Origin of the sequence: Bacillus sp. CHD6a (genome assembly GCF_001293645.1) — a bacterium.
Lineage (GTDB): Bacteria > Bacillota > Bacilli > Bacillales > Bacillaceae_I > Sutcliffiella_A.
Window position 1 is genome coordinate 1 of sequence record NZ_LBMD01000032.1, and the last position, 43043, is coordinate 43043.

The 43043-nt window shown below is 40.2% G+C and carries 42 protein-coding genes and 3 tRNA genes; 15 read left to right on the forward strand and 30 right to left on the reverse strand.

Going from position 1 to position 43043, the window contains the following annotated elements:
* Nucleotides 1-93: 93 nt before the first annotated feature.
* Complete coding sequence (locus AAV98_RS17800; protein WP_060666882.1) at nucleotides 94-915, reverse strand: alpha/beta hydrolase family protein; 822 nt, start codon at nucleotides 913-915, stop codon at nucleotides 94-96.
* A 73-nt stretch (nucleotides 916-988) separates the two neighbouring features.
* On the opposite strand from AAV98_RS17800, the gene AAV98_RS17805 reads away from it, so the two are divergent.
* From AAV98_RS17805 to AAV98_RS17815, 3 genes are read left to right on the forward strand one after another with little or no spacing between them, the layout of a single operon-like run.
* Nucleotides 989-1984 carry an ABC transporter substrate-binding protein gene (locus AAV98_RS17805; RefSeq protein ID WP_060666883.1) on the forward strand — a complete coding sequence of 332 codons (996 nt, stop codon included), beginning with the start codon at nucleotides 989-991 and terminating at the stop codon, nucleotides 1982-1984.
* Nucleotides 1985-1995: 11 nt separating this feature from the next.
* Nucleotides 1996-2775, forward strand: coding sequence for an ABC transporter ATP-binding protein (locus tag AAV98_RS17810; RefSeq protein WP_060666884.1), 780 nt, complete (start codon nucleotides 1996-1998; stop codon nucleotides 2773-2775).
* Nucleotides 2753-3559, forward strand: a complete 807-nt coding sequence (locus AAV98_RS17815; protein ID WP_060666885.1) for an ABC transporter permease — start codon at nucleotides 2753-2755, stop codon at nucleotides 3557-3559. Before AAV98_RS17810 ends, AAV98_RS17815 begins: the two co-directional genes overlap by 23 nt.
* Nucleotides 3560-3577: 18 nt before the next feature.
* Here the strand turns inward: AAV98_RS17815 and ytkD are convergent, their stop codons facing one another.
* The 3 genes from ytkD to AAV98_RS17830 form a co-directional block, all read right to left on the reverse strand.
* Nucleotides 3578-4054: an RNA deprotection pyrophosphohydrolase gene (gene ytkD, locus AAV98_RS17820; RefSeq protein WP_060666886.1), complete on the reverse strand. Its 477-nt coding sequence runs from the start codon at nucleotides 4052-4054 to the stop codon at nucleotides 3578-3580.
* Nucleotides 4055-4159: 105 nt separating this feature from the next.
* The gene (locus AAV98_RS17825) at nucleotides 4160-4480 is read right to left on the reverse strand and encodes a hypothetical protein (RefSeq protein WP_060666887.1); all 321 of its coding nucleotides are present in this window, start codon (nucleotides 4478-4480) and stop codon (nucleotides 4160-4162) included.
* A 73-nt stretch (nucleotides 4481-4553) separates the two neighbouring features.
* Nucleotides 4554-4952, reverse strand: coding sequence for a phage holin family protein (locus tag AAV98_RS17830; RefSeq protein ID WP_060666888.1), 399 nt, complete (start codon nucleotides 4950-4952; stop codon nucleotides 4554-4556).
* 147 nt (nucleotides 4953-5099) lie between these two features.
* Here AAV98_RS17830 and AAV98_RS17835 point away from each other — a divergent pair, with 147 nt between their 5' ends.
* Nucleotides 5100-5336 carry a hypothetical protein gene (locus tag AAV98_RS17835; RefSeq protein WP_060666889.1) on the forward strand — a complete coding sequence of 79 codons (237 nt, stop codon included), beginning with the start codon at nucleotides 5100-5102 and terminating at the stop codon, nucleotides 5334-5336.
* Nucleotides 5337-5403: 67 nt separating this feature from the next.
* On the opposite strand, the gene AAV98_RS17840 is transcribed toward AAV98_RS17835, so the two are convergent.
* On the reverse strand, nucleotides 5404-5844 hold the full coding sequence (locus tag AAV98_RS17840; protein ID WP_060666890.1) for a Dps family protein: 441 nt from the start codon (nucleotides 5842-5844) through the stop codon (nucleotides 5404-5406).
* Between the two features lie 159 nt (nucleotides 5845-6003).
* On the opposite strand from AAV98_RS17840, the gene ytzI reads away from it, so the two are divergent.
* Nucleotides 6004-6159, forward strand: coding sequence for a YtzI protein (ytzI, locus tag AAV98_RS20090; RefSeq protein ID WP_082380951.1), 156 nt, complete (start codon nucleotides 6004-6006; stop codon nucleotides 6157-6159).
* 113 nt (nucleotides 6160-6272) lie between these two features.
* On the opposite strand, the gene AAV98_RS17845 is transcribed toward ytzI, so the two are convergent.
* Together AAV98_RS17845 and AAV98_RS17850 are read right to left on the reverse strand one after the other, a co-directional pair.
* Nucleotides 6273-7280, reverse strand: coding sequence for a TIGR03943 family putative permease subunit (locus AAV98_RS17845; RefSeq protein ID WP_060666891.1), 1008 nt, complete (start codon nucleotides 7278-7280; stop codon nucleotides 6273-6275).
* Between the two features lie 17 nt (nucleotides 7281-7297).
* Nucleotides 7298-8302 carry a permease gene (locus tag AAV98_RS17850; RefSeq protein ID WP_060666892.1) on the reverse strand — a complete coding sequence of 335 codons (1005 nt, stop codon included), beginning with the start codon at nucleotides 8300-8302 and terminating at the stop codon, nucleotides 7298-7300.
* A gap of 225 nt (nucleotides 8303-8527) precedes the next feature.
* Here AAV98_RS17850 and AAV98_RS17855 point away from each other — a divergent pair, with 225 nt between their 5' ends.
* The gene (locus AAV98_RS17855; RefSeq protein WP_060666893.1) at nucleotides 8528-9700 is read left to right on the forward strand and encodes an FAD/NAD(P)-binding protein; all 1173 of its coding nucleotides are present in this window, start codon (nucleotides 8528-8530) and stop codon (nucleotides 9698-9700) included.
* 32 nt (nucleotides 9701-9732) lie between these two features.
* On the opposite strand, the gene AAV98_RS17860 is transcribed toward AAV98_RS17855, so the two are convergent.
* Nucleotides 9733-10206 carry an S-ribosylhomocysteine lyase gene (locus AAV98_RS17860; protein ID WP_060666894.1) on the reverse strand — a complete coding sequence of 158 codons (474 nt, stop codon included), beginning with the start codon at nucleotides 10204-10206 and terminating at the stop codon, nucleotides 9733-9735.
* A gap of 139 nt (nucleotides 10207-10345) precedes the next feature.
* On the opposite strand from AAV98_RS17860, the gene yidD reads away from it, so the two are divergent.
* Entirely contained in the window at nucleotides 10346-10573 is a 228-nt protein-coding gene (gene yidD / locus AAV98_RS17865; protein WP_060666895.1) for a membrane protein insertion efficiency factor YidD, read from the forward strand.
* Here the strand turns inward: yidD and AAV98_RS17870 are convergent.
* On the reverse strand, nucleotides 10570-11136 hold the full coding sequence (locus tag AAV98_RS17870; RefSeq protein ID WP_060666896.1) for a beta-class carbonic anhydrase: 567 nt from the start codon (nucleotides 11134-11136) through the stop codon (nucleotides 10570-10572). The two genes, yidD and AAV98_RS17870, sit on opposite strands and share 4 nt — an antisense overlap.
* A gap of 166 nt (nucleotides 11137-11302) precedes the next feature.
* On the opposite strand from AAV98_RS17870, the gene AAV98_RS17875 reads away from it, so the two are divergent.
* The gene (locus tag AAV98_RS17875) at nucleotides 11303-12487 is read left to right on the forward strand and encodes a GTP-binding protein (RefSeq protein WP_060666897.1); all 1185 of its coding nucleotides are present in this window, start codon (nucleotides 11303-11305) and stop codon (nucleotides 12485-12487) included.
* 92 nt (nucleotides 12488-12579) lie between these two features.
* Complete coding sequence (locus AAV98_RS17880) at nucleotides 12580-13758, forward strand: metal ABC transporter solute-binding protein, Zn/Mn family (protein ID WP_060666898.1); 1179 nt, start codon at nucleotides 12580-12582, stop codon at nucleotides 13756-13758.
* Nucleotides 13759-13815: 57 nt separating this feature from the next.
* Here the strand turns inward: AAV98_RS17880 and AAV98_RS17885 are convergent, their stop codons facing one another.
* Entirely contained in the window at nucleotides 13816-14784 is a 969-nt protein-coding gene (locus AAV98_RS17885; RefSeq protein ID WP_060666899.1) for a CobW family GTP-binding protein, read from the reverse strand.
* A gap of 242 nt (nucleotides 14785-15026) precedes the next feature.
* On the opposite strand from AAV98_RS17885, the gene AAV98_RS17890 reads away from it, so the two are divergent.
* Nucleotides 15027-16379 (forward strand): cytochrome ubiquinol oxidase subunit I, encoded by a 1353-nt coding sequence (locus AAV98_RS17890; RefSeq protein WP_060666900.1) that lies wholly within the window; start codon nucleotides 15027-15029, stop codon nucleotides 16377-16379.
* A gap of 14 nt (nucleotides 16380-16393) precedes the next feature.
* A complete protein-coding gene (locus AAV98_RS17895; protein ID WP_060666901.1) occupies nucleotides 16394-17422 on the forward strand; it encodes a cytochrome d ubiquinol oxidase subunit II in 1029 nt (342 codons plus the stop codon).
* 29 nt (nucleotides 17423-17451) lie between these two features.
* Here AAV98_RS17895 and AAV98_RS17900 read toward each other — a convergent pair whose 3' ends face one another.
* Nucleotides 17452-17736: a DUF2325 domain-containing protein gene (locus tag AAV98_RS17900; RefSeq protein WP_010195229.1), complete on the reverse strand. Its 285-nt coding sequence runs from the start codon at nucleotides 17734-17736 to the stop codon at nucleotides 17452-17454.
* A 186-nt stretch (nucleotides 17737-17922) separates the two neighbouring features.
* Between AAV98_RS17900 and AAV98_RS20095 the strand changes: the two genes are divergently transcribed.
* Nucleotides 17923-18078 carry a DUF1540 domain-containing protein gene (locus AAV98_RS20095; protein ID WP_082380952.1) on the forward strand — a complete coding sequence of 52 codons (156 nt, stop codon included), beginning with the start codon at nucleotides 17923-17925 and terminating at the stop codon, nucleotides 18076-18078.
* A 394-nt stretch (nucleotides 18079-18472) separates the two neighbouring features.
* Here the strand turns inward: AAV98_RS20095 and AAV98_RS17905 are convergent, their stop codons facing one another.
* The 10 genes from AAV98_RS17905 to AAV98_RS17950 all read right to left on the reverse strand — a co-directional run bounded on the left by AAV98_RS17905 (nucleotide 18473) and on the right by AAV98_RS17950 (nucleotide 30357).
* Nucleotides 18473-19366, reverse strand: coding sequence for a metal ABC transporter permease (locus tag AAV98_RS17905; RefSeq protein ID WP_060666902.1), 894 nt, complete (start codon nucleotides 19364-19366; stop codon nucleotides 18473-18475).
* Complete coding sequence (locus AAV98_RS17910; RefSeq protein ID WP_060666903.1) at nucleotides 19366-20721, reverse strand: metal ABC transporter permease; 1356 nt, start codon at nucleotides 20719-20721, stop codon at nucleotides 19366-19368. Before AAV98_RS17910 ends, AAV98_RS17905 begins: the two co-directional genes overlap by 1 nt.
* Nucleotides 20722-20731: 10 nt before the next feature.
* Entirely contained in the window at nucleotides 20732-21478 is a 747-nt protein-coding gene (locus AAV98_RS17915) for a metal ABC transporter ATP-binding protein (protein WP_060666904.1), read from the reverse strand.
* A gap of 47 nt (nucleotides 21479-21525) precedes the next feature.
* The gene (locus tag AAV98_RS17920) at nucleotides 21526-22452 is read right to left on the reverse strand and encodes a metal ABC transporter solute-binding protein, Zn/Mn family (protein ID WP_060666905.1); all 927 of its coding nucleotides are present in this window, start codon (nucleotides 22450-22452) and stop codon (nucleotides 21526-21528) included.
* Nucleotides 22453-22840: 388 nt separating this feature from the next.
* On the reverse strand, nucleotides 22841-23953 hold the full coding sequence (gene menC / locus AAV98_RS17925) for an o-succinylbenzoate synthase (RefSeq protein WP_442853693.1): 1113 nt from the start codon (nucleotides 23951-23953) through the stop codon (nucleotides 22841-22843).
* Nucleotides 23943-25439, reverse strand: coding sequence for an o-succinylbenzoate--CoA ligase (locus AAV98_RS17930; RefSeq protein WP_060666907.1), 1497 nt, complete (start codon nucleotides 25437-25439; stop codon nucleotides 23943-23945). Before AAV98_RS17930 ends, menC begins: the two co-directional genes overlap by 11 nt.
* A 96-nt stretch (nucleotides 25440-25535) precedes the next feature.
* Nucleotides 25536-26357, reverse strand: a complete 822-nt coding sequence (gene menB, locus AAV98_RS17935; RefSeq protein ID WP_060666908.1) for a 1,4-dihydroxy-2-naphthoyl-CoA synthase — start codon at nucleotides 26355-26357, stop codon at nucleotides 25536-25538.
* A 24-nt stretch (nucleotides 26358-26381) separates the two neighbouring features.
* On the reverse strand, nucleotides 26382-27194 hold the full coding sequence (menH, locus tag AAV98_RS17940) for a 2-succinyl-6-hydroxy-2,4-cyclohexadiene-1-carboxylate synthase (RefSeq protein ID WP_331456878.1): 813 nt from the start codon (nucleotides 27192-27194) through the stop codon (nucleotides 26382-26384).
* Nucleotides 27191-28966: a 2-succinyl-5-enolpyruvyl-6-hydroxy-3-cyclohexene-1-carboxylic-acid synthase gene (menD, locus tag AAV98_RS17945; RefSeq protein WP_060666909.1), complete on the reverse strand. Its 1776-nt coding sequence runs from the start codon at nucleotides 28964-28966 to the stop codon at nucleotides 27191-27193. The genes menH and menD overlap by 4 nt, the downstream gene beginning before the upstream one ends.
* Before the next feature lie 5 nt (nucleotides 28967-28971).
* Nucleotides 28972-30357 (reverse strand): isochorismate synthase, encoded by a 1386-nt coding sequence (locus tag AAV98_RS17950; protein WP_060666910.1) that lies wholly within the window; start codon nucleotides 30355-30357, stop codon nucleotides 28972-28974.
* A 263-nt stretch (nucleotides 30358-30620) separates the two neighbouring features.
* Between AAV98_RS17950 and AAV98_RS17955 the strand changes: the two genes are divergently transcribed.
* A complete protein-coding gene (locus AAV98_RS17955; protein ID WP_060666911.1) occupies nucleotides 30621-31559 on the forward strand; it encodes a 1,4-dihydroxy-2-naphthoate polyprenyltransferase in 939 nt (312 codons plus the stop codon).
* Nucleotides 31560-31672: 113 nt separating this feature from the next.
* The gene (locus AAV98_RS17960) at nucleotides 31673-32416 is read left to right on the forward strand and encodes a yteA family sporulation protein (protein WP_060666912.1); all 744 of its coding nucleotides are present in this window, start codon (nucleotides 31673-31675) and stop codon (nucleotides 32414-32416) included.
* 52 nt (nucleotides 32417-32468) lie between these two features.
* Here the strand turns inward: AAV98_RS17960 and AAV98_RS17965 are convergent, their stop codons facing one another.
* Complete coding sequence (locus tag AAV98_RS17965; protein WP_060666913.1) at nucleotides 32469-32894, reverse strand: DUF1801 domain-containing protein; 426 nt, start codon at nucleotides 32892-32894, stop codon at nucleotides 32469-32471.
* 161 nt (nucleotides 32895-33055) lie between these two features.
* Between AAV98_RS17965 and AAV98_RS17970 the strand changes: the two genes are divergently transcribed.
* Nucleotides 33056-33793, forward strand: a complete 738-nt coding sequence (locus tag AAV98_RS17970; RefSeq protein WP_060666914.1) for a lipase family protein — start codon at nucleotides 33056-33058, stop codon at nucleotides 33791-33793.
* Between the two features lie 521 nt (nucleotides 33794-34314).
* Here AAV98_RS17970 and AAV98_RS17975 read toward each other — a convergent pair.
* The 8 genes from AAV98_RS17975 to AAV98_RS18010 form a co-directional block, all read right to left on the reverse strand.
* A complete protein-coding gene (locus tag AAV98_RS17975; protein ID WP_060666915.1) occupies nucleotides 34315-36720 on the reverse strand; it encodes a glycogen/starch/alpha-glucan phosphorylase in 2406 nt (801 codons plus the stop codon).
* Nucleotides 36710-38161 (reverse strand): glycogen synthase GlgA, encoded by a 1452-nt coding sequence (gene glgA / locus AAV98_RS17980; protein WP_060666916.1) that lies wholly within the window; start codon nucleotides 38159-38161, stop codon nucleotides 36710-36712. The genes AAV98_RS17975 and glgA overlap by 11 nt, the downstream gene beginning before the upstream one ends.
* Nucleotides 38158-39174, reverse strand: a complete 1017-nt coding sequence (locus AAV98_RS17985) for a sugar phosphate nucleotidyltransferase (RefSeq protein WP_060666917.1) — start codon at nucleotides 39172-39174, stop codon at nucleotides 38158-38160. Before AAV98_RS17985 ends, glgA begins: the two co-directional genes overlap by 4 nt.
* 36 nt (nucleotides 39175-39210) lie before the next feature.
* Nucleotides 39211-40368 (reverse strand): glucose-1-phosphate adenylyltransferase, encoded by a 1158-nt coding sequence (locus AAV98_RS17990; protein ID WP_060666918.1) that lies wholly within the window; start codon nucleotides 40366-40368, stop codon nucleotides 39211-39213.
* Nucleotides 40369-40372: 4 nt separating this feature from the next.
* Nucleotides 40373-42256, reverse strand: coding sequence for a 1,4-alpha-glucan branching enzyme (gene glgB / locus AAV98_RS17995; protein ID WP_060666920.1), 1884 nt, complete (start codon nucleotides 42254-42256; stop codon nucleotides 40373-40375).
* A 538-nt stretch (nucleotides 42257-42794) separates the two neighbouring features.
* Nucleotides 42795-42866: transfer RNA gene (locus AAV98_RS18000), tRNA-Glu, on the reverse strand.
* 7 nt (nucleotides 42867-42873) lie between these two features.
* Nucleotides 42874-42964, reverse strand: a tRNA-Ser gene (locus AAV98_RS18005).
* 3 nt (nucleotides 42965-42967) lie between these two features.
* Nucleotides 42968-43042, reverse strand: a tRNA-Asn gene (locus AAV98_RS18010).
* Nucleotide 43043: the final 1 nt, after the last annotated feature.

The window sequence follows — 43043 nt, forward strand, 5'->3', positions numbered from 1 at the left end:
CTCTTTCCCCTCCCCACATTGCGTTTCGGGCGGAGAGAGAAGCCACCTCTCTGACATAGAAAGCGGAAGCCCCTGCTCCCCTCGCTCGCTCCATCACTGCTCCTTCATCCACCTCGTCAACCGCGCCACAATCCTCCTATTTTCTCTAGGCGGAAAATAATGAGTGTACTCCGGATAATACCACGCCTCCACGTGCACCCCCATCTCCTTTGCACACTTTTCCAATCTATAAGAGTGCTCAATTGAAACGTTTTTGTCCTGTTCTCCATGAATAATTAAAATAGGCGCTGCAAGACGGTCAAGCTCCAACAGTGGTGTCCTCCACTCATATCGCTCCGGGTATTTATTTGGAGTCCCCCCAATAACCCGCTTCATCATACGGCGCAGGTCCACTCTCTCCTCATAAGTGAGAAACATATCGGACACGCCGCCCCAAGACACAACAGAACACACTTCAGGGTAATTAATACCTGTCATCAGTGCCATCACACCGCCACGAGAGAAACCGAAGACATGAATACGATCAGCCTTCACTTTTTCATGACCCGCTAATAACTTAAAAGCAGCAAACGCATCCTCTCTGTCATCTCCAGCAAAATCCTCATTTCCCTCTCCACCTTGATTTCCACGGTAAAAAGGCGCCATCACCACAAAACCTTCTGAGGCAAATTGAACAATACGGCCAACACGTACCTGACCGACATTTTTGATGCCTCCCCTTAAATATAGAAATCCATCATACTCCCCTTCCGCTTTCGGTTCGGCTAACAGTCCCTTCACCTTCAAACCATCGCTATAATAGGTCACCTTAAAAACCCTGATATGCGGACTTGGTGATGGAAATGGAGTCTTTTCAACAATTGTTCCGTCCTGCAAAAATATTGCCTCCTTTTGACGCACTAGGCATTCACACATATTTAGCCCAAATCATACGCTAATCTATAAAAACATACAAAGCATATGCCCACAATTTCTGAGGAGGTAGGACATGAAAGGTTTAAGAATAGCGTTAAGTATATTATTATCTTTTGCTTTAATCGCCGCGCTTACAGCTTGCGGTGGCAGCAAAACAGAAAAGATACGGATTGCCGAAGTTACCCGCTCTATTTTTTATGCTCCCCAATATGTTGCGATTGAAAAAGGATTTTTTGAAGAAGAAGGATTGGAAATTGAATTAACGACCACTTGGGGTGGCGACAAAACAATGACCACTTTGTTAGCTGACGGGGCTGATGTAGCACTGGTAGGTTCTGAGACGTCCATTTATGTGTATGCGCAAGGTTCTAATGATCCTATCATTAACTTTGCTCAGCTTACCCAAACAGACGGAACTTTTCTAGTTTCAAGAGAGAAACTTGATAACTTTGATTGGGATAATGTAAAAGGCAGTACCTTCCTAGGGCAGCGTAAAGGTGGCATGCCTCAAATGGCCGGGGAGTTCGTACTCAAAAAACATGGCATTGACCCGCAGAATGATCTGAATCTTATTCAAAATGTTGATTTTGCAAACATCCCTAGCGCTTTCGCTTCCGGTACAGGAGATTTTGTGCAGTTATTCGAACCGCAGGCCAGTATTTTTGAAGCGGAAGGCATCGGATATATCGTCGCCTCTTTCGGGGAAGAGTCCGGTCACTTGCCATATACGACATTCATGGCAAAGGAAAGCTATTTAAAAGAAAATCCTGAGGCCGCAGAGAAATTCACTCGTGCACTCTATAAAGCTCAACAATGGGTGGAGGAAAACCCTGCTTCTGAAACTGCCAAAGTCATTCTTCCATACTTTGAAGATACGTCGGTAGAATTAATAGAGACCGTTGTGGACCGTTACAAGAGTCAAGGTTCTTTCGCCACTGATCCAATCCTCAGTCAAGAAGAATGGGATAACTTGCAAAATATTATGGACACAGCCGGGGAGCTTCCGCAATATGTGGAATACGGCACGTTAGTAAATACAGCCATTGCAGAAGAGGTAATGGAAGAATAGGATGATGAACGATGAGTTTATTATCAATTAATAATATAAATCACATCTACTTTACACCGGAACGGGCGACAAAGGTATTAGAAGACATCTCTATTTCTATTGAGGAAGGGGAGTTTATCTCCTTCCTCGGCCCAAGTGGTTGCGGGAAAACAACACTGTTATCCATTATTGCGGGTCTCCTTAAGCCGACGGAAGGGAGCGTATTATTAGGCGACAAACCTTCTAGAGACTGCGTCTCCAATATTGGCTATATGCTTCAACAGGATTATCTTTTCCCATGGAAAACCATTGAGGAGAATGTACTTCTAGGGTTGAAGATTGCAGATAAACAGACGAAACTAACGATGGAAAGAACTTTATATCTTCTAAAAGAAATGGGACTGCCGGATGTTGAAACATTATATCCATCTCAGTTATCAGGCGGAATGCGACAGCGTGCAGCGCTTGTCCGTACACTTGCCACAGATCCTCAACTCCTGCTTCTTGACGAACCATTTTCAGCACTGGACTACCAGACGAAGCTAAAGCTGGAGGATTTAGTTTTTACCACACTCAAGTCCTTTAAAAAAACCGCCTTGCTTGTCACCCATGACATCGGGGAAGCCATCGCCATGAGTGACCGCATCTTTCTGTTAAAAGCGAATCCAGGACGTTTGGCGAAAACATTCATCGTTCCAGAAGAGTTAAGAAACATGATCCCATTTGAAGCAAGGCAGCACCCCGATTTCTCCTCCTTGTTCCAAAAAATTTGGAAGGAGTTGGAGCAACTTGAACAAGAAAGCGAACATTGATTTTCTTCACCAAGGTTACTTAAAACAGCTTAAAAAGGTAACGTATCAGGTAAGGTTATATCAGCTAATCATTTTTATTGTCTTTTTTTCCGCTTGGGAGCTTGCCGGAAAAAACAGCTGGATCAATCCATTGCTGTTCAGCTACCCGAGTCGGATCTGGAATCTTTTCTTAGATAAAATTAAAGACGGTACGCTGCTTTCCAATATCAGTATCACAGTAACCGAAACTATCTTCGGCTTCATTCTCGGAACACTCATTGGAACGATTATGGCTGCCATCCTCTGGTGGTCGCCGATGGTTTCTAGAGTGCTTGAGCCTTATTTAGTCATTCTTAATGCAATGCCTAAAGTCGCTCTCGGCCCCATACTAATTGTTGCCATTGGTCCTAATATGGGGTCGATCATCACCATGGGCGCTATTATTTCTGTTATCATCACAACCATTGTCGTGTATACCGCCTTTAAAGAAGTAGATGATAACTATCTGAAAGTTCTGAGGACCTTCGGGGCAACTCGGAGGCAACTTTTCCAGCAAGCAGTCCTCCCAGCGTCCTATCCTACTATTATCTCCACCCTTAAAGTGAACGTTGGATTGGCTTGGGTCGGCGTCATCGTCGGCGAATTTTTGGTCAGTTCCAAAGGACTTGGCTATATGATTATCTATGGCTTTCAAGTATTCAATTTCACCCTCGTTCTTTTGAGCTTATTGATTATCGCAGTATTTGCGACAATCATGTATCAATTGGTCGAGTACCTTGAAAAAAAGCTTGTTAAACATACGTAAAAAAGAAAGAGCAACTCCTCAAATAATGGAGTTGCTCTTCTTTATTTTATCAAGACAATGCGTCAAAACATCGTCTTTCATAATGAAACTAAACTTATTATCTTTTCTTATAGTTGCTGGTATCTCCTTCAAGAGGACAGGACCATTCGTTTCAAAGTATGTAGACTGCTTTTCTAACGTATCAATTACTGCAAAATATACATTTTTAACGATGACTTTTTCTCTTCCATCCACTTTATACTGCCCTATGTATTTCAGCTGGGACACATGTCCACCTGTTTCTTCCTTTACTTCTCTAATCGCACCTTGGTCGGCGGTTTCCCCATTTTCTACTTTTCCACCCGGAAACTCCATTCCCCTGTTTTTATGACTGGTCAACAGCCACTGATCCTGGTAACGACAAATAACCCAGACGTGTTTGGGGTCTCGAGAAAAAGGATGGTCTTCAAAGGATAACATCACTCGGTTGTTATAAATATCTTCAAACTCATACATACTATCGAAACTCCAATATCTCTTTTTTCTTATTTATCTTATCATAGTAGCATCGAAAATGTGAGAGTCAAGTACCTTATTTAGACCATCATGGATAAAAAACTTCTATTCGATTAAATCGTCCATTAATCCCTGATCTTTAATGTGGGCCTTCGTTGCTTCATCCCCAAGCTCATAAATCATCTTAAACGCCTGTTGCAATCCGTTATCATATGCATCATTTGTTTTGTCAAAGTGATATTGTACATACGGAATATGGGCACGCCAAAAACCTTGCCAATCAGAAGAATAATTTTGATCGAAAATTTCCCGTAAATGTGTTATTTCATCATCTGTTGCCTGTATCTGATAGTCCCAAGAAGATGCTGTACTCACTTGTGAAATTGAACCCTCTGCTAGTGAAATGTAGTATGTTTTACGCTCCATGTATCTTCACCCTTTCCAGTATCTTCTCTTATTTTCACACAAAATCCCTTCTTTATTCTTTTAGGTTTGCTAGTTACGGATCCGCCTTTTTCTTAATGGCATCCATAACTTTCTTCAAGATGTTCGGTATCGGTACTCCCATACGTGCCGCGTTTTCCATAATGGATATGAACTCATTTACCAAATAAAATAAGATTGTAACGTCTTTAATTAGATTAGTACCTAAAATAATGTCCAACACATGAGCAATCGTGACTAATGCAAAAATAAATATCTTTTGTGCGATACCTTTAAAACTCTCTCGACTCGAAAGACGCTTTTCAACAAATGCAGCGATGATTCCTGTTAAATAATCCACGACAACAAACAAAATTAAAAAAGTTAATAGAGAACTAAAGCCTCCGTAAAAAAAAGAAGCTATGGAACCTAGGAATGATGCAATTCCCAAACAAAAAATATTGTACTTGTCCATGACAAATTCCCCTACCCCCTCACTACTTTCTATATTGCATATTATGCAAAATAGTAAAAGCCCGTTACGAAATAATAGAATTTTGTGTATGAACGAATATAATTGGTGAAAACTAATCATTATTTTACTAGAGGAGCTAGAAAAAACATGAAATCATTTGAGACGTTCGTAAACAAATATCATAAAAAATGGATTCGAGATGATGAAGATATAGATGCCGTTGCGTATTCTATCGTGAATAGCTTTACTAGGGAGCAATGTATCGATCTATTAGCGGAATTATCAGATGAAGACCTTCATCAAGTGGTGGCAGAATTGGTAATGGAGCAGGTAAAAGAGTTGTTGATTAGTGGAACTAATGGGGACCAAGGTATGCTTCACTAACTTTTCATAGAAAAAAAGAGCCTGATGGAAGGAGATTTTCCACTCCCTTGCATCAGGCTACTCGTTTTTATTTTCCTAAGAATGCATGCAACATCCAGTTGTGTTTCTCCACACTTTGGTGAATGGCAAGAAGCATATCACCCGTGGTTTCATCTCCAACTTTGTCCGCAATCTCCATACCTTCTTTTAACTCTTCTATGAGGGTAGAGAAGTCGCTAGCAATGGATTGGACCATTTGCTCTGCCGTTTCTTTCCCTTCCGCTTCATGAATAGTGGATATCTCCAAGATCTCTTTCATCGTTCCTACTGGAGTTCCCTCAATAGCTAGCAATCGCTCTGCCAATTCATCAATATGTATGGCAGCCTCTCCGTATAACTGTTCAAACTTTTCATGAAGTGTGAAAAACTCCGGCCCTTTTACAAACCAGTGATAATTATGTAACTTGATATAAAGAACACTCCAGTTTGCTACTTGTTTATTAACTACTTCTGTCAACTGTTTAGACATTTTGTTCCATTGCCTCCTTCAACTATACCAATAGAGTATATAGGTTATTTACCCCTTATAGCGTTCCCCTAAACAAAGGACTTATGCCTTGATTAGTCTTTGTTAGAAGGTAATAATGTATTATATCGAAAATTAACTTATCCGGAGGTATATACACCCATGATGACCATATTAATCATCTGCATCATCATCGTACTTGTTGTGCTATTTCTCACCCTTCTCTCCACTAACAAAGCCTACAAATACGAACACACCATAGACCCAATCGAACCAACACAAAACCAAAAAGCCCCCGATGATGAGGAGAAGAAATAAAAAAAATTCCTTTGGGGGTCAGACCCCTAAAGGAATTTTGCATCAAACGTCGAAACCCCCTGAGCATCAGGCTCAAGGGGTTTCACTACTAATAGTCTTTAAGGTAAAGGTTATTAGTAGTATTCATAGATATATGGTGATTCTGGTTGTTCTACTTTTTCAAGGGTTTCTACTTCGACATAAGGAAGGGTCCAGTTATTGTATTGAGTGGTTGTCAAGGTTCCGCTTATTTTCACCCAGTCATCGTTTTGAAGGTCCCCTGCCCCGCTCATAGTGGACAATGTTCCATAAACACTGGCATCTGCAACGCAACAAGACAAACCAAAACGTGCGACAACAAACTGATTCTCCGTAAAGTCTGCTTCACGGTACACAAATCCGATCATCTCTATTTTCTTGCCGACAAATTCATCAATGCTCATATCTATGATGTTCATCATCGGAATGTATCTCTCATCATCCACTACAATGGTATCCATCTCAAGCATCTCAGCCTTCAATTCTTCATAATAACCTTCCGGGGGTTCTTGCAATTCAAATCCTTCCGGATGCTCTAACGGTGCGTCAGCTAATTGCTCATCAATCTCCGGTGCCCCGCTTTCTTGATCCTCCATATACCCTTCAGGATCATCTAAGTAAGCTTCTGCCCTTGAAGTTTCCGATTCACCACCGTTTCCTCCATCTTCAGTGGTGCCACCTGATGGACCATCAAATGCCCCTGCCTGTTCACGCTGTTCCACAATCTGTTTGGAATTTGTAAAACCTCGCTTATCGATAATAGAGCTGTCCAAAATGTTTTCAGGAAACATGAATCCTGTCACAACAGGGAATACAAACATCGAATAAATCAATATAGATTGAATGGGAGTAGATGACTCCCCATGGTCAAATCCACAATTACACACCAGTTCCTCTTTATCTTTAGAGCCACTGCGCCAGATCTGCACGATTCCAAGAATAAACAAAGTTCCTGCTGCAAAATACATAAATGGCATCATCCGAGGTGCAATGAAATTCGTTATATTTCCAGTGGCCAGAAGCTTAAAAAACAAAAGAGTAAATCCCAGCAATATGATTCCACGCAAATAAATATGGAACCCATAATCACGATTGCTTTCCATCTATCATCATCCTCTCCCTACAGCACAAGCTGCTGGAAAATAAGTATCGCTGCGAACACGACAATGGTTACAACTGCCATAAAAACAAGTACAAATTTTGTACGGAAATAGGCAAAAAGCATAAATGTATTTTTCAAATCGAGCATCGGTCCATATACCATAAACGCTAACAAAGATCCCACTGTAAAAGTTGAACCGAATGATGCAGCGACGAAGGCATCCGCTTCTGAACAAAGTGAGAGCACAAATGCAAAAGCCATCATGACAGCTGGAGACAATACTTCATTCTGTCCTAGCGCCATTAATACATTACGATCAAGGAAAGTTTGGAACAAGCTCGCGATGAACGCACCGGCTATCAAGTATTTCCCCATATCAAAAAACTCATCACTAGCGTGGTAGAAGGTCGCTTTCCATTTATTCTGCTGTAGTGCCGGCTCCTCCATTTCTTGTCTGCCTACCAATTCACTTTTCGACCAACGAAGCTGGTTTTTATTATCAAAAAGCAACAACATCAAAAAGCCGATAACTATACATAGAATAAAGGCAAGTCCAAATCTACCATATAAAATAGTAGGATCGCCGTTAAATGCGAAGTATGTAGAAGCTACAACTACCGGGTTAAGAATAGGTGCACCTACAAGTAAGACCACCCCAACATGAAGCGGCATTCCTTTTTTAATTAATCTGCGAACAACCGGAATAATCGCACATTCACAGATTGGTAGAATGACCCCAAGTAATGCTGCCGGAATAATGGCACCAATGGGACTCTTAGGTAAATATTTTTTTATTTTTTCCTCTGAAACAAATGTTTGAATCAATGCAGAGGCGAAAACACCAAGTAAGATAAACGGTATGGCTTCAATGACAATACTAAGAAAAATCGTATTTACATTTAGCCACGAGCTTGGAATATCAAATGAAATTTCCTTAAAGTCTATAAAAAAGAATAGGTATAGGAAAACTCCAATTAAAGCAAGCCCAATCAAATCCTTTAAAAGACTACTGCTTTTCCTCATTCTTCTACTCCTATCATATTTTCTATTTTGTATTATAACATATCAAACTTTTAAAACTTTATCTTTGTTACTAGCAATATATGTCTAATCTATTAACAGTATGATAGAAAAGTATAGAAAACTAGTTCGTGTTTTTGCTTCTTGATTCCTTAGGCATATTCCTATACTATATGAAATATCTACAATCGTAATGATTACTATTTGCAAGAAAGAGGAGTGTTTACTATGCTTCAATGGATTATCATCGGGGGTGGCATACAAGGTTTAACCGTTGCCACCTTTTTACTAAAAAAGAATAAAACCACTATTAATAAATTGAGAATCATTGACCCAAATCCAAAGCCTTTGGAAAATTGGAAAAGGTGTACCTCCACCATTTCCATGCCGTACTTAAGATCGCCCTCTGTTCATCATTTGGATAAAGAACCATTCAGCTTGCAAGCTTTTTCTAAAAAAGAACATAAATATCAACCTAACACAGACTTTTATGGTAGATATAAAAGGCCATCCTTACAAATGTTTAATGATCATTGTGATCACCTAATAAATGATTTAGATATCCAACAAGCTTATGTCCCAACAAAGGTTCGTCATGTAGAGAAGAGCGATGGATATTGGAAGGTGTATCTTGAAAATGGAGAAGTGTTAAGAACGGAAAAAGTCGTCATTGCCATTGGAATAAGTGATCAGTTGCATCTCCCTGAATGGGCTAGCAACCTAAAAAAGGCACGTACAAACTCTTTATTTCATGTTTTTGACAAAAAACTTCCTCCTTTTGAAGAAATGGATGGACCGTTTGTAGTTGTCGGTGGTGGAATAACTGCCACACATTTAGCAATCAAACTGGCCACTTTGTTTCCAGGTGAAGTCACGATGCTAAAACGCCATCCTTTTAGGGTCCATGACTTTGACAGTAATCCAGAATGGCTTGGTCCTAAAATGCGACAGCCATTTGTCAAAATGAAAGATTATGAAAACAGGCGCAAAGCAATAAAATCTGCAAGGCATAAAGGCTCCATCCCTTCTGAATTAAGAAACAAAATTAATCACTTTGTTCGAACAAAAAAATTAACGATTAAGAATGGTGTTGTAAATAATTTTCTGCTCCAGCACAATGATGTACAGCTGCTGCTTGAAAATGGAGATACAATAACAGGCAGGTCGATTATTATGGCAACAGGTTTTGAACAAGGTCTTCCAGGCAGAGAATGGCTGGAGCCTGTCATAAAACAAGAAAACCTTCCATGTGCAAAGTGCGGCTATCCCATTGTTAACCACATGTTGGAATGGGCACCTAATCTTTATGTAAGTGGAGCACTAGCAGAACTTGAGGTTGGCCCCATTGCACGTAATATTTCAGGTGCTAGAGTGGCAGCAAACATCATATCCTCCATATAAAAAGGATGACCCATACGAGTCATCCTTTCTTTTTATCCAAATACTTTTTTCAAGTCTTCTTTATCCTGATCTAACCAGAACTTCATCAAGCGTTTTGCACCTTCAAGATCGTGAAGCTTTGCTTGACCGCACTGTTTTTCATTGGATGCCGGAATCTCTTCTACTTGGATACCATCCTTTAATGTGTCTTCCATTAAGTCAACAATTTCATCTACTGTAGGCTCCCCGCTTACCACTAAATAGTAACCAGTTTGGCAGCCCATTGGAGAAATGTCGATAATATCGAAATGACTGTACTTTTCCGCATGTGTACGAATGTTGAATGCCAATAAATGCTCCAATGTGTGAATAGCGTCTGGCTTCATCGCTTGTTTGTTTGGTTGGCAAAAACGAATATCATATTTATTAACAACGCCGTCTGTTCCTACTTTGTGAACTCCACAATGACGAACATAAGGAGCTTTAACCGCATTATGATCTAGTTCAAAACTTTCTACTGAAGGCATAATTGCACTCTCCCTTATCTAAAAGTTAATTACAGTATAACACAGATTCAATTCCAATTAAATTCATCTGATTTATACGAATTTAATAAATTTTTGGTTTCTCAAATTTTCGATTATAATTTACCTGAGGTGACAGTATATGAAACATGTCTTTTTAATTATCATTCGGTTTTACCGTAAATTCATTTCTCCATTAACACCGCCAACGTGCCGATTTTATCCAACATGCTCCCAATACGGAATGGAAGCTATTGGACGCTTTGGAGCCATCAAGGGCGGTTGGCTGACAATAAAAAGAATTCTTAAATGCCACCCATTTCATCCTGGCGGAATTGATCATGTACCTGAAAAGGAAGAAAAAGGTTAATTTTGTTCATACCCGTTCACAACAAGATCCAGTTTTCCTGTGTGTGGATCAATGACCAATCCATGCACAGGTACCCCTTCTGGCATTAGAGGGTGGTTAGCAATCATATCCACACTTCCACGGACGCTTTCCTCTACACTATCAAACCCTTTTAAGAAACCTTTTACATCAATACCTGCATACTTCAAATCTTCAATCGTTTCTTTGGTTACTCCCCTTGCTTCCATCTTTTCACGCATGCCTTCAGGACTGATTTTCCCCATTCCGCAATCGTGATGGCCAACAACCAAAACTTCATCCGCATTAAGTTCAAACACAGCGACCAATATACTTCTCATGATACTTCCGAATGGATGCGATACAATCGCTCCGGCATTCTTAACAATCTTCATATCTCCATGTTTCAGGTTCATCGCCTTTGGTAGCAAATCCATCAGCCTTGTATCCATACAAGAAAGGACAACTAACTTTTTGTCAGGAAATTTAGTTGTCTGGTATTGAATATATTCCTCTTTTTCTACAAATCCCGAATTGTGTTCTAAAATTTCATCCAGTAATTTCATCCTTTTTCCCTCTTTCTGAATAATAGTTTAGATTCCCTTCTTTCAATATGACAAACTCAAAGCAAAATGACAATATATATAGCTTGTTTTCTATTTGGTTTTTTAGTACTATATAAATTGCAAATCGTAAGTATTACGTTTTATTAGAGAGAGGATGTTAGTTTTTATGAAAAAGAAAATACCTGTAACAGTGCTAAGCGGTTACCTTGGTGCAGGAAAAACAACACTGTTAAATCATATATTATCCAATAGAGAAGGTTTGAAAATCGCTGTCATCGTAAACGATATGAGTGAAGTAAACATTGATGCAGCTTTAATCCAACAAGGAGGTTTCTCCAGAACCGAAGAAAAGTTGGTAGAAATGCAAAACGGCTGTATTTGCTGCACATTACGAGAAGACCTCATGAAGGAAGTGGAACGCCTCGTTGATGAAGGGAACATTGACTATATTGTGATCGAGTCCTCTGGCATAAGTGAACCAATCCCTGTTGCCCAGACTTTTACTTACTTAGATGAAGAATTTGACATTGATCTTACAGAAAAGTGCCGCCTGGACGCAATGATAACCGTTGTGGATGGTTTCCGCTTTTATGATGACTATCAATCCGGCGAAAGCCTTCTAGATCGCAAACAGGGAACGGATGAATCAGATACACGCGAAATATCTGATCTATTGATAGACCAAATTGAATTCGCTGATATTCTTTTATTAAATAAAACTGATTTACTAGAACCTCAATACGTAGTGGAATTAGAGGCACTATTGAAGAAATTGAACCCAGAAGCAAGAATAATTCAAACAGTGAACAGCCAAGTAGAATTGGAAGAGATTCTGAACACAGGGTTATTTGACTTTGAAAAAGCGAGCCAGGCTGCTGGTTGGATCAAGGAATTAAACGAAGAGCACACTCCTGAAACGGAAGAATACGGGATCTCTTCCTTCGTGTACCGCAGAAGAAAACCATTCCACCCAGAGCGTTTCAAGAACTGGCTAGATAACTGGCCGGAAGAAATCGTTCGTGCAAAAGGTTTCTTCTGGCTTGCTTCTAGGAATGATATGGCTGGACTAATTTCTCAAGCAGGTGCCTCCATTATGATTCAGGGTGCAGGAGAATGGGTTGCTAGCTACAGTGAAGAGGAAAGACAGTTAACATTACAAGAAGAACCTGAATTACTAGAAAGATGGGATGAAACATATGGAGATAGAATGACCGAACTTGTCTTCATCGGCATTGAGATGGAACAAACACAGATTGAACGCTCATTAGACACCTGTCTTCTTACCGAAAAAGAAATGAATGAGGATTGGTCTGAGTATGCAGACCCTGTTCCCGCTTTTATCATAGAGTAATTGTAAAAATTTTAAAACATATTTCATATTTGTTCTCAAAACGTAATAGTTACGATATAATATGTTGGGATATAAAACGAGAGGAGAAAACAATGAAAGCTAAATCTATTTTTATTGCAATGATACTAGTAGTTTTTACATTCTTAGTTGGATGTAATGCAGATAATCAAGCTTCTGACGGCAGCGAAAAACTAAATGTTTATACGACCATTTTCCCGTTAGAAGACTTTACAAAGAAAATTGGCGGTAATCATGTTGATGTAAAGTCTGTCTTTCCACCTGGTTCAGATGCACATACATTTGAGCCTTCCACGAAAACAATGAGTGAAATGGCTTCTGCCGATGCTTTTATTTATACAGGTGTTGGTGTGGAAGGATTTGCTGATAAAGCAAAAGATGTGTTGGAAAATGAGGATGTTACAGTTGTAGCAGCTGGTGATGGAATTGAACTCCGTGGTGAAGAAGAGCACGCTCACGAGCATGAGGACGAAGCTCATGAAGAAGAGCATAATCACGAACATGAGGACGAAGCTCATGAAGAAGAGCATAATCACGAACATGAAGACGAAGCTCATGAAGAAGAGCACAATCACGAACATGAAGACGAAGCTCATGAAGAAGAGCACAATCACGAGCATGAAGACGAAGCTCATGAAGAAGAGCATAATCACGAACATGAAGACGAAGCTCATGAAGAAGAGCACAATCACGAGAATGAGGACAAAGGACATGAAGGGCACGATCACTCAAATGGCGATCCGCACATTTGGTTAGATCCTACACTATCAATTACACTTGCTGAAAACATTAAAAACGCACTGGTGGAACTAAAGCCAGAAGCGAAAGAAGATTTCGAAGCTAATTTCGAATCCTTAAAAACTGACCTTGAAAAATTAGATTCAGAATTCAAAGAAGCATTGGATAGCGCGAAAACAAACAAAATTTTAGTTAACCACGCAGCATACGGTTACTGGGAGAATCGTTATGGCTTGGAGCAAATCAGCGTTAATGGTTTATCTCCAACCCAAGAGCCATCACAGAAACAATTAACAGAAGTTATCCAAACTGCGCAAGAAAATGACATCAAGTACGTTATTTTCGATCAAAACATCAGCGGGAAGATTGCTGATGTGGTAAAAAATGAAATTAAAGCAGAAGCATTGGTCCTTCATAACTTAGAAGCAATTACTGAAGAAGATGCAGAAAATGATGAAGACTATTTCAGCTTAATGCGTAAGAACTTAGAGACATTGAAAAAAGCGTTGAATTAAGTTTGGATATGGAAAGAGGCAGCCGATCTCGGCTGCCTCTTTATTTGCTTACTACTCCTATTCCCCTCTCAATGCTTCACAAAACTTCTCCACTTTCTTCTCATCAATCTCTTTTCCAATCAGAATAATGGAAGGCTCTACGTTCCCTTTCTCCATTCTGTTCAACACTAGTGTGGATGCAGCATACTGGAACTCGTATAAACCTGGCGTTTCATCAAGCTGCACAATGCCTTTGGATCTTACCACGTTTTTAGATAGCTTCTTCAATTGTTTCTCAAGAACCACACGATTAATCGGCTCGGAATACGTCACTTTTACAGCTTCAATGTGATGGTGGTGATGATGGTGGTGGTGACCATCATGATTATGTCCATCACCTTCTCCATGCTTATCTACCTTCACTTCTCTCCATTGCATTCTCTTTTCCAAAAGGATCTCCAATGGAACCTCCCCATAGCTAGTCCTGTAAACAGGAACATGATCATCAAGCTCATCTGCAAGCTTAGACTCCACCTTAATCAATTCTTTCTCCGAGACGAGATCCATCTTGTTTAGCACCAGCAAATGAGCAGATGTGACTTGTTCCTTCAACAAACCTCTGATCTCTTTAGAGCTATTAAAGAAGCTTTGATACTCAAGATAGTGACTGGCATCCACGAGACCAATCATGGACTGCAATTCAAAATAATCCATATAGAGAGGGTTCAATAAAACATCTTTGATTTCAAGTGGATTGGCAACACCTGTTCCTTCAATAATCAAAACATCTACCTTTTCACCTACATATTGATCAAGAGTAGATTTCAAATCATCTTGAATGGTACAGCAGATGCATCCATTGAGAAGTTCTACCACACTTTCTCCCTGAAAAAGATGAGATTCCACATTTTCATCCCCGAGTTCATTCAAAATAATCCCTGGTTTTAGACCCTGACTTTTAAAGTGGTTTAACATATGTAAAAGCACGGTTGTTTTTCCGCTTCCCAAAAACCCGCTTATAACGTAAACTGGTACTTTTTTTGACATTATATTAGCACTCCTTACATTTAACTTATTATCCTAATACCCATTATACAATGGACTCAAAAGCAAATACACCGCTAGTAAATCGTAATCATTACGCTTTTTATTCTATAGCTAAAACCTTCTTTATTCAAGTTATTTACCCAATCAGCTATATCGTAAAATTTTAACTAGTAAAATATGTATAATTCGTGGAAAAATGTGGACTCTAACGTTATACAAAAGCACGAAGGGACGTAGCCAAAATGGAAGATGTAGTCATTGCTCGATCATTGTTTGGAACCACAATGGGATTTCATATCATATTTGCAACACTTGGCGTTGGGATTCCTTTAATGATTCTCATTGCCGAATTAATGTATCAAAAAACGCAAAACCGTGAATATGCAATAATGGCAAAAAGGTGGACAAAAGCAAAAGCGGTGCTGCTAGGTGTCGCAATTCCTACAGGTACAATTGCCGGAGTTCAACTTTCCCTTTTGTGGCCTGGATTTATGGAAGTCATCGGTAAGGTCATGGCTCTCCCTTTTCAGATTGAGATATATGCGTTTTTCATTGAAGCATTATTCATTTCCATATATGTGTATGCTGCAGACCGCATTTCACCCTGGATGCGTATTTTGAGTGTGACACTTGTTACCATCGGTGCGGCAGCATCCGCTGTTCTAATTACCAATGTCCATGCGTTTGAAGGAACACCTGCTGGCTTTCGGATTGAAAATGGCCAGATTGTCGATGTGGATCCTTGGGCCGCTTTTTTCAATCCTAGTTTCGTCGTTACAGCTGCCCATGTGGCAGTCTCTGCTTTTATGACAGGGGCCTTTGTCATTGCCTCTGTTGCAGCATATAAAATGTTACGAAACAAGCATGATGAGCGGGTCTATAGATTTCACCGAAAGGCACTGATCATGGGACTTGTTGTGGGAGGAATTTTTTCGTTTATGACCGCTATAAACGGACATGAATCTGCCCAACAGTTGCACCAGTATCAACCAGAAAAATTAGCAGCAGCAGAAGGACTGTTTGAAACCCAATCTCATGCCCCTCTTGCAGTGGGAGGATTCACCGATCGAGAAGCTAAAGAGGTTAAATGGGGAATTGAGGTACCTTGGGCATTAAGCTTTTTAGCAGATGATCGTTTTGACACGGTAGTTGTCGGTCTGGACGATTTTCCCGAAGAGTATTGGCCGCCATTATTTGTTCATACCCTTTTCAACGCAATGGTGGGGATCGGTTCGCTACTGATCATGCTCTCATTAGTTGGGTTCTTTTGGAGTAAGATTCTCAAAAAAACAACCTATCCCAAATGGCTTATGTGGTTGTTTGTCGCTGCAGGTCCACTCTCGATGTTGGCTATAGAATTTGGATGGATTTTCGCGTGTACTGGAAGACAGCCATGGGTTATTTATCGCGTAATGTTAACGGAGGATGCGGTTACAGGAAACCAAAATCTTGCGGCATTGTTTATAGCGTTTGCAGGTATTTATGTACTTCTAGGTGTTGCAGTGGTAATGGTCCTTCGCTATTACTTCAAGCGACATCCAATTGAGGACGAGTTGAACGATATTCCCCCTACATCTACTGGGGTTCAAGCATAAGGAGGATCACCTTCATGACAGACGTAATATTGGCCATTACGGTCCTATGGGGTTTCATTTTTATCTACGCCGTCATGGCCACGATGGATTTTGGAGCCGGTTTCTGGTCTATGCTCTATATAAAGAATGAAAAAACAAATGCCACCAATATCGCCAACCGATATTTATCCCCTACGTGGGAGGTTACCAATGTATTTGTTGTCGCTGTTGTGGTGGCTATATACAGTTTCTTTCCAAGCGCCGCCTATACACTCGGTACTGTTTTATTAATACCGGGAAGCATCATTCTACTTTTGCTTGCTGTCCGTAGCGGGTTCCTTGTGTTTTCTCATATTGTGGATGATTACCATAAACCGTTAACGTACGTATCAGGAATCAGCGGATTTATTATACCCGCCTTTTTAATACTTGTTTTGCCTATTACACATGGCGGATTTGTGGATAACATCAATGGGGTGGACACGTTAATGCTTGGCCGGTTACTGACCAGCCCACATGCCCTTTCTTTCATCCTGTTTGCCGTTAGCAGCACTTTGTTTTTGTCTTCCTTGTTACTTGCTGATTTTTCAAAGGTTGCAAAAGACAGACATGCGTATGCTATTTACAGAAGGGATGCCTTAATCTTAGGTCCTGTGTCATTACTAGGTGCTCTGTTAATCATGATTACCATGCGATACGAAGCAACATGGTTATTTAATGGGATGATGGACTATCTTGTATGGTTATTCATTTCAGCTGGTATGTTCGTCCTGACAGGAGTTGCACTTGTTATACCTGGAAAAGATGGATGGACAGGCCTGCCAAGGTTAGGTGTTGTTTCTGCTTTTATACAGTATGCATTGGCTAGTTACGCCTATGGGCGCGCACATCTTCCCTATATCGTCTATCCAAATGTCACAATCCAAAACGGATTTACAGACCCCGCTTCCTTTCGAGCTCTATTCATTACCTATATTGTCGGATTTATCATCTTGTTTCCTGGGTTTATCTACTTCTGGCGATTGTTTATGAAGGATGAAAAATACATTAAAAGCGAAAATTAAGGTCAGGAGTATTGTTTCTCCTGCCTATTTTATTTGGAAAAGTTACAAAGCACTTTCTGGATGGAACTCCAGGAACGCTTACAGTAGAAAACTGGTTTATTGCTCTCTTTTGCTTTTTGCTTGATCACTTTAGCGAGGTTATGATTAATGTAATCCGTAAGAACCAAAATAATATCAATATGCTCCGGAATGCTTCTCTTTACTACTTGCACCTTTCTTCCGTCAATATGTAAGACATTTTCAAATCCTTGTGTCACAAGCTTTTCTTGAATATTCCCTAAATGATCTGCACCAACTACCATAAGTGAAGCCATCTTTTTCTACTTCCTTTCTATCGTTTAATTGAGAAACGTTCTCTCTTATAAGCCCATAATAATTGAGAATGATTCTCTTTGTCAATGAAATTATTTAATATACCTATCTTTTATCATGAAGTATGAAATTTTTCTTAAGGCTAACAATAGGAACGTATCTTCTGTACAAAAAAGGAGGACGTAATAATGGCTAAAGAAGTTTTATGTGAAGTGGAAAACTGTAACTACTGGGGACAAGGAAACATTTGCCAAGCAGATGCTATTTATGTGGTGAGTCATAAAGGGAATACGGCACATGATTCCAAGGATACCGACTGCAAAACCTTCAAACCTGCTCATTAATGTAAAAAACAAAAAGCCCAAGAGCTGCGCGGCAGGTTACTCTTGGGCTTTTCTATTTTTAAAAGTAGGTAAAATTGTATGGTCTTTTCAAAGCAAAAAACATTTGTTGCTTGGTTAAATGCCGCTGTTCCTTTCCGCAAATGGCTTCGCTTTCCACGGGGCGGCCTTGAGCCTCCTCGGTGCCCTGCGGGGTCTCAACATTGCCGCTACTCCCCCGTAGGAGTCTACGCCATTTGCTCCAATCCACAGCTGAAAATCACCAGAAAATAATGTTTATGCGTTTCAGTTAACTATTTCAATAGACCGTATTTTCTAATCTGTTGACCAATGAAATCAACCGTAATATATAAATTCTTATCTAAACTATTTCCTTAACTATTTAAAAAGCCCCCATTTACTGGAGGCTGTTGCTTTCTTTCGATAAGTTTCTTCTAAAGAACCATTTCATAACCAAACCATGTTTGGGAGAAAGGAAAAAGGTTAAAACAAACAATATACCTGCCATGGAAGCCATCATACCTGATATTGAAACATTAAATAAGGACGCTGCATAATAGCCCAGAACTGCGGAAGCAACCCCTATACCAGCGCTTAACAAAAGCATGATACTTAATTTATCTGTCAATAGGTAAGCACTTGCTCCTGGAGCAATAAGCATCGCAACAACTAATATGGCTCCTACACTATCAAAAGAAGCTACCGTTGTAATGGAGAGCATTCCCATTAATAAATAGTGCATAAACATGACTGGAATTCCAATGGCAAGGGCCATCTCAGGATCAAACGAGCAAATTTTTAATTCTTTATAGAAAAATAAAAGGACTGCTAAGTTGATGACTAAAACAGCTCCAAGCATCCATACTGCCCTTGGACCCACATCCATTCCTGCAATCATTAACGTATCCCAGGGAACAAATGCAATTTCTCCCATCAGTGCATGATCTACATCTAAATGAACTCTTCCAGCAAATAAGGATACTAAGATTACCCCTAAGGCAAATAAGGAAGTAAATACAACTCCTATTGCCGCATCCGATTGAACGCCTGATGAATGTAGCAGCTGAATGAAGAATGCCGTCAATAATCCCACTACTAATGCACCTGCAAACATATAGATTCCGTCTAAACTGTTTGAAACGAGGTATGCTCCTACAATACCAAGTAAAACCGTATGACTAATCGCATCTGCTAGCATTGCCATTCTTCTTAAGATAAGAAAACAGCCGGTAAGGCCGCATGTTATACCAACTAAGGATCCTGTTAAAATAATCCATCCTTCATAACTCATCAGCCTTCACTCCCTTCAATTGCAGAATGGAAGCCTTTGTTTCCTATATTTCTTTTCTTTTTATACAAAAATAAACCTTTAGGTTCTCTTCCAAAATCCTTCAGTAAAGCCCTTAGTTCATCGATTATTTCTTTCGGTCCATTTAAAAGGTCCATGCTCCCTTCTCTCCAGTTCGAAACAGGGAACTTGCTTTCAAACATAAGATACATATCCATTAACCTGTTTTTAAGAACGATATCATGGGCCATCTCCAGCCCTTTTTCGGTTAGCATTATCCGTTTATCAGCCTGTTCTTCCGCTAATAAACCTTCCTTTTTCAATTCTTTTACCACTGCAAGCATTGAGAGAGAGGATATCGGACGCAGTTCCATCACTTGTTGGTAGGGATAGCTTCCAATTTCCTTACCTTCTGATTCTTTCAATTTGGTCTCACTCAACTCATACAGACTTGATAAAATATTTTCCCTTGTTACTAAGCGCTTAACCTTCCATTGTTTGACCATTTTAGGCAATAATCCTTTTTTCGTACCGAATATAAGGGAGAATACGAACAATATTGTCGCTGCCAAAATAATCAATGGTCCTGTCGACATTCCGCGGGAAAGTGTACTGAGCAAAGTCCCGACAACACCTGAAACTCCACCAACCACCCCAGCCAAAACAACCATATAGTCCAGTCGTTCTGTCCAATACCTCGCAGTGATAGCCGGCGTAATCAACATAGCTGCCATTAAAATTACACCTACTGCCTGAAGGCCGATGACAACTGCGCCGACAATCATCGTCATTAAAAGTCCATTAAGCCACTTAACTGGAAGTCCTATCCCTTGGGCAAACTGAGGATCAAAGGTTATCAGCTTTAATTCTTTGAACAAAATGAACGTGATAAAAATTAATATGAAGGCTATGACACTAATGATTTGTACATCTAAACCAACAATAGCGGCCGCTTGCCCAAAAATAAATGAATCCAGCCCAGCCTGATTTCCACTTCCATACTGTTGAATATAGGTTAATAGAACGATGCCGAAGCCAAAAAACACGGATAAAACGAGACCGATTGCAGTATCTTCTTTTATCCTGGAGTGTTTAATAATGGCTTGAATACAGTAAGTTCCGATTAATCCTGAGATGGACGCTCCAATTAATAGCCATGACATCGACTTTGTTCCAATCAGTAAAAATGCAATACATATTCCGGGCAACGCTGCGTGTGCCATTGCATCTCCAAGAAGGCTTTGTTTTCTTAACAAAGCGAAACTACCTATCACACCACTTGCCATACCTAGCAAAATGGTCCCTAGCAGTACCCACTGCACATTCGGATCTTGTAGCATATTGAGAACCGTTTCCATACTGTCACTCCTATTGTTCGACAATGGCATGATTTTGGTCTAAAAATGCCAAACGACCACCATACGTTTTTTGCAGATTATCCATTGTAAATACTTCTTCTGTAGGTCCAATCGCAATCTTTCTAAGGTTCAGCAGCAACACCCAGTCAAAATACTCTTTCACTGTCTGGAGGTCATGATGAACTACCAGGACTGTTTTTCCCTGTGCTTTAAGTTCATTAAGTATGGTGATGATTGCTTTTTCTGTTGCTGCATCCACCCCCACAAAGGGTTCATCCATAAAATAAATACTCGCATCCTGTGCAAGCGCTCTTGCAAGGAAAACTCGTTGCTGTTGTCCACCTGAAAGCTGACTAATCTGTCGTGTAGCATATTCTTTCATTCCAACTTTATCCAAGCATTCATAAGCAAACTCGATATCCTTTTTGTTCGGTCTCTTTACCCAACCAATATGACCATATCTCCCCATCAGTACGACATCCAATGCGTTCGTTGGAAAGTCCCAATCCACAGAGCCGCGCTGAGGAACATAACCAATCAATTTTCGCTGTGATTTATACGATTTTCCATAGATTGATATAGTACCAGACGCCTTTGGAATTAATTCCAAAGCCGCCTTAATCAATGTAGATTTACCGGCACCATTCGGTCCAATAATTCCAATAAGTTTTCCTTCCGGTACACTGAAACTAACTTCTTTTAATACAGGTTTACGATGATAAGCTACTGTTAAATTCTCTATTTTGACCGGCTGCATATTCGTTCACCTTGCTTTCTAATTTACTATTCCCAAGTAAAAGCCTTCTATTTTAACGCCTTTACTATTGTGTCGATATTGTGGCGGAACATTCCCAAATATGTTCCTGTTTCTGTGCCGGCAGCTCCCATTGCATCAGAGTACAGTTCCCCACCTATTACAACTGTGTGGTCTTTGCTTTCAGCTCCTTGGACTACTGCATTTATGGAGTCTTCCGATATGCTGCTTTCAACGAATACGGCTTTAATGTTTCTTTCTACTAAAAGATCTACAATGGACCGTACATCACTTAAACCAAATTCTGCGTCCGTACTCAATCCTTGTAAGCCCGTCACTTCCATTCCATATGCTTTACCAAAGTACTGAAACGCGTCATGCGCTGTAACTAATACTCTGCTCTCTTCTGGAATCGTTGCAAGTTGTTCTTTCGCGTAAGTATCTAATTCTTCCAATTTCTTAATATATGCTTCTGCATTCTTTTCATATAAATCAGCGTTAGCCTTATCTTCTTTAATCAATGTTTCTTTTACTTCTTCTACTGCGTACACCCATAAAGAAATATCAAACCAAACATGAGGATCCTTTTTATCTGTTTCTCCTTCTGCAATCAGCAACTTATCCGTAGGAACAGACTCAGCTACAGCAACCGTAGCTTTTTCATCCATCATTTTATTCAATATATCTCCCATTCTTCCCTCTAGTTTAAGTCCATTATAGAAGATGATATCTGCTTCATTTAATTTTTTCAAATCTCCTTGAGACGCTTTATACAAATGAGGATCAATACCTGGCCCCATAAGACTTTCCACTTCTACTTTATCTCCACCAACGTTTTCAACGATATCTGCTATTTGTGCAATAGTAGTTGTAACCTTCATTGTTTCATTCTCATCCCCGCTTACTCCTGAAGAACAAGCAGTCAAACCCAAACTGATAGCTCCCAGCAATACCATTTTCCCCAATAGTTTTTTCATTCTCTCTCTCTCCTCTTTTCAAAGTGTTTGTACTAGTCAACAAAAGTTTGTCTAGTGCAAATTTAATGGTAAAAAAATACACACACTCTTCCCTTTCTCCTAAATCACTGTATGTAGAAGAAGATAAAAATGTGAATTAACTTGACCAATGACAGTAATTTAAACCTACACTCAAAAAGTTGCCCTCATACAAAACTTAAACCCTAAGCAAACTTTTGTCAAGAACGAAAAAGCGCGAAAATATAGAAAAAAAGAACGAAAGGGGTCAGACCCCTCTAGGAATTTCATCCTTAACGTCGAATAGTAATAAAGTTACCCTAAAAAAGCCCCTGCAGTGATTGGGCTGCTGGGGCTTTTTTGATTGTTATAATTTTGTCGGAAACTTTTTTTATTTTCTTGGTTGAAAGCTTGCATTTCGTTTACTAATTTTCTTTATATACGCTTCATCCACTTCAAAGCCGATGCCTGGTCCATCTGGCACAGGCAATCTACCATCTTTCACTACCACTTCCGGCGTTATTACGTCTTTATCCCAATAACGGCTTGATGAAGAAAGATCCCCTGGGATAGTAAAATTGGGCAAAGAAGCAAGGGCAATATGGAATGCTCTTGAAATCCCGGTTTCCAACATACCTCCGCACCAAACAGGAATTCCTTGTGCTGCACATAGATTATGGATATCAATTGCGTTAGCCAGTCCGCCAACCCTACCTATTTTAATGCTCATCACTTTACAGCTCCCGAGCCTGATAGCGTTTTTTGCATCCTGAAGGGAAACAATACTTTCATCCAAACAAACTGGTGTAGATATTACCTTTTGCAATTCCGCATGCTCCACTATGTCATCAGCTGCAAGCGGCTGTTCAATCATCAGTAGATTTAATGAATCTAACTTCTTCAGCCGCTCTGCATCCCGGAGCGAATAGGCAGAATTTGCATCTACTAATAAAGCAAGATCCGGAAACGCATCTCGTATCATTCTTAATATTTCGTAATCGTTTGCCGGGTCTACTTTCACCTTCATGCGTTCATAGCCTTCTTTTATTCTTTGCGAAATGGTAGAGAGCATCCTCTCTGGGGTATCTAGGCTCACTACTACCCCAGCTTTCACTTCTTTGCGAACACCCCCAATATACTCTGACAGAGACACACCCGCCTGCTTAGCAAACAGATCCCAGATTGCCATCTCCACTCCAGCTTTAGCCATCTGGTTACGCTTCCAATGTAAAAGAGCTTCATTCACTCCCCGCGGAGATTTCCACTCATGATGTAAAATGGTAGGAATGAAGAACTCTGTCAACATATGCCAAGCAGTTTCAATGGTTTCCTCTGTATACCATGGAGAAGAAAAGGCAACCACTTCCCCCCAGCCAGCATTCCCTGAACCATCTGTTATTTTAATCAAGATGCTTTCCCTGTCTGTGACGGTTTCCTGGTGAGTACGAAATGGCTGAACTAATTTCATAGAAGTCAGGAATAAATCAACTTTTTCAATTTTCATCACTGTCCTCCCAATCAGGCAACATTTTTAAAAGTTCTCTGCGCATTAACTTATTGGAAGCATTTCTCGGCAATTTTTCCACAACATATATTTGTTTTGGAATTTTATACCCTGCCAACTGCTCACGAACAAAAGGCATTACGTTTTCTTCCATTAGTTCTTCTTCCATATCTGTAACAACAAACGCTACTGGAACCTGTCCCCACTGGTCATCCGATATGCCAGTTACCCCAGCCTCCTTTATAGAAGGGTGAGAAACCAGAACCGCTTCAATTTCTGCAGGATAGACATTTTCACCGCCTGAAATGATTAAATCACTTCGTCTGTCCACAACAAACAGAAATCCATCCTCATCCACATATCCTAAATCTCCAGTGTACAACCATCCTGCTTTGATCGCCTTAAAAGTGCTATCATCCCGGTTATAATATCCAGTTGTAACGTTGGGACCCTTCACGACAATTTCACCTGTTTCCATCGGGCCAACGTCCATTCCATCCTTTATAACTTTAAGCTGACAAGGAAACAGAGGTTTCCCAGCAGAACCAATTTTCGACATGGCAAAGTCAGGAGAGAGTGTGACAATTTGTGAGCAGGTTTCCGTCATGCCATATGTTTGGTAAACAGGAATGGATTTTCTAATGCACTCTTCCAGAATGGATTTGGGTACAGGTCCTCCACCAACGAGCATGCATCGAAATGCTGGCGGATAGGAATCCGAACCGAGTCGCTCCAACAAGTTGCTCAGCATGGTAGTCACAACAGACACAATACTAACTTGCCGTTCCATCAAGTCCTGATGAACTGCATCTGCTTCGAAACGCCGGTGGATAATCACTCTCATTCCATAAATCACGCTTCTCATCAAAATGGATAATCCACTTATATGAAAGATCGGCACCGCTAACAGCCAACAGTCATTTTCATGCAGCCCCATATTTAGAGCTGAGCCAGTAGCACTCCAAAAATGATTGCCATAGGTCTGCTTCACTCCTTTAGGAAAACCCGTCGTGCCACTTGTGTACATAATGGTATCAATTTCTTCAAGGGAAAATTCCTCTGCAATAGAAAAGTTACTGTCTATTAGCGAATGTACATGAGAAAAGGTGACTATCTTTTCTGTTCCCTTAAACTCTTTACTTTGTTGAAGTGTGGATTCCTGTTCCTTATCCATTAAAATAAATCGAGATGATGCGTCCTCTACTTGATAAGACAGCTCCTTAGATGTTAATCGCAGATTATGTAATACAGTAATCGCTCCAAGATTTTTCAGTGCGAACAACAATTCTACAAGTTCTATGCTATTGGCCATAAAGACAGAAATCCGATCTCCACGTCTTACACCCAACGCTACTAATTTACCGGACAAGATCAATGAATTCCTGTATAACTCTGAAAAAGTCACCTTTCTCTCTTCCATTTCAAATGCTATTCGGTCCGGAGTTAAGGCAGCTCGTTTCATTAAAAAGTTTGGCAATACTGTCATCGATATATCCTCCTACACCAGTTTTCCCATAAAAAGAAGGGCAATCCAAAAGCCAAAAGCTCTTAGATTGCCCTCCAATCACCATAAATCTTTTTATTAAGGGAAACGAGGGAATTGTCCAAAGTCCGGCTTTCTTTTTTCTTTAAAAGCATCGCGACCTTCTTTTGCCTCTTCCGTAGTGTAATACAATAATGTAGCATCGCCAGCGAACTGCTGAATACCAGCCAAGCCATCTGTGTCTGCGTTCATGGCAGCTTTCAAGAAACGTAAAGCAGTCGGGCTGTTTTCTAACATTTCTTCACACCATTTAACTGTTTCATCCTCTAATTGCTCCAAAGGAACAACCGTGTTTACTAGACCCATATCAAGTGCTTCCTTCGCATCGTATTGACGGCATAGGTACCAAATTTCACGGGCTTTCTTATGTCCAACGATGCGCGCAAGGTATCCGGAACCGTAACCCGCATCAAAGCTTCCCACTTTAGGTCCAGTCTGTCCAAAGCGAGCATTGTCCGCTGCAATAGTTAAATCACATACAACATGCAATACGTGTCCGCCACCAATAGCCCAGCCTGCAACCATTGCCACTACTGGTTTTGGTGTTACACGAATTAGACGTTGAAGATCAAGTACATTCAATCGAGGAATTTCATCATCTCCAACATAGCCGCCATGTCCGCGAACCTTTTGGTCACCACCGGAACAAAACGCTTTGTCTCCAGCACCTGTTAAAATAATGACACCAACACTAGAATCGTCACGTGCATAAGCAAACGCCTCAATCAATTCCATTACTGTTTTCGGACGGAAAGCATTATGTACTTCCGGACGGTTGATCGTAATTTTCGCGATCCCGTTATATGTTTCATATAAAATGTCTTCAAATTGTTTTGGTCCTGCTATCCATTCTCTTGCCATGTTTTATTTCCTCCCTAACATAAATTAGTTCGTTAAAAACCCACTTACTATTTTACCAAACTTTCGCGGTTGTTCCACATGAATTGCATGTCCAGCATTACTTATTTTGAAAAAAACCGATTTTTCCATCCTTTTTTTCATTTCCTGAGCAATAAGGACAAATTTTTCGTCCCATTCCCCTGCCGCCAAAAGTACAGGACAGTTGATATTATCGAGAGAATTCCAAAGGGATGGTTGCACACCTGTACCCAGACCACGCAAACTATTCGCCAGTCCTACAGGTGAATTGTTCATTCGTTGTTCATATATACTCTTTTGTTTTTCCATGGGTAATAGTTTTTGCGATTGGAAAAGGGGAATGTTAGTCCAAAAATCAACAAAAGATTTTAACCCTTCCTTTTCAATCCGCTCTGCAAGCTTTTCATCGGCTTCTTTCCTTGTAAGCTTGTCCTTTAACTTTTCCAGACCTGGAGACGCACTTTCAAGCACTAAGTTGGATACCATCAAAGGATAAGCAACCGTAAAAGAAAGTGCGACTCTTCCTCCCATAGAATATCCATAAATAGAGACCAATGGAATACTTAATCTATCCAAAATAGACTTTAAATCAAAAAGCACCTTTTCCATCCGATAACGCTCCGCTTGGCCTGGCGCATCTGTTTTTCCATGGCCAAGCTGATCTACCAGGATAAACGTAAAGTCTTCTACATTTTCAAAACCCGCTGTTAATTCTTGAAAACTTCTTATGTTCCCAGTAAAACCGTGCAGCATAAGAATGTGGTGAGCACCATGACCAATTCTCTCTACATGATAGTGTACCCCGTTAATCTCCATCATTCTTCTTTGTCCAAGATTTGAATCATTTCCTGGGAAACATTTTTCCACAATTTGCGATGAATCTCCTCATTTTCTGCACGGTTCGTTGGAACTTCTATTACTTTTAAGCCCTTTTGGGTAATAGAAAATGACACTGCATGTTGGAAATCAGACCAACTTTCCGCTCTTAAATGTTCGCCTTCATATAACTTTACAGCGTGCTCAAAATTAATACCGGTTGGAGTACCAAACAATGTCTCAAAATGCTTTTCCACTTTTGACTGTGGAAGGAAAGAAAAGATTCCCCCTCCATTATTATTTACAAGCACAATCGTGACATTAAGCTTTAATAACTTGGCGGCAAGCAGGCCATTCATATCATGGTAGAATGATAAATCACCAATAACTAGTACTAGGTTTTCATATGCTTTGCTTGCTGCAAGTGCAGTGGAAACCACTCCATCAATCCCATTGGCTCCCCTGTTTGCAAGCACCGTCAATTTTTTTACATCAGTAAACAAGAAGGTATCCACATCTCTGATAGGCATGCTGTTTCCTACGAAAATAGCGGAATTATCCGGAAGAATTGCTTGAAGTTCGGATATAATTCTACCTTCAAACATCCTGCTTTCCTCTTGTTCATGGGAAAGTATCTTTTTGGTCCTGTCATTTAATAACTTGATCCCATCCATCCATTCAAAGGAGTCACGAGCTGAGAGATTTACCGTTACCTTTTGGCAAAAGATTGTTTCTTCTGAATGAACCATATAGCTTGCCTGTAACGTTGGATCTCTCCACCCGCCGTCTCCGTCCACGACAATTTGTATTGCACTAGTGGACTTGCTAATGTATTGCATTAAAAACTTTGATACCGGCATTGCCCCAAAACGGATGATAATCTCTGGTTCCAGGTTCTTTTTCACTTCATCTGCGCGTAAGAAAGCATCATAGCTTTCCATTACCGTCCCTTTTACATGAGCTCCCGTTCTAACCCCCGATAGTGGGTCCGCGAAAATAGGGTACTGCAGGGTTTGGGAGAGTTCGGTAATGGCATTAGAAAATTCATCAATCTTTGACTGTGGCATTTCTCCACAAACAATAATTCCTTTTTTCCGTTCACTCATTAACTTGGCAAAAAAGAGAGCCTGCTCATCCGAAATGGAGTATTCTCCTACATTGACCTCTACTATTGATTCATTGCTTTCTTTGTGCTTGGACCATATTTCATCCGCCTCTAAGTTAGGAATTAACGGTTCTCTCAAAGGGAAATTGAGATGAACAGGTCCCATAGGCGCGCTTAGGGATGTGCCTGTAGCGCGAGCTGCCATCGTTCGTGCGTATCTAATCATTCGGTCCGTATCTTCCGGTAAGGACATCTCAACAAACCATTTCACATAGTTTCCATACATTTTCAACTGATCAATTGCCTGTGGGGCTCCGACATCGCGTAGCTCATGAGGGCGATCTGCTGTAAGGACTATAAGCGGAAGTCTAGATTGATAAGCCTCCACAATGGCAGGATAATAATTCGTTGCTGCTGTGCCTGATGTACAAAGTATAACAACTGGCTTATTCTTTGTTTTTGCAAGTCCCAATGCATAAAAAGCTGCAGATCGCTCATCTATAAGGACGGTAACATGGATGTCAGGATGTTCGGCCAAAAGAAGCGCAATTGGAGTGGAACGTGAACCAGGGCTGATTACCGCATCCTCCAGGCCGCTCTTTACTAATTCATCTACAAATGCTGCAAGATAAAAGGTCATGTCGTCTATTGAATTTGAATTTGAATTCATTGTGTTCAGTTACCCCCTAGTGCTGATAACATTGGACGAAATTTAATTTGTGTTTCTAAGTATTCGCTTTCTGGATCGGAATCTCCGACAATACCACATCCAGCAAACAAGGAGGCTTCCCTCTCCTGTAACAACCCTGAGCGAATAGCTACAACAAACTCTCCGTCCTCATTCCAATCTATCCAACCAAGCGGACCTGCATACCAGCCTCTATCCAGTCTTTCCACTTCCCTGATTGTTTGAAGGGAAATTTCTTGTGGAAATCCTCCGAGTGCCGGTGTTGGATGAAGGAGTTTTATTAAATCTGAAAGACTGCAATCATCGGTAGTTTCAGCTGTTACAGGTGTGTGTAAATGCTGAATATGTTTCATTTTATAAAGATTTGGTTCAGATGGAGTACGTACTTTTTTACAAACTTTCTCTAACGATGCCCGTATCATCTGCACAACGAGGTCATGCTCATGCATGTTTTTCTCATCAGTAAGCAAAGACTTGCCTAACTTTTCATCTTCTTCCACCGAAGCTCCTCTGGCAATGGACCCTGCTAAACACATGGACTGAACGTTGTTGCCTTGCTTCTTCACCAATTGTTCTGGTGTCGCACCAAGGAAGCAATCGGTTCCTCTTTCCACTGTGAATATATAACTGTTCGCTTGCTCTTCCATCAAGTTTTTCAATACAGGTGCAACGTTTACCTTATCTTGGAAAAGCACACGTAACTCTCTTGCCAGCACCACCTTATCCATCTGTCCGTCTGTTATTCTTTCTGTAACTTTAGAAATGGACTCTTTCCACTCCATCGGATCCATTTCCAGACACTTTACAATGGAAGTGGTGCTGACATGCTTAATAGAAGAGCCACTTAATAGCTCCTCTTCAAGGTTAGCCAACTCTTTCAGTCCACTTTCATCACAATCACTCAAATAATTAATGGTGAGATAAGTTTCGCCTTCTATCTTTGTAAGCATAAAGGTGGGTAAAATAAATAAAGCGTCATCAAATTGGTCCCATAACCTTGTCTTCTCCTTTTTTGGATCGAAGGAGAATCCCCCATACATAACCGGACCAATCGAATGTGAATCTTTGTTGCATACAGCCTGCTGGATAAAACGCTTCCATTGCGTTTCAATCGCATGATACCTGTCATCTTCTCCATCTGCAGTAAATTCCGCTGTCACACCTGCACCGACCATCACATGGGAATGATCAGGATTTGACCAGAAGAATCGTTGCCCTTCAAAAAATTGCTCACTTTTTTGAAAAAAATGAAGGGGATCTAGCTGTTCTATTTTTTTAGTATAACTAATTAAGACCGTCTGGTTTATTGAGGCCGCTTTAATTTTTGCTTCCTCCCATAAACTCACTATATGATGAAATGGTATTGTAATCATGTAAGACTCCCCCCGAGGCCTTGTTACCGCAAGACTTTGTCTCGAAATCGCTTCCTTAAAGATACACCTCAAAACCTTTTAATGTCAACAAAATGAGTGGTTTTCTTTCGTGTTTCTTCCTTATAATACATACATGTAAAATCTTCCTGTGTTTCTTCTGAAAAACCGTTGACACCTTTTGTCCCTTTACATACACTTATATTGTATTTATAATATATTACTTTCGTTTTTTATTTTGCCATAATAGATGGAGGGGTCACATAATGCAACCTCAGACAATTCAAACAGAGACAAGCTTTCAAGTACCGACAGAAAAGAGATGGAAGGTATGGTGGAACCTTTTGCGGCCACATACTTTAACAGCGGCATTTGTTCCTGTTTTTATAGGGACAGCACTTGCCCTTTATGACACCAGCATTGACTGGCCTTTATTTTTCGCCATGTTATTGGCTAGCCTGTTAATACAGGCAGCGACTAATATGATAAATGAGTATTACGATTATAAAAAGGGACTCGATAATGAAAATTCAGTTGGTATTGGCGGTGCGATTGTAAGGCACGGCGTTAAACCGTCCACTGTTCTTCAGCTCGCATTCGCATTCTTTGGCATCGCAACGTTACTAGGTGTGTATATATGCATAAATAGTACATGGTGGTTGGCCGTCATCGGAACAGCCTGTATGGCAGCAGGGTATTTTTACACAGGTGGCCCTTACCCTATTGCTTATACCCCTTTTGGTGAAATTGTAGCAGGATTCTTTATGGGCTTTGTAATTATCCTTATATCTTTTTACATTCAAACGGGTACTATATCTGATACTGCGATGCTCATTTCCATTCCGATTTCTATTCTTGTCGGAGCCATTCTGTTAGCGAATAACATTCGTGACATTGTAGGCGACAAAGAGAATGGCCGCAAAACAGTCGCGATCCTAGTTGGCAGAAAGAATGCCATTATACTTCTAACTGCTATGTTTATTGTGTCTTATGCGCTTATTGTACTCTTTATTGCACTTGGTTACGCGTCATTTTGGTTATTATTAGTTTTCTTATCTGTAACTAAGCCACTTTCGGCGATTAAAGGGTTTACCAATAATAACAGCAATGTGACAATGATGCCCGCAATGGTGGCTACCGCAAAGACAAATACGATATTCGGCTTTTTGCTTGGAATAGGTCTTGTAATGGGTTACTTTATATAATAAAAAAACTAACTGACTCTATTTATGGAGTCAGTTTTTTTAATTGGCAATCATGATTTTTAGAATGAACGCTCATAATACAAATAGACAGGATTTGAAAGGAGTCTATCTGTATGTTACCCCCTGAAAAAATAAATCAGTTAAAACAGCAATTAGAAGATACAAAACAAACGCTTCAAGCACACCTGGACCAAAATGATCATTATCAGATGGAGCACGAACATCCATACGAAACAGTAAGTGAGCTTTCCGCTTATGATAACCATCCAGGTGACCTTGGAACAGAGCTATACGAAAGAGAAAAAGACCTAGCCTTAAATGAGCATGCCGAAAAAGAAATGAAAGACATCAATCATGCGCTCCAAGCTATCGCTTCTGGCACGTACGGCGTATGTGAGGTTTGCGGAAAAGAAATAGACGTAGAGCGCTTAGATGCTATTCCAACTACTACTTATTGTAAAGAACACAGCCCCGACCAGATTGTCTCACACGACCGACCTGTAGAGGAAAAAGTATTGATGCCTCCGTATGGGCGCTTTGAATACGACGAATCAGAAGGCGTGGCCTTTGACGCGGAAGACACATGGCAAATTGTTCAGAGATATGGAACTTCTGAGAGCCCATCAGACTTTGCAGATGATGTGGAAAATTACGACCGCACATATGTAGAAAGCGAAGAGAATGAAGGCTATGTAGAGGATTACGAAAACTTTGTAGGAACAGACATGTATGGCCAAAACTTTACCGTATATCCTTCCATCAAACATGAGGCCTATGAGGATGCCCTTGATGAGGAAGGCATTATGACTCCCTTTGGTGACTTACATGGTTATGAAAAAGATTCTTATACCGAGTAATAATTATAACAAGGAAGCCTTAAAGCACTATTGCTATAAGGCTTCCTTTTGTTTAATGGGATGGATACGTTTTTTGCAAAAATATCACAGATTGTTTAATCAACTCTTTTAATACTTCCACATCAATGTCAGCCACTTTATTTATGTACACACATGCCTTGCCTGTTGTATGCTTGCCGAAACTCTTCAACAGTTCTTCCCTTTTTTGTTCACCTGTAGCAAAATACAAGCTTATTTTTGCTTTTCTTGGTGAAAACCCGACAAGCATGGCATCGCCTTCATGCCCTGTAGGATATTTATAATGATAAGAACCGAACCCAATTATGCTTGGTCCCCACATTTTCGCTTCATAACCAGTCGTTTCTTTGAAGATCTCTAACAGTTTATACGCATCTTCCCGCTTCTTGGGACTTTCCACTGTTTCAATGAATTCAATGACACTATTATCTGTTTCCTTTGTTTTTAATTCATAGCCCATCCAATGTTGCTCCTTTCCAATTTCATTGATCTCTTACTTATTCCACAAAGCAACTCAATTACCTTCCTATTCCGTCCAATTATGCACCTCTTTCTTCTCACAACCATACATTATCGTAGGCAATTATCACGATTCGTGATGGAAAGTGAGGGATATGACACATGTACACTAGAGATATTTTCTCAAAGGAATGGGCAGTTTTTCTGGCAGAATGCTGTCAACTTGCCTATGACCAGTATCATCAAAATGGTATTTTTTCTATACCTAACGGCTTTGATTTGGTAAGAGAATTCAAAGGTGTATCATTTCATAGCCTGGAGTGGTTCGGATTTATTTTAGAATCTGAAGAAACGATTATCGTTACGTTCCGTGGGACTCAAACAGATCCTGACTGGATTGCGGATGCAGAAATTTTTCAAGAGCCTTTTCCTTATTGTGATACAGGTAACCAGCTACTTGTACATGGAGGTTTCCTTTCCGTATATGAGTCTATGAGGGAAGAGCTGTTGAAGTGCCTTGAGAAAGAGCTTTCCACTTCGAAGACCATTTTTATCACGGGACACAGTCTCGGTGGAGCTATCGCCACGCTATTTTCCCTGGATTGTGCTTTAAATACAAACTACTCCTCGCTATATATGTATAGTTTTGGTGCACCTCGAGTTGGGAACGAAGCTTTTGCACACCTGTATGATGAAAATGTTCCCGGATCTATCCGGTTCGTCAACCTAGCAGACCTCGTCCCTTTCGTACCACCAAGAAAAGTCGTAGCACCTCTAAGCAAAAAAACGTGGCACTACAAACACACCTTTACCCCCTACCGCTTTTTACTAACAGAAGGCTCGATCATCAAAAACCACAGCATCGAAACCTATATCAAAGCAATGAAAGAGAAATTTTGACCACACAAAAAGACCGCGCAATAAAGCGAGGCCACTGAAAAAGTCATTGATTTTAGATTTTATTTAGACACCGCTGTGGATTGCCGCAAATGCCTTCGCTTTCCTAGGGAAGGTGCTTGAGCCTCCTCGCAACGTTTGAGGGGTCTCAAGCTACAGCTATCTCCCTCAGGAGTCTTCGCCTTTTGCTCCAATCCATAGCTAGAAATTACGAGAACAAAATGTTTACAGGCAACTATTTAAAATGCCTTTTCGTTAACCTTTAGTGAATGTAGTCACTTTGTTGATTGGAGTAGAAGGCGCGTAGACGCCCTCTGGAGGAAGGGACAGGGGAGACCCCGCAACGAAGTGAGGAGGCTTCCGGACCGCCCGCAGGCAAGCGAAGCGCCTGAAACGGAAATCAACCGGATTATATATACTTTCTTATTCAATAAAAAAATCCCTTTGGGGGTCAGACCCCCAAAGGATTTTCCCCTTCAACGTCGAAGGGTACAAAAAAGAGGGACAATTTGCCCCTCTATCACCTATCGCTTGCTGTAGCTTGGTTCCAGCCCCCAAATCTCGTTGGCGTATTGTCTGATAGTACGGTCGCTTGAGAAGAAACCGGAATGGGCGATGTTCTTTGCGCTCATGGTTAACCAATGATTACGGTTACGGTAAGCTGCATCCACCCGCTCCTGTGCATCAATATAAGACGCAAAATCCTTCAACACGAAATACTCATCATTTTGCATCAACAAGGAATCATGAATTGGCTCAAAATGATCATCCACATCCGGGAAAAATCCGTTCACAAGCTGCTCTAGAACTTGCTGTATCCTTTTATCATGATGGTAATACTCGCTAGATCGGTATCCCCCATTTTGATAGTAATTTAAGACCTGCTCGGCTGTAAGGCCGAAGATGAACATATTCTCTTCTCCGACTTCTTCTTTAATCTCAATATTGGCACCATCAAGCGTGCCAATCGTCAAGGCCCCGTTCATCATAAATTTCATATTTCCAGTACCTGATGCTTCTTTACTGGCAGTAGAGATTTGTTCACTAACATCCGCTGCAGGGAAAATGTCTTCAGCTAAAGAAACGCGATAGTTTTCTAGAAAGATAACTTTTAAACGGCCATTAATTGCCGGATCATTATTTACTTTATCCGCCAGAGAATTTATTAGTTTAATTACTTTTTTAGCATAATAATAACCAGGGGAAGCTTTAGCTCCAAAAATAAACGTTCTAGGATGTATATCAAAACTGCTGTCCTCTTTTAAGCGATTATACAGATACATAATGTGAAACACGTTTAAAAGCTGACGTTTATAAGCATGTAGTCTTTTTACTTGCACATCGAAGATACTGTCGGAATCAATAACGATTCCCGTTTGTTTTCTAATACGTTCTCCAAGAATTTGCTTCCGTTCCCGTTTCACTTGGTCGAGCTTTTCCAAGAAAGCGGAATCGTTTGCATATACATCAAGCTGGCGAAGCTGCATGGTGTCTTTCATCCACCCATGACCAATCGTATTCTGAATGAGTGAGGTAAGTTGAGGATTTGCTTTCAGTAACCATCTGCGGTGTGTAATTCCATTAGTTTTGTTGTTAAATTTATCTGGGAAAGTTTCGTAAAATAAACGCATTTCACGATTCTTTAATATTTCTGTGTGTATCTTTGCCACACCATTAACACTGAAGCTACCAACTACCGCTAAATGGGCCATCTTCACTAAATCATGCGCAAGGATTGCCATCTCTTCAATTCGTTTCCATTGTCCAGGATACTTTTTCCACAATTCTGCACAAAAGCGCTCATTGATTTCTTCCACAATCATATATATGCGTGGTAACAATGGCTGGAATATATTGATTGGCCATTTTTCCAAAGCTTCAGAAAGAGTTGTATGATTGGTGTAAGAGATGGTATGAGAGGTGATTTCCCACGCTTGTTCCCAGCTCATGTCTTCCTCATCTAAAAGGATCCGCATCAGTTCCGGAATTGCCAGCACCGGATGGGTATCGTTAATGTGAATGGTCACTCTTTTGTGGAAATCTATTAAACTACCATTTTTCTTTCGATAAGAGCGGATAATGCTTCCTATGCTAGCTGCTACAAGAAAATATTGTTGCTTTAAACGGAGAATTTTTCCTTCATCATGCGTATCATCTGGATATAGGAATTCTGATACTGCTTCTGTATCCCTTTTATATTGCATAATATCTTTGTTTGTCGGAAAAGGGGCCGGCTCAGCACTCCAAAGCCTTAACATGTTGACCGTATCCGTTTGATAGCCGACAACTGGCATATCATACGGAACTGCTGTGATAGCCTCTCCTTTTGCATGCCTGAACTTCTCTTTTCCATCTTCTGTATAAGATTCTACCTTCCCCCAAAAATTAATTTCGACAGCCTGATCTGGCTTTCTTACCTCCCAGACGTTTCCATGTCTAAGCCATTGCTCAGGCAATTCCACTTGATAACCGTCTACAAATTTCTGATCAAATAATCCATGTTTATAGCGAATGCCACACCCATGACCTGGTAGGTCTAACGATGCCAGAGAATCTAAGAAACAGGCTGCAAGACGGCCAAGGCCACCATTTCCTAGACCAGCATCAGCTTCTATTTCCTCGATGGAAGAGAAGTCGAGGCCAAGTTCTTTCAGGCCCTCTTCTACAACATCTTGAATTCCTAGATTTAAAAGATTACTTCCCAATAATCTTCCCAATAAAAATTCAATAGAAAGATAGTACACTTGTTTTTCATCCGCAGCGCGATTTCGTTCGTTGGTAGCTATCCAGTTGGCACTGATATATTCTCTAACCATGTTTCCGAGTGTATGATAATGATCTCTAGAGGTAGATTCCTGGAAGCTCTTTCCGTACATACTCTCCAATTTCTTTAAAAATGCCGCCTTGAATTTCTCTTTATTAGAGAACATGCACTCCACTCCTAGCCATTAGTGTTGAATACAATTGATTGTATTTAAATGCAGATTTAGCCCAGCTATAATCCCGTTCCATTGCTTCTTTCATAATACCGTTCCATACCTTTGGCTGCTCATACATGTTTATTGCACGCCTGATCGTATGTAGCATATCATGGGCATTAAAGTTGGTGAAGGAGAATCCGTTTCCTTCCAACGTCGATTCATCATAAGAATGCACCGTGTCATTCAGTCCGCCGGTTTCACGCACAATTGGTATAGTGCCATAGCGCAGAGCTATTAGTTGACCTAAACCACACGGTTCAAACCTCGATGGCATCAAGAACATATCCGCACCTGCATAAATCTGGTGGGCAAGCGGCTCATCAAACCCAATAAATGTCTTCACTTTTTCAGGATATTGATACGCCAACTCTCGGAAGTAGTGTTCAAACTGAGGTTCACCTGTTCCAAGTACCACAACCTGTACATCCTCATTTAACACTTCATGTAAAACGCATGTAACCAGATCCAACCCTTTTTGCTTGGTCAACCTGCTTACCATAGCAATGATCGGTGTATCCTCTTTTACAGGCAATCCGCAAAATTTTTGCAGGGCAGCTTTATTCACCTTTTTATTCCCTGCTTTACTGACGGAATAATTTGCTTCAATGTACTCGTTGGTTTCAGGACTATATAAATCATCGTCAATTCCATTAATGATCCCTACCAAAGAATCATTCCTATGACGGAGGACCCCATCCAGCTTTTCTCCAAAATAGGCCGTCTGGATCTCATCTCTATAAGTAGGACTTACAGTCGTGATATAACCAGAGGATACTAATGCTGCTTTCATAAAATTGACATTACCATAAAACTCTAGCTCATCAGCATTAAAGTGTTTACTATCAATACGCAATAAATCATGCAGGATACTCGGCGGAAACACACCTTGAAATTGAAGGTTATGGATAGTAAACACACTTTGAATATGCTCAAATCTTGGATTTTGTTTGTATTCCCGATCAAGGATAAAATTAACCATTCCCGTGTGCCAATCGTGACAGTGAATGACATCCGGAATAAAGTCAATTGCCGTCATGCATTCTAATACGGCACGACAGAAAAAGGAAAAGCGTTCCCCGTCATCAAAATGACCATACAGGGAATCGCGGTTAAAATAGTATTCATTGTCAATAAAGTAATAGGTTACATTATCGTGCACCAATTTTTCCACGCCACAATATTGGTGACGCCAACCTACGTCTACAAAAGTGGTCTGAACTCTTTTCATTTTGTTTTTAAAAACTTCCGGTATTTGCCCATATTTAGGCAAAATAACTCGTACATCTGTACCAAGTTTCTTTAATTCCTTAGGCAATGCTCCCGCAACATCACCTAAGCCACCAGACTTTACAAACGGGACACATTCTGACACTACAAACAATACTTTCACGAATTCATCAGAGCTCCTTGTACCGATCCTTTTTTCACTAAATAAGGGGAATCTGCCTTCCCTGTTAATCTTGTACCGTCCTCTACCTTAACATCCTTGTCTAAGATAACAGAATCTAAAACACAATTCTCTCCAATTACTCCTTTTTGCATAACAATACTGTTTTTGACGACCGTACCTTTTCCAATTTTAACTCCGCGGAAAATAATACTGTTCTCAACATGGCCTTCAATGATAGCACCGTTTGCAATCATGGAATTTTTTACATAGGCATCTTTAGAATAACTTGTTGGAGGCTCGTCTTTCACTTTTGTGAAGACAGGATGATCCTTTACAAACACCTGTTTCCAAACAACAGGATCCAACAATTCCAAGCTATGCTCATAGTACCTTTCCAACGAATCAATTACTGCTGCATAACTTGTATATTCATAGTTGCAAATTTTATATCCGCTTGTAATATCATCTACCACATCCATGATACTTCTATACCCCGTTTGCTCATGATTCATAAACAATTTAACAAGCAGGTCCTTCTCAAGGACATACATATCCAATGTTTCATCTTCTTTTATCACATGGGTAATATCGCATCTGTTTTGGATATGGCGATCGAGAATTAGTTTGTAATTCATATTTGAAACGGTAAAGCTATTTGCAATTACGACATATTTCTGATTACTGCGACCAAAAAAGTCGACATTTTCTTTGAAATGTTGGAACGAACCAGTGTTTCCATTCTCAGAACTAGGGAAAAAGAATAGACCATCACGTTTACGATCGAGATCCCACTGTTTTCCTGAACCTAGGTGATCCATCAAAGAGCGGTACTGATAACGGGGGAAGATTGCAACATTTTGAATTCCGGAATTGACCATGTTGGAAAGGACAAAATCAATCAGTCTATATCGTCCTCCAAAAGGAACTGCTGCAATGGAACGTTTTAAAGTTAACTCCTTCATTTCTTCATTATGGATTGTTGCATCGATAATTCCTAACATTGATTTAATCATAAATGGACACCCTTCCTGTATTTAATTTCGCGTAATTTAACGGGTTATGGAGAAAATCCCTTTATCCATCATTTCCTCTGTCACTAAAATAATTTCATCTTCATTTTTTTCCGGGCAAATGACCGCTCCATCTGGAATTTTTATCCCTGAAGGAATGATTGCCTTGTTTACATAGACATTTTCACCAATGATGGCATCTGGCATAATCACTGAGTTTTGGATCACTGAATTTCTCCCTACATTCACACCCTGGAATAATACAGAATGATCAATCTTACCTTCAATGAAACACCCCTCATTTACAAGAGAATCCTTAACATCTGCATATGGTGCAATGAACTGAGGCGGTTGATTTGGGTTAACAGAATAGATTCGCCAGTCATATTCAAAAAGATTTAATTCGCAATCCTCTTTTAATAAATCCATATTAGCTTCCCACAAACTCTTAACCGTTCCAACATCTTTCCAATATCCCTTAAAAGGATAGGCAACCAAATTTTTATTTTCTTCTAATAACAAAGGAATGACATCCTTCCCAAAGTCATGGCTGGACTCTGGGTTTCTATCATCCATTTCAAGATATTCTTTTAAGACAGACCACTTAAAAATATAGATTCCCATTGATGCCAAATTACTTTTCGGATGTGCCGGTTTTTCATCAAACTCAACCACTTCAAGCTTATCGTTCGTATTCATGATTCCGAACCTGCTTGCTTCTTCCCAAGGAACTTCCACCACTGAAATCGAAACATCGGCATCCTTTTTAATATGGTAGTCTAGCATTTCTTCATAATTCATTTTATAAATATGGTCACCAGAAAGGATAAGGACATATTCAGGATCATATTGAGTCAGATAATTGATATTCTGATAGATAGCACTTGCTGTCCCGGTATACCACTTCACTCCAGAAGATTCCGTATAAGGAGGCAATACTGTCACTCCTCCACTTTTTCGATCCAGATCCCACGCGCTACCAATACCAATATAAGAGTTAAGTACTAGAGGTTGATACTGTGTCAATACTCCAACAGTGGTAATACCTGAATTTGTACAATTACTTAATGCAAAATCAATGATTCTATATTTTCCTCCAAAAGGAACAGCCGGCTTTGCCAATGTCTTTGTTAAGGAACTGAGTCTGCTCCCTTTACCCCCTGCCAATAACATTGCTACACATTTATTTTTCGCCATCGCGTTATCTCTCCCCTCTAATTTTCTTTGGACGCCATATACTTACACCAAATGATGCAACATTGACCATCATATGATAGTCCTTGCCATGATATGCTCCCTCTTCCGCACTAACTTCCTGCTCGTTTATAAAACCTGCTCCACCGTATTCTTTTGCATCTGAACTGAAAACCTCTTCATAATCTGAAAGATAAGGAACGCCAATCTTAAATCCTTCATAAGAAGCTCCAGTGAAATTACAAACAACGATTAGTGTATCTGCAGGTTTTTTTCCTTTTCTGATAAAAGAAAAGACGCTTTGCTCTCGGTTATCTGCATCAATCCATTCAAATCCATTTGGATCATGGTCCAATTCATACAGTGCTTTATACTGATGGTAAAAGGTCATCAATTCCTTAAAATAATGGTGCATCTGTTGATGGGATTCATACTGGTTAACTAAAAACCAATCCAATTGTTCAAGGTCTTTCCATTCATCAAATTGACCAAACTCTCCACCCATGTAGAGAAGTTTCTTTCCAGGGTGCGTCAGGAAGAAACCGTACAATAAACGTAATTGAGCAAACTTTTCTTCATACTCACCAGGCATTTTGTTTAACAAAGACTTTTTGCCATGAACAACTTCATCATGCGAAAAAGGCAAAATGAAATTCTCGGAAAATGCATATACGATAGAGAAAGTTACTTTATCGTGGAGATGTTTTCGTTGCTCTGGAGTAGCCTCCATGTACCGCAAGATGTCATTCATCCAGCCCATGTTCCATTTGTAATTGAATCCAAGTCCTCCACTTGAGGTGGGGGATGTAACCAATGGCCAATCAGTGGAATCCTCCGCAATCATAAGTGCACTGTAATCCTGTTCAAATACGGCCTCATTCAACTTTCTCAAAAATTCCTGCGCATATGGGTTTGCATGCTCTTCCTTGGAATTTGGCCAATAAAGCATATTAGCCACGGCATCTACCCTAAAGCCGTCAACATGGAAGTTTTCCATCCAGAACAATGCATTTGATATTAAGAAGCTCCTGACCTCCGGCTTCCCTAAATCAAAATTCGCCGTCCCCCACACTTCATTCTCGCGATCATGATAGTTTTTATATTCAAATACTGGTGCTCCATCAAACATGTATAGCCCATGGGCATCTTTACAAAAGTGACCTGGTACCCAGTCCAATATCACACCTATATCTTCCTGGTGGCATGCATCAATAAGTGCCATTAACTCTTTAGGGTTTCCATATCTGCTTGTTGCAGCATAATACCCCGTACCTTGATAGCCCCAAGAGCGGTCATACGGATGCTCCACTAAAGGCAACAATTCTATATGCGTAAAATCATGCTCCTTGATATAAGGTATTAATTCCGTGATTAACTCTTTATAGGAGTAAAGTTCTCCATCATCTTTTTTTCTCCATGTACCAAGGTGCAGTTCATAGATAAACATCGGTTTCTCATACACCAATTTTCGCTTCTTTTTTCTTCGCCAGTTTTGATCCTTCCATTTGAAACCTTCTAAGTCGTATACAATGGAAGCTGTATTAGGCCTTACCTCTGCATGGAAAGCAAAAGGATCAGCCTTATGTAATATCTCACCAGATTGTGTCACAATCTCATATTTATATAAGTGACCGGATAGGTCTTCATCTATTTGAATGCTCCAAACACCTTCGTTATTTAATTTTTCTAGTGGATGCAACTTTCCATTCCACTCATTAAATGACCCCATCACTTTAACTTTTTTAGCGTTAGGTGCCCACACAGTGAATCTAGTCCCTATCACTTTCTTACGATGTCGTACTAAATGAGAGCCAAAAAGCTCATAACTTTTATACAACGTTCCCTCATGAAAAAGGTGCAGCTGGAAATCTGTCGCACTCGTAGCAATCAATTTTTTCACCCTTCCATCATTCCTTATAAAAAAAGAATATTGTTATACACTACTATTCTCCTTTTTATAATATTCTCCTTTATCCGACAAGTCGAAATCGTATGACATAAATCAACAATATAATTTTTTGTCTATTATAATGTAAAAAAAAGTTAATTTCAGGAAACCGTTTTCATTGTTGGTATACTTGAAATTGCGTAATATCAACGTTTTTGAAAGGGGGTTACAATATAGGAAGATTTGACTAAAAATCAGGAAGAGGAATGTAGATATTTGTCGAAAAGTTTTTTGGTGGTAGGTGGTCTAAACTTACAAATGTACACGCTTTCATAAATAGATTATTTTAATATAATAAATTTACTTTTCAAAATGGTGTTTTGTTTGATTGGAAAAAGGGTAATGTATGAGTTAATGTTTACAAATTGCAAAAGACTATTTCATCTTTAAAACACAAACTGAAGTGATAAATGGGGCAACTTTGAGGAAAATTTTAGACAAAAAAAAAGCCATAGTATTTTTAAAATACCACAACTTTTGATGACCCGTACGGGATTCGAACCCGTGTTACCGCCGTGAAAGGGCGGTGTCTTAACCGCTTGACCAACGGGCCATATTAATGGCGGAGAAGGAGGGATTTGAACCCTCGCGCCGCTTACACGACCTACACCCTTAGCAGGGGCGCCTCTTCAGCCACTTGAGTACTTCTCCATATGGCTCCACCAGTAGGATTCGAACCTACGACCCTTCGGTTAACAGCCGAATGCTCTACCGCTGAGCTATGGTGGAA

What these genes read in the sequence shown, in the direction of transcription:
- AAV98_RS17800 (WP_060666882.1), bottom strand. Translation starts at nt 915, where the DNA reads ATGTGTGAATGCCTAGTGCGTCAAAAGGAGGCAATATTTTTGCAGGAC.
- AAV98_RS17805 (WP_060666883.1), top strand. Translation starts at nt 989, where the DNA reads ATGAAAGGTTTAAGAATAGCGTTAAGTATATTATTATCTTTTGCTTTA.
- AAV98_RS17810 (WP_060666884.1), top strand. Translation starts at nt 1,996, where the DNA reads ATGAGTTTATTATCAATTAATAATATAAATCACATCTACTTTACACCG.
- ytkD (WP_060666886.1), bottom strand. Translation starts at nt 4,054, where the DNA reads ATGTATGAGTTTGAAGATATTTATAACAACCGAGTGATGTTATCCTTT.
- AAV98_RS17825 (WP_060666887.1), bottom strand. Translation starts at nt 4,480, where the DNA reads ATGGAGCGTAAAACATACTACATTTCACTAGCAGAGGGTTCAATTTCA.
- AAV98_RS17830 (WP_060666888.1), bottom strand. Translation starts at nt 4,952, where the DNA reads ATGGACAAGTACAATATTTTTTGTTTGGGAATTGCATCATTCCTAGGT.
- AAV98_RS17835 (WP_060666889.1), top strand. Translation starts at nt 5,100, where the DNA reads ATGAAATCATTTGAGACGTTCGTAAACAAATATCATAAAAAATGGATT.
- AAV98_RS17840 (WP_060666890.1), bottom strand. Translation starts at nt 5,844, where the DNA reads ATGTCTAAACAGTTGACAGAAGTAGTTAATAAACAAGTAGCAAACTGG.
- ytzI (WP_082380951.1), top strand. Translation starts at nt 6,004, where the DNA reads ATGATGACCATATTAATCATCTGCATCATCATCGTACTTGTTGTGCTA.
- AAV98_RS17845 (WP_060666891.1), bottom strand. Translation starts at nt 7,280, where the DNA reads ATGGAAAGCAATCGTGATTATGGGTTCCATATTTATTTGCGTGGAATC.
- AAV98_RS17850 (WP_060666892.1), bottom strand. Translation starts at nt 8,302, where the DNA reads ATGAGGAAAAGCAGTAGTCTTTTAAAGGATTTGATTGGGCTTGCTTTA.
- AAV98_RS17855 (WP_060666893.1), top strand. Translation starts at nt 8,528, where the DNA reads ATGCTTCAATGGATTATCATCGGGGGTGGCATACAAGGTTTAACCGTT.
- AAV98_RS17860 (WP_060666894.1), bottom strand. Translation starts at nt 10,206, where the DNA reads ATGCCTTCAGTAGAAAGTTTTGAACTAGATCATAATGCGGTTAAAGCT.
- yidD (WP_060666895.1), top strand. Translation starts at nt 10,346, where the DNA reads ATGAAACATGTCTTTTTAATTATCATTCGGTTTTACCGTAAATTCATT.
- AAV98_RS17870 (WP_060666896.1), bottom strand. Translation starts at nt 11,136, where the DNA reads ATGAAATTACTGGATGAAATTTTAGAACACAATTCGGGATTTGTAGAA.
- AAV98_RS17875 (WP_060666897.1), top strand. Translation starts at nt 11,303, where the DNA reads ATGAAAAAGAAAATACCTGTAACAGTGCTAAGCGGTTACCTTGGTGCA.
- AAV98_RS17880 (WP_060666898.1), top strand. Translation starts at nt 12,580, where the DNA reads ATGAAAGCTAAATCTATTTTTATTGCAATGATACTAGTAGTTTTTACA.
- AAV98_RS17885 (WP_060666899.1), bottom strand. Translation starts at nt 14,784, where the DNA reads ATGTCAAAAAAAGTACCAGTTTACGTTATAAGCGGGTTTTTGGGAAGC.
- AAV98_RS17890 (WP_060666900.1), top strand. Translation starts at nt 15,027, where the DNA reads ATGGAAGATGTAGTCATTGCTCGATCATTGTTTGGAACCACAATGGGA.
- AAV98_RS17895 (WP_060666901.1), top strand. Translation starts at nt 16,394, where the DNA reads ATGACAGACGTAATATTGGCCATTACGGTCCTATGGGGTTTCATTTTT.
- AAV98_RS17900 (WP_010195229.1), bottom strand. Translation starts at nt 17,736, where the DNA reads ATGGCTTCACTTATGGTAGTTGGTGCAGATCATTTAGGGAATATTCAA.
- AAV98_RS20095 (WP_082380952.1), top strand. Translation starts at nt 17,923, where the DNA reads ATGGCTAAAGAAGTTTTATGTGAAGTGGAAAACTGTAACTACTGGGGA.
- AAV98_RS17905 (WP_060666902.1), bottom strand. Translation starts at nt 19,366, where the DNA reads ATGAGTTATGAAGGATGGATTATTTTAACAGGATCCTTAGTTGGTATA.
- AAV98_RS17910 (WP_060666903.1), bottom strand. Translation starts at nt 20,721, where the DNA reads ATGGAAACGGTTCTCAATATGCTACAAGATCCGAATGTGCAGTGGGTA.
- AAV98_RS17915 (WP_060666904.1), bottom strand. Translation starts at nt 21,478, where the DNA reads ATGCAGCCGGTCAAAATAGAGAATTTAACAGTAGCTTATCATCGTAAA.
- AAV98_RS17920 (WP_060666905.1), bottom strand. Translation starts at nt 22,452, where the DNA reads ATGAAAAAACTATTGGGGAAAATGGTATTGCTGGGAGCTATCAGTTTG.
- menC (WP_442853693.1), bottom strand. Translation starts at nt 23,953, where the DNA reads ATGAAAATTGAAAAAGTTGATTTATTCCTGACTTCTATGAAATTAGTT.
- AAV98_RS17930 (WP_060666907.1), bottom strand. Translation starts at nt 25,439, where the DNA reads ATGACAGTATTGCCAAACTTTTTAATGAAACGAGCTGCCTTAACTCCG.
- menB (WP_060666908.1), bottom strand. Translation starts at nt 26,357, where the DNA reads ATGGCAAGAGAATGGATAGCAGGACCAAAACAATTTGAAGACATTTTA.
- menH (WP_331456878.1), bottom strand. Translation starts at nt 27,194, where the DNA reads ATGATGGAGATTAACGGGGTACACTATCATGTAGAGAGAATTGGTCAT.
- menD (WP_060666909.1), bottom strand. Translation starts at nt 28,966, where the DNA reads ATGAATTCAAATTCAAATTCAATAGACGACATGACCTTTTATCTTGCA.
- AAV98_RS17950 (WP_060666910.1), bottom strand. Translation starts at nt 30,357, where the DNA reads ATGATTACAATACCATTTCATCATATAGTGAGTTTATGGGAGGAAGCA.
- AAV98_RS17955 (WP_060666911.1), top strand. Translation starts at nt 30,621, where the DNA reads ATGCAACCTCAGACAATTCAAACAGAGACAAGCTTTCAAGTACCGACA.
- AAV98_RS17960 (WP_060666912.1), top strand. Translation starts at nt 31,673, where the DNA reads ATGTTACCCCCTGAAAAAATAAATCAGTTAAAACAGCAATTAGAAGAT.
- AAV98_RS17965 (WP_060666913.1), bottom strand. Translation starts at nt 32,894, where the DNA reads ATGGGCTATGAATTAAAAACAAAGGAAACAGATAATAGTGTCATTGAA.
- AAV98_RS17970 (WP_060666914.1), top strand. Translation starts at nt 33,056, where the DNA reads ATGTACACTAGAGATATTTTCTCAAAGGAATGGGCAGTTTTTCTGGCA.
- AAV98_RS17975 (WP_060666915.1), bottom strand. Translation starts at nt 36,720, where the DNA reads ATGTTCTCTAATAAAGAGAAATTCAAGGCGGCATTTTTAAAGAAATTG.
- AAV98_RS17985 (WP_060666917.1), bottom strand. Translation starts at nt 39,174, where the DNA reads ATGATTAAATCAATGTTAGGAATTATCGATGCAACAATCCATAATGAA.
- AAV98_RS17990 (WP_060666918.1), bottom strand. Translation starts at nt 40,368, where the DNA reads ATGGCGAAAAATAAATGTGTAGCAATGTTATTGGCAGGGGGTAAAGGG.